Here is a 57013-nt window from a genome sequence, read left to right as displayed (position 1 = left end):
CCCTTCGGCATTCCTCGCGGATCGGGCGCCGGCGCGCCGCGATAAAACTCGTCGCCTCGACCATGAGGCAGAGGGAAGTCGGCATCACGATCGCCAACACTGGCGAGCTCGCCGGACAGGTCGGTCAGCCGGTGGGCAATCAGGTGGACCACATCGCCTTCCTTTTGGATCCGGCCATAGATGCCGAGCATGCCGGCGCCCAGCACGACGCGGCGGTATTTCTCGAAGGTCTTTGCCCAGACGACGAGATTGGCAATGCCGGTCTCGTCCTCGATGGTGATGAACATCACGCCCTTTGCGGAGCCTGGTCGCTGGCGGACGAGCACGAGGCCGGCGGCCTCAAGCCATTTGCCGTCGCCAGACTGCATTGCTTCCCGGCAGGAGACGACGCGGCGCTTCGTCAGATCCGCGCGCAGGAACGCAAGTGGATGCTCACGCAGCGTCAGCCCGACATGGCCGTAGTCCTCGACCACCTCGCCGCCCGATGTCATGGGTCTCAGCGCTATAGCCGGTTCGTCGAGCTCGGCCACGGTCCGGTTCTCGCGCTCCGACGCCGCCTCAAAGAGCGGCAGAGGTTCGTCGCGCAGCGCCTTGATCGCCCAGAGCGCCTCGCGCCGGGCAAGGTTCAGCGAAGGCCTGAATGCATCGGCTTCGGCGAGCTCGACAAGCGCGGCGGCAGGTACGCCGGCCCGGCGCCAGAGGTCGTCGACGGTTTCGAAGGACCGCTCCGCGCGCACAGCGACGAGTGTGGCCGCGTCAGCATTCGCAAGCCCCTTGACCATGCGCAGCCCAAGGCGGACGGCAAACCGGGCCTCGTCACTGGTTGGCTCAAGCGTGCAATCCCAGTGGCTCGCGTTCACACAGATCGGCCTGACTTCTACCCCGTGCTCGCGCGCGTCGCGGACGATCTGGGCCGGCGCGTAAAAGCCCATTGGCTGGGCATTGAGCAGGGCCGCGCAAAAGACATCCGGATGCCAGCATTTCAGCCAGGACGAGGCATAGGCGATCAGTGCGAAGGAAGCGGCATGGCTTTCGGGAAAACCGTAGCTGCCAAAGCCTTCCAGCTGCCGGAAGGTCTTTTCGGCAAATTCCGGCTCGTAGCCGTTTGCAACCATGCCGGCAATCAGCTTCTTGCCGAACTTCGAAACGCCGCCGGTATGCTTGAAGGTCGCCATCGCGCGCCGCAGCTGATCCGCTTCGCCCGGCGTAAAGCCGGCACATTCGATCGCGACGCGCATCGCCTGCTCTTGAAACAGCGGCACGCCAAGCGTCTTGCCGAGCACCTCTTCCAGTTCCGGCTTCGGATAGACGACCGCCTCCTTGCCCTCACGGCGGCGCAGATACGGATGGACCATGTCGCCCTGGATCGGGCCGGGACGCACGATCGCCACTTCGATCACGAGGTCATAGAAGGTGCGCGGTTTGATCCTGGGCAGCATCGACATTTGCGCGCGGCTTTCAATCTGGAAGGTACCAAGCGTGTCGGCCCGCCGGATCATCGCATAGGTGCGGGGATCTTCCGCTGGAATGCTGGCAAGGTCGATATTGATTCCCTTGTGCTCGGAAAGCAGATTGAAGCCGCGCTTCATGCAGGAGAGCATCCCGAGCGCCAGGCAGTCGACCTTCATGAACTTCAGGATGTCGATATCGTCCTTGTCCCATTCGATAACCTGCCGGTCGGCCATGGCTGCAGGCTCGATCGGCACGAGCTCATCGAGGCGATCATGCGTCAGGACGAAACCACCCGGATGCTGCGACAGGTGACGCGGCGCGCCCATCAATTGGCGGGCAAGCTCAAGCGTCAAGCGCAGCCGTCGGTCGCCAAGATTGAGCTTCAGTTCCTCGGCATGTTTCTCGCCGACATCCTCGCCCCATCCCCAGACCTGGGACGAAAGCATCTTCGTCATGTCCTCCGGCAGGCCAAGCGCCTTGCCGACATCGCGAATGGCGCCCTTCGAGCGGTAGCGGATGACGGTCGAACAAAGTGCTGCGTGATCGCGGCCATAGGTGTCGAATACCCATTGCATGACGATCTCGCGGCGCTCGTGCTCGAAGTCGACATCGATATCAGGCGGTTCGCGCCGTTCCTCGGAGACGAAACGTTCGAACAGGAGATCGTTCGTATCCGGGTCGATCGAAGTGATGCCAAGCACATAACAGACCGACGAATTGGCCGCCGACCCCCTGCCCTGGCAGAGAATGTCCTTCGAGCGGGCGAAGCGGACGATCGCGTTCACGGTCAGGAAGTAGGGCGCATATTGGAGCTTCTCGATCAGTCGTAGTTCGTGCTCGAGGTTCCGCCTGACCTTGTCCGGCAACCCCTCGGGATAGCGCCAGACGGCGCCTTCCCAGGTCAGTTGCTCCAGTGTCTGCTGTGCCGTCAGTTCCGGATTGGAGCGTTCCTCCGGGTACTGATAGGCAAGCTCGTCGAGCGAAAAGCGGCATCGCTCCATGATCTCGATCGTGCGGCCGAGTGCTTCCGGGTAGCGCGGAAAAAGCCGCGCCATTTCTTCGGGTGGCTTCAGATAGCGATCGGCGTGCCGCTCGCGTCGGAACCCCGCTTCGTCGATGGTGATGTTGTGACGAATGCAGGTGACAACATCCTGGAGAATACGTCGCTCCGGCACATGAAACAGAACGTCGTTGGTGACGACCGTCGAAACACCAATCCAAACCGCCAAATTGGATAGCTGGTGAAGCCGCAGCTGGTCGTTCGGCCGGCGGCGTAGCGTCAGCGCAAGATAGCTGCGGTCGCCAAAGGCTTCCCGCAGGCGACGAAGCTGAAGTGCCAACCTGTCATCGGCCTCACCCGGAATGAGAGCGGCGATCAGGCCCTCGCCATAGGCAACGAGATCGGTCCAGCCGAGCCGGCATTTCGCCTTGCCGGCGCGCTTCTTGCCGAGTGACAGCAACCGGCACAGGCGAGCATAGGCCGGCCGATCCGTCGGATAGACGAGCACGGAGAGATCGTCATCAAGGTCAAGCCGGCAGCCAACGATCAGCCGCACGCCGGTGTCCCTGGCTGCCTGATGCGCCCTGACGATACCGGCGAGGCTATTGCGGTCGACGATCGCCAGTGCCTCGAGCCTGAGCTCTGCCGCGCGCTGAAACAGTTCCTCGCAGGAAGAGGCCCCGCGCAGGAACGAGAAGTGCGAGGTCACCTGCAGCTCGACATAGCGCGGCGTCGTCATCCGAATATCCCGTGCAGAAACCAGCGATGGCTGCCAGTTTCGCCATGTTCGCCGTCGCCGGACCGGAAGATCCAGTAGCGCTCGCCGGCGTCATCCTCGACCTGGAAATAATCGCGGACGGCCACGAGCTCGGCATCGCGCTTCCACCACTCGCCAAAGACGCGCTCTGGCCCGTCGGCGCGGCGCACGCGGCGCCTGACGCCCCGCCAGGTGAAGCTGACCGGAGGATGATCGGGAAGGAGCGCCATGGTTTCGATCGGCTCCGGATGAAGCAGAAGGCGCGTCGGCCGCGGCCAGTGACCAGGCCAGGTCTCGCCCCTATCCGGGGTCATCGGGGCAACGCGGGCAATCGAACGCTCGGGCACGTCGCTTGCGACCGGCGCGAAGCGGAAGAGCCGGCGCTGGCCGATCCGGTTGCCGAGAATGTCGATCAGACCGGAGACATCGGCTTCCGGTTCGTCGACCAGTGTCGAAATCACCTGGGTGGCGGCGAGCGGCTCGGCGTGGCTTGCCGTCAGCGACATGATCTCGATCCCGAACCCCGGATCGATGGTTTCGATGCGGTCGGTCAGAAGCCGCGTCAAGCGCTTCAAATCCCGGATCGGGGTCGCGGTTCCAGCGCGGATCGCTTGATAGGAATTGTCGACGCGGTGGAACAGAAGGTCGACGCGCCGCGCGCCAAGCCCTCTCTCCTCGAGCAGCCGACAGAGCGTGGCCACGAGCTTGGCCGTATAGCGCGCGATCGTCTCGGCGGCAGCAATAGGCTCGCCAAACGAGCGGCGAACTTCAATGAGTTCGGGCGTGCGTATCGGGTCGATCGGCGCGGCGATGCGGCCGATCGCCTGATCGAGGCGCCGACCAAGTTCCGGTCCGAACCGCAAGGCAAGCGGTGCGCGCGGCTGACGATCGATATCGCCGATCGTGTTGAAGCCGAGAACACGAAGACCATGGACGATCGAAGGATCGAGCCTGAGCGTCGCGATCGGCAGGTTGGCGATGAGCTCTCCTTGCGCACCTGGCGCAATCACAATTGTCGGCTGGGCCAGGAAGCGGGCAGCAGCATGAGCAGCACCCCATGTGTCGGCGACCGCGGCGCGCGCAGCGATGCCCGATCCATGGAAGCGATTGACCATGCCCGATAGCATCAGTTCCTCGCCACCGTGCAGATGATCGGCGCCGGTCGTATCGATCACCAGACCGTCGGGTGGATCGGCGGCAACGATCGGCGCGTAGCGCTGCAGCGCCCAGAGCGCCAGGCGCTCGAGCGCCTCGGCGTCGGCAGCGGGGTCCGCATCCATGACCACGAGATCGGTCACGAGCGACTGTGCCTTCGTCGCAGGCATGCCGATCCTTAGTCCCACGGCAAACGCCGCAGTGTTTGCCGCCATGACTACCCGTCGGCGCTCGCGGCGGCCAATAAGGACAAGCGCAGCGTCAGCCGGCGGCGCGGTGTCGCCGAGCTTCCTCCTCAGGCGATCCGTGGGCCAGGTCGGAAGGAAGAGCGATACGACCCTTGGCATCGGGGGCCTCCACTTCGAAATCTGCACTTTCGCCGGCGCGACAACGGATGAGCTCGACCAGCCAGCGTGCGCGGCCGACACCGGGAACGGGTAATGGCGCCGACGGCAGAACGGACACCCGCCAGCGTGTCGTCGACGCGGTCGGCTGTCCGAAATCCGACGCCTCGGCCTGCCTTCGCCAACGGCGGATCGCGATCCCGATTGTCCCTGAGCTTTCGGCTGCAAGCTGCAACCGGCGCGAGGCCGTCATCGAAAGGCGGGCCAGTTCGCCAACGACGACGCCAACCCCGCCGTGACGCAAACCTTCCTCCATGCAGGAAAGAAGCGCCTTCTCGTCTCCGGCCTCCACATAGATGACGCGGCCCGGTGACAGACCAGCTTGAGCCAGTGCCGGCGCGAAGAGGTCCGGGCGTGTCACGCACCAGAGCACCTTGCCCTTCGAGCGGGCAGCGATGCCGGCGCAAAAGAGTGCCGCAGCCGCGCCGTCGATGGCGCCGTTGCCGCCGCCGGCGACCTCGTGAAGCGCGCCGAGTGCGAGCCCTCCCCCGGGCAAGCACCTGTCGATTTCGGCGACGCCGAAAGGTAGGACCTGCCGCGCGCGGCCGCTTGTGCCTTCGAGACGCTGGATGCGCTCGCGAAGTTCGGAGACGACGGTATTGTCGACTGGACGGGGCATTTTGGAAGGAACAACTCCCTGGGACTATGCATGAGTGCTTCCTGTTGATATGTTCTCTATTTGTTCCCTTTCGTATTGCGAGTCAACCGACCTTCAGGGCAAGAGGTTCTGGCAAATGCAACTCAAGGGAAAGGCGGCCCTGACATCGAACGAGGGCGATTAGCCGGTCTTCGTTGGCATGAAGTGCGGCGGATTGGAAGCGGGAGGACTGAAATGTGCAACCTCTACAACATCACGACCACGCGCGACGCGGTGATGCAGTTTACCAAGGCCCTGCGCGACAGGGCCGGCTGGAACGAGCCTTCGCTTGACGTCTATCCGGGCTACCAGGCGCCGATCGTGCGTGTCGGCCAAGACGGTCAGCGCGAGATCACTCGGACCGCCTGGGGCATGCCCTCCCCACCTGAAGTCGTGAAGAACTATGATCCCGGCGTTACCAATATCCGCAATCTCAATTCACCGCACTGGCGGCGTTGGCTCGGTCAAACCAGCCGCTGCGTCGTGCCGTTCACCTCGTTTGCCGAGCCTGATCCGGCAGTGCAGGTCCCAGGAGGCAAGATCCCGAATGCCCGGTTTGCAGGCAACAACGACCGGCCGTTGATGTTCTTTGCGGGGTTCTGGACGCCCTGGAAGGGTGTCAGGCGTGTGCGCGACGGCGAACGCGAATACGAACTCTTCGGCTTCCTCACCACGTCGCCGAACGAAATCGTCGCTCCCATCCACTTCAAGGCGATGCCGGTGATCCTGACGACGCCTGAGGAAGTGGACCTGTGGCTCACCGGATCCTGGGACGAGGTCAAGCATCTGCAACGGCCGCTCCCCGGCAACATGCTGGTGATCGTCGAGCCGCCGGCAGCACCGACCGAAGAAGGTTTGCCGCTGTGACTGGGAACCAGGTCAAGGCGGCATTGCCACGGTGACGACTATGGAAACGCCAAGCCGACCACGCAAGATCATCCACGTGGACATGGACGCCTTCTATGCGTCCGTCGAGCAACGGGACAATCCCGAGCTGCGCGGGCTCCCGATCGCCGTTGGCCATGGCGAAGCCCGCGGCGTGGTGGCGGCGGCAAGCTATGAAGCGAGGAAGTTCGGTGTCCATTCGGCCATGCCGTCGGTCACCGCCAAGCGGAAATGCCCGGCTCTGATTTTCGTGAGGCCGCGTTTCGATGCATATCGCACCGTGTCTCAGCAGATCCACGCGATCTTTGCGGAGTACACGCCGCTGATCGAGCCACTGTCGCTCGACGAAGCCTATCTCGACGTAACCGAGAATCTGAAGGGGATGGAGGTTGCAACCGAGATTGCCGAGGAAATTCGTGGGCAGATCAAAGCGCGAACCGGACTGACCGCCTCTGCTGGCGTTTCCTACAATAAGTTCCTCGCCAAGATGGCGTCGGATCAGAGGAAGCCGGATGGCCTCTTCGTCATCACGCCGAAGAACGGCCCGGCCTTCGTCGAGGCGCTGCCCGTCAAGAAGTTCCATGGCGTCGGGCCGGCGACGGCCGAGCGGATGCACAAACTCGGGATACAAACCGGCGGCGATCTGAAGGCGCGCGACCTTGCCTTCCTGCAGCAGCACTTCGGCAAATCTGGCCCCTATTTCTACTGGATCGCCCGCGGCATCGACGAAAGGCAGGTCAAACCCGACCGGGTGCGCAAGTCGATCGGTGCGGAAGATACGTTCTCCACTGACATTCACGATTTCGAAACGGCACGCTCAGAACTTCAGCCGCTAATCGAGAAGGTCTGGCGCTATTGCGATGCGAGCGGCATTCGAGCCAAAACCGTTACGCTGAAGGTGAAATGGGGTGATTTCACGCAGATTACACGCAGCAGGACGGTGGCGGCACCTATTGGCAGTACTGCCGAGCTTGCCGAGATCGTGACGCTGTTACTGTCGCCGATTTTCCCTGCCCCGAACGGCATCCGGCTATTGGGTGTGACGCTGTCGTCGCTCGATCCGGCGGACGCCGGACACGAACCGCAACTCGCCCTTGCGCTTTGAAGCAGCGGGAGCGCAAACGAAAAAGCCTGCCGCGGGAGGAGGTGCGGCAGCCTTTTCCAAAAGAACCGATCAGCAACCCGGGAGGAGGAGTGGTGCTGATCCCATGAACGACCTTGGGAGGAGGAGAGCTCGTTCACAAATCGAAGTTCTGCGGGAGGAGGTGCATCGCTTCGATGAGCCCACTATACAAAACTGGCAGCCAAATCGTAGCCAAGACTTCGCAATCCAGCCATGCGCGATGCGCGCAGCAAGAGCTCGTCAGGCCTTGAAGCGGTCGAATGCGGTGAGGAGCTTGACCGGGGGATCGGCTTCATCCCAGCGGTAGATCTCGGAGCGCAAATAGCGAAGTTCGTCATCGAGCGCGTTTTCGCCAAGTTCGATCCACCAGGATTTCGGACGGCCGTCGCTACCGTCCGACCAGCGATAGCCGCGCGCCTTCAGGTGATCCTTCATGTCGAATGGGCTGTTTTCCGCGAAGATGCGAACGCGCGATCGCTGGCTTGCTTCATAGAGTTCGGCAAACGGCGTTCGCCCCATCTCTCTGCCACCCTGTGCGAGGACCTCGAGCAGTGCAAAGCAGTCGTCGACTGCCCGATGACCCTCATGAAAATAACCCGCCTGTCCGATCAAATAGCCGAGCTTGGTCCCTTCGAAGCCACGGGCTGACCAGTCGATTTCGGAAATCGAACAGGCCCAGGCTTTTCCGGCGAATATCCGTGAGAACGCTTCGCAGAACGGCCGATCGAAGCCGGCATTGTGTGCGACAACGAGATCGGCCGGCTCGACGATGGCACTCAACTGATGGACATCGATCATCTGGCCGGCCACCATTTCATCGGTGATGCCGGTCAGTCGTGTGACTTCCATTGGAATTGGGATGCTCGGTTGCTGCAGGCCGCCATAGACATCTGTGACATCGCCAATAGCACCGGCGTCGTCAAAGGTGAAAGCGATCGCGCCGATCTCGATGATCTCGTCCTTTCGATGGCTGAGACCAGTAGTCTCGGTATCGAGGATCACGCCTTTCAAGGGAAATCCGGGTCGCGCCGCCTCGGTCACAGACCGAGGCTCGAGCTTTTTCAGGATACGGTAGCGGCCCGTCTCACGGAGCTGCCGCACCATGTCCTCTTCGCTCAACGCAGTTGTGGGATGTCGTTTCGCCACCGACGAGCCCGGCACATTCTGAGGTGCCGTCTCGGTCGCAGCGAACAGGTCGAACTGCTGCGTCATTCGCTCAATATCTCGGGCTCATTCCAAAATCGACTCGCCGGACCCATCTCTCATCGGCTTCGCTATAAGGCATCCACCCGAACAAATCAGGAAAAATCATGGAAACCGTGGAAATCACCAGCCGAAGCGACTTGCCCTGTGGGCAATCCAACGCACCCAGGAAATCGTGACGGCGGAAGGCGCCGCCTTGCAATGGTCGCTCGTGACATGAACCTAGGAAGCGTTGGTGGAGACTGCGGCGGCGCTGGGCAAGACCATCAGTGACGCCATGCTCGAAGTTTTCGACGGCTTGATCGCAGACTGACCCAAGCACAAGTCGGCGCACATGAGATCTTCGCGGATCGCGACGCCATCGCGGCATCAGTCACACCGACTCGTGCGACCGGCGCCATCCGTATGAAATCATGCGCAAAGCGGAATCGGTTTAACCGACACGTCGTGCAGAGCGCGCCGGTCATCTTTTGGCTTTTCTCCATCCAGCTTCACGGGCCTCTTCCTCAGTACAGAACCAACGCTCGCCTTTCATCGGGTTGACGACCGTCAGTTGATAATACTCCTGTCCGGGTACGTGATAGATGAGCTCGCCCGAGCTGCTGACGTTGCCTTTGATGTCGCAACCGATACTTGACGCCATTGGCGACGTGAGCATCGCAACAGCGAGTATTCCGATGCCGAAGGCAAGGCCAAGACCAGGCATCCAGTCAGGCGAACCCTCTGTTGCAACCTTGCGCAGACGTGACTTCACCGTCGCGGTCGGCGCCTTGCGCCGAACCGTCCATTTCTGGCGTTTTCGCGGATCGAAGTCGACCACGTTGCCCATCTTCAGCCCCCTCGCAAGCCAGGATGGAGCAAATCAGCAGTTGCGTCTATTAGAGTTATAAAATTAACTAGCGGACAATAACGAATGTCATCAAACCGGGTTCTCACTCGGCCTTGGAGGGCAATCTGGATGGATCTCGCGTATCCTGGCCAATCAGCAAGCGTTCGAGACATTCTAGATCTGGCGACACAGTACAGAGACGCGGCCGTCAAGCTTGGTGAAGGCTCGTCTAGAGGAAAGACCAATCACATTCCGCGACGTCTTCTGGCTCTCCATTCGATCGAGCTCTATCTGAATGCCCTTCTGCTTGCCAAAGGCCTCGATCACAAGACGATCCGCGGCTTTCAGCACGATCTTGGCGAGCGGACCCGAAGAGCAATGGATGCCGGCCTCGTTCTGCGCAAGCGTACCGCGGAGCACTTGGCAACTCTCTCCTCAAACAGAGAGTATCTCGTCACCAGGTACGGTCCAGAGATGACTACCACGTTGTCACATGTGAACCGACTTATGGCGACTCTCGATGAACTTTCGCAGAAGGTGCGAAAGATGTTGGGGGCTGCGTCATAACTCAAGATAGGTTGACCAAGCTGCGGCTACCCATTGCCTCGCTCGCAAGATCGGGAACCTCCACTTGCCTGCAACGGCAGAACGAACACCATGTGTTCGCTCTCCCGGTGTTCCAGTCGATGAAGCAGATGAGAATATCGGAAACGATGCTTGCAGCTCTTACCAACATTCGGACCGCCGAAGATATGATCGTGCCTTTCGCGATGAGGAGCAGTGTCGACGACTGCTGGACAGCATGGTGTGGCCGGCCGCTGCCCCGCACGCCTTGAAATCGTGACAGCACTCGATCTTGACCCGGCGAATCTGCACAGCCGCACCACGTTCGCGCTTTACGACAGTCTGGCGCACCTGCATTACACCACATGGTGGCCACTCTGCCCGCTCAATCGCGACGTCTGAGGCCCTCGGCGAAGGCCATCATCAGTGGTCCCACGCCCTTGGCGTCATCCGCCACTACCTTTTCGGTGAGGTAGTAGCCGGGTGAACCGTCCCGATAGTTGCCTTCGAACCCGCCGAGGCCGGCAACGCCAACGATCGTCGTCAAACGCGTGACGCCCTGGTCGTCTGTTTCGAGACGTCTCGACAGGAGTGCGTCGAGGGCCCTATCGCCGGCAGAAACAGCCTGGTCGGGCTCGGCAAGGCCGAGCCTCGCGGCGCGCAGCAACGCGTAGGCAAACATCGCGGAAGCCGATGTTTCCTCGTAATTGTCCGCAAGATCGGGCTCGTCGAGTATCTGCATCCAGAGACCGGACGACGCCTGGCGTGCCGTCAGTTCGTCCAGCAGACGGCGTGTCCGCTGGCGCAGCGCTGTGGTAGCCCCGTCCTTGGGAAGAAGCGCCAGCGCGTCGACCAGAGCCATTGCCAGCCAGCCGACGGCGCGCGCCCAAACCGCCGGTGACTTGCCCGTGGTCGTGTCGGACCACCGTTGCTTCCGGCTGTCATCATAGCCGTGGACGTAGAGACCGCCCTTAGTGGCAGTGAACATCAGCGCCGTCGAAAACTGCTGAAGCGCGTCGGCAATCAGCGCCGGCTTGTCATTAACGAGTGCATACTCGATCTGGAATGGCAGCCCCATGTAAAGCCCATCGAGCCAGACCTGGTGCGGGTAGCGGTTCTTGTGCCAATAATTGCCCGCAAGAATTCGCGGATGGTTTTGCAACTGGCCTGCGAGATGATCGGCTGCCTTGCTGTAACGAGGATCCCCTGTTTCTGCTGCGAGCGGGAACAGGACGCGTCCTGCAAGGATGTTATCGATATTGTACTCGGCAGGATCGTAGCCGAGGAGCGTGCCGTCAGAAGCGACCTGCCGATCGATAAGCCGGTGCAGGTGCTTGTTCCAGCGCACCTCGCCGGTCGCCTCGAAAAGAAGGCGAAGACCGCGATAGACGCAGCCATCCTCGTAGCACCAGCTTCCGCCCTTGTAGGGGGTGTAGCGTTGCGCGAACTGATCGAAATAGTCGGTCGGGTCCATGGAGTATCTCATTTAAAGCTAACGGAGATTGCAGTTCGGCTCAGGAGCGCAGGTTCATCGCAGTCGATGTCAGCGCACTGGGCGACAATCGTCTCGTGCCGCATCGGTCGCACCCGGTCGGCCATGATCGGTGGCGAGGCGGTCGCGTCGGCACGATAGGAAGCAATCTTCAGCCGGCGGATTCTGACGTTTCTGATCGGCGCTTCCGGCAGGCCGAGAAAGGCGCCCGCGGCGTGGGCGAGCTTGCGCATTTCGACGTCCTCGATGGTGACTCCATCGATCACCGGTGTACCGAGACCGATGGAAGCCGGCTGGCGCGATTGCACCCATTCGTCGTGGCCGTCCGCGTCGCAATGATAATGGGCGTTTGCCGATAGCGCCGTCTCGACTCCATCCATGAGAACCCGCCGCATGGCAATGTTCGTGATGGAGCCACCGCGACCACGCCTTGTCTTCAGACGCAGGCCGCGATCGGTACCGACCATTTCGCAGTCCTCGACACAGACGTCGTGCACGCCGCCCGACATTTCCGAGCCGATGACAAGACCGCCGTGGCCGCGCTCCATCAGGCAGTGGGTGACACGGATGCCGCGCGTCTCTGCAAGATGATCGTCTTCGCCATTCGGCCCGCGCTTACCCGCCTTGATCGCGATACAATCGTCCCCCACGGAAAATCGCACGCCGGTGATCGTAGCGTCGCGGCAGCCTTCGGGATTGAAGCCATCGGTATTCGGGCTATCGGGCGGGGCGGTTACAGTGAGGCCCACAGCGATCAGCCGGCGGCAGCCCTGCGGATGAATCGTCCAGGATGGCGCGTTGCGGATGGTAAAGCCTAAGAGCTTCACGTCGACACAGGAAACGAGGTGCAGGCCGCGCGGACGGCGGGCCCCCTCACGGGTTTCCTTCGGCCAATTCCACCAATCCCCCAGGTCTCCTGACCCGTCGAGCGTACCCTCGCCCTCGATCACCAGGCTTTCAGCGCCGATCGCATGTATTGGAGCGGCGAAACAGGCGGCTGGCAACCCTTCCCAGCTCCCGAGCATCCTGTCCTCCTTGTCGCGGGCCTCAAGAATGGGCCAGCCTTCGCGAACCGAAGGCGCCCGAAGGATCGCTCCCTTGGAAAGATTGAGGGTCATGCTGCTCTTCAGCCGAACCGGAAAAGCCGTCCAGTCTCCCTCGGGCAGACGCAGTGTGCCGCCGTCGGGCACGGCGCTTACAGCAAGCGCCAAGGCGGCAGCGTTGGCTCGCGCACCCTTGAGGTCGTCGGGGCGAATGTCTGGGACAAAGCCAAAGGTGGTTGGATCGATGAGACCGGCGCAGGCTGCCGTTTCGAACTCGAGTGACTGGAACCCGTCGATCTCGATTCGGTAGCGACAACTGGGCTGTAGATCATGCAGAAGGCTAACGACCGTCGACGTCTCGCCTTCCCGCATTTCGTTGTCGCCCGTCAGCGACGACAGCTGCCAGCTAATCCGCTCAGGCAGGCGATAAAGCGCTCCGGCTTTAGGCAGGCAAAGCGCTGCCGTTCGCGCCGACAGCGCGATGATGGACGGTCGGATCATGATCTCTTTCTCTTGGTTGTTATTCCGCCGGGGGCGGACCCGCCGCGGAAACCGCGGCGGGAAATCTGACGATCAATCGAACTCTGCGAGCACGTCGTTCACCGTATCGATGATCTGTGCGGCTGCTTCATCGGCCGTGAGTTGGCCATAGGCGTACTCTTCCAACGTATCGATGAAGGCTGCGCGCACTTCCGGATGCTCGTTAAACGGCGAGACGGCCGGGCCGCTTGCGGCGACTACGATCGCGTTTGCGGCCCGCACTTCAGGCTCGCCCTTATCACCCAGACGGGCACCGGCTGCCTTCGACGCCGGCAGGCCGCGCGATGTGCCGAGTGCATCGATGCCCTCCGGTTCGTTCAGCAGGCAATTGACGATCTGAGCTGCCGCCTCCGGATCCTTCGAGTTCTTGGAGATGGAGAACACCATCGAGGGCTTGCGATAGACGCCTTCCGTCACGGCGTCCGGAAGCTTCAGCATTGCCACCGGCTTCAAAACCTGACCGTCCTTCAACGGGTCTGCATATTTCGAATAGGTCGAATCCCATTCGTAAGAGCCGGCAACCTTGCCGTCTGCCCAGGCCGGCTTTTCAAACAGATTGACGTTGCCATCGGCCGCTTCTTCCTTCTGCGACCGGATCGCGCCGATCTCGACCAGCTTGCCCAGGAACGATATCCCCTCGGCGAGCTCCTCCGGCGTCCAGGCAACGCGATTGGTCGCGGGATCGACCAGATCCTTCCCGGTCTTCTGCACCACGGCCAGCGTGGTCAAAAGCTGTGCCGTCTCCTTGACGGCGTTGAAGGTATAGTAGTCCTTGCCGAGCTTTTCCTTGATGGTCGCCGTGGCCGTGAAGAATTCGTCCCAGCTTTTCGGGATGGCGACGCCAGCCTTTTCGAAGGTCGTGGCGTTGAAAAAGAAGACGCGACCCGTCGTCGAAACCGAAAGCCCCTGCAGCACGCCGTTCATCGAGCCGGCCGACAGATCCGCCTCGCTCCAGTTGGAAAGATCGATCGCCTTGAGCTTGCGCAGGTCGGCAAAACCATCGCCATTCTTAGAAAACAACGGCAGCCAGGGCCAGTTGACCTGGATGATATCCGCTTCGGTCTTGCCGGCCATCTGGGTGGTCAGCTTTTCAAGGTATCCGTCAAAGCCGGTGAATTCGCCTTTGACCGTGTGGCCGTATTTTCCGCCGCAGGCGGCGATTGCCTTCTGGGTGGCAACGTGGCGGCTCTCGCCGCCCCACCAGGCCATTCGCAGTTCGGCGGCGTGCGCCGTCGTACCAAGGGCCAAAGCGCCATAGGCGACGGTGGCCAATGCGGCGATCATTCTTTTCGTTTTCATCGAACTTCTCCTCCTTGGAATGGGGCCGAACGCTGCCTCCTCACAGCGAGACGTTGCGGCCGTCGGTCTTGTCGAAAACATGCAGGTGATCAGGATCCGGGCGCAGGCGGATCACATCCGATTGGCCAAGTGCCTCGAATTCGGCGGCGCCCACGACGCTCACCAGCTTGCGGCCTTCGAGGTCGGCATGCAGGTAGACTTCGTGCCCCATGAACTCGGCGTTGGTGAGCCTTGCGGAAAGGCCCGGCCCATCGGCGACGAGCGAAAGATGCTGCGGGCGCATGCCGAGCACGGCCTCTGCAGGTCTGGCCGAAAGCCTACTCTCGAGATGAGCGCCAAGCGCCAGCCGCTGGCTGCCGATCTGGAGTTCGCCACCCTCAAGCGTCGCATCGACAAGGTTCATCTCGGGGCTCCCGATGAAGCCGGCGACGAACAGGTTCGCCGGTCGATTGTAGAGCTCCTTGGGTGTTGCCACCTGCATGATGTGGCCGGCCTGCATGACGCAGATCCGGTCTCCCATGGTCATGGCTTCCGTCTGGTCGTGGGTCACGTAGATGACTGTCGAAGACAGGCCTTCGGCCTTCAACTGTCTGTGCAGATCGGTAATGCGCACCCGCATCGAGGCGCGCAGCTTGGCGTCGAGATTGGAGAGAGGCTCATCGAAGAGGAAGACGCCCGGCTTCTTGATGAGGGCGCGCCCGAGCGCCACACGCTGAGCCTGCCCACCGGAGAGTTGCTTCGGTAGCCGGTCGAGCAGCGGTTCGATCTCGAGGATCTTGGCGACGTGTTTGATGGCCGCATCGATCTCTGCCTTCGGCTTGCCGGCGATCTTCAGCCCGAAGGCGAGGTTGCCGCGCACCTTCATGTGCGGATAGAGCGCGTAATTCTGGAATACCATCGCGATCGAGCGCTTGCCCGGCGGCAGGTCATTGACGCGCTGGTCGCCGATCACGATCTCCCCGCCCGAGATCTCCTCAAGCCCCGCAACCATGCGCAGCGTCGTGGACTTGGCGCAGCCTGAACCTTTGCCATGGTCAGCCTTTGACTCCCCCGGAGGAGATCCCTTCAATGAAATACCGTTGTGCAGCGAAGAACACGACCAGAGCCGGTGTGATGGTCAGCACCGACATTGCGAGAATGCGGTTCCACTCGAAGGCTTCCGTGGTGTCGATGGAGAGTTTGAGCGCGAGGCTTACGGGATATTTGTCGACCGACGACAGGTAGATCAGCGGCCCAAGGAAATCGTTCATCGTCCACATGAACTGGAACAGGCAGACCGAGATCAGCGCCGGCGCCAACATCGGGACGACGATGTAGACGAGCGTCTGGAGACTGTTTGCGCCGTCGACGCGCGCCGCTTCTTCCATGTCTGCAGGCAGTGAGCGCAGGAACTGCACCAGCATGAAGACGAAGAAGGCATCGCCGGCGAAGGCAGAAGGGACCCAGAGCGGTAGGAAACTGTCGAGCCAGCCGAGATCGCGGAACAAGATATATTGCGGGATGCGCGTCACTACGTTTGGCAAGAGCAGGATCGCGATCACGGAAGCGAAGAGGATCTTCTTGAACGGGAAATCGAACCGCGCGAATGCGTAGGCCGCCATGGTGCAGGAGATCGCCGTGCCGATCACCTTCGGCAGGATGATCAGGAACGAATTCCAGAAGAACCGGCCGAACGTATAGGGCGTCGATGTCTGCCAACCCTTGATGTAGCCGTCTGCAGTCGGATTGTCGGGCAGGAAGCCGGCGCCTGCGAAGATCTCCGAGTTCGTCTTGAAACTCGCGCCGACCAGCCAGATCAGCGGATAAAGCATGACGAAACCGACTGAAAACAAGAGCACGTAGCGAACCGTCGTCGACAGCAGACGAAGCCTTGCCCTGCGCGCGGCCTGCTGGCCGTTGAGTGTTTGAAGATCGGCCATGGCTCAGTTCCTCTTGTCGCCGGCGTAGTAGACCCACTTCTTCGAAGACCAGAAGGCGACGAGGGTCAGCACGGTAATGATGGCAAAGAGCACCCAGGCAATGGACGACGCATAGCCCATGTTGAACTTCTTGAAGGCCTCGTCATAAATGTAGAGGGGCAGCAGGTATGTGGCCTTCAGCGGACCGCCCTGGGTGATGATGTAGGGGCCGTTGAACTCCTGGAACGCCTGAACCATCTGCATGATAAGGTTGAAGAAGATGACCGGGGTCAGCAGCGGCAGCGTGATCCAGAAGAAGGTCCGCACCTTGCCCGCACCGTCGATTGCCGCTGCCTCGTAGAGCGATTTATCGATCGATTGCAGCGCCGCCAGGAAGATCACCATGGCCGAACCGAACTGCCAGCAGCGCAGAAGCGTGATGGTGAAAAGCGCGTTGGTCGGATCGCCGAACCAATCGACCGGGGCAAGCCCCAGCGTGGCCAGCATCATGTTCGCCAGTCCCTCAGAGGCAAAGACATAGCGCCACAGGACGGCAATCGCGATCGACCCTCCAAGGATCGACGGCACGTAGAAGGCGGTTCGGAAAAGACCGATAAACTTCAACCGGTAATTCAGGATCGCGGCGATGAAGAGTGCAAAGGCGAGCTTCAACGGCACGGTCAGGAACACGTAGAGCAGCGTGACGTTCAACGACTTGATGAACGTGCGGTCACGGGTAAACAGCCGCTCGTAGTTGGCGAACCCCGTCCAGCGCGGCTCGCTCATCAGGTCATAGCTGGTGAAGCTCAGGTAGAACGAGCCGATGAACGGAATGGCCGTGAAAATCAGAAGGCCGATGACGTAGGGCGCGAGATAGCCGAGCCCGAGAAGACGCTGCCCTTTCATGCCCGTCCTTCCGGATGGCACCGAAATGCTGTCTTTATGGATACATTTTCGTACAAATTACGCTCCCGGATCGGTGCGGACGAAACGGGATTTCTTCCCTTTTTTGCCATCTCCCAATCCCTCCTCCCAGACGATATGGTGCGCATAAGCGGTTTATGCGGTGACAATCGCCCATCTCTCCCGCAGAATGAATTCACAAAGGCGAGGAAAAAGATGGACGAAATTGAAGGTGGCATTCTCTCTGCAATTCCGCCGACGGCGCTGACCCTCAATCTGACGCGGGCGGCGATCCGCATGGAACACTCCCACACCTGGCGGATCGACAAGTCCAATGAGGTCGATGACCTCGTGATCTGCCTCGAAGGGCGCGGCCATTACCTGATAGACGGCGAACCGGTGATCATGGAACCGGGCGACGCCATGCTGATTTCGCGTGGCCAGCGTTTCATCGGATGGAACGAGGAGCGGGAGACCTATCTCGGCGTAGCGCAGCACTTCACGCTCGATATCTACGGGCGCCATAACCTTGTTGCGCAGATGGATCTGCAACCGAAATTGCGCCTCACGCGCTGGCCGCTTCTCGAACCGCTGGTCCGGCACTATCGCCAGAGTGCTCCCCCTTCCTCCGTTACCCTCGGCCAGCATCATCTCTTCATGGTGCTGCTCATTGCCTTTATCGAGGATGCGTTCATCGGATGGCGGGACCACGCCACCTACCAGCCCGAGGGCGCGGACGCGATCGACCTTGCGGTCATGAAAGCCGCGACGATGATCTCTGCCAATCCGCTCGATCCGGAAATCGCGACACGAGCGGTCGACGCATCGCCCTACAATCGCGATTACTTCCTGCGCGAATTCCAGAAGCGGGTAACGCGCACGCCGCGCAAGTACCAGGAGCTGAAGCGAATGGAACGCGCCATGCACTTCCTGGAGGCCGGCCTTTCGGTGGCGGCCGCCGCCGCGGAGGTCGGCTATTCCGATCCCTACTATTTCTCGCGCATGTTCAAGCGGACCCTGGGCCTTAGTCCGCGTGACCACCTGAACAAGGTTCGCCAGAGCCGCGATGGTGGCCTGATGCAGCTTGACGAACCCGAGCAAGCGCTGGCGCTGGCGGAGCAATACCCGATGCCAAATCCTGCGACGGCGCAGTCGAATTGACCAGGGTCTCGAGGGCCTCCCAAACCGCAACTGGCCTGGGAAGCCCTCGGATAGCGCTGGAATCGAGCGCCGTGAAACGCCGCTCCATCTAAAGGTGGAGACGTCGCATACCACGGCCGACGCCCCCTGCAGATTGGTACCTCACGCTTTGCGCTTGTTTGCGCCGATGAGCGCGTCGAGCATCTCGACTTCGGCGCCCGTCAGGTCCTTGAGCGGCGGGCGCACGGCGCCGGCCTTGAAGCCCTGCAGCCGCACGCCGGCCTTGACCGCCGAGACGGCATAGCCCTTGGCCCGGTTGCGGATGGCCATGAACGGATAGAAGAAGTCGTTGAGGATGCGTTCGCAGGTGGCGCGGTCACCGCCGCGAAGCGCTGCATAAAATTCGTTGGCAAGACCCGGCACGAAGTTGAAGACGGCAGACGAATAGGTGGTGAAGCCGGCGCCGAGATAGGCCTCGGCAAAAAGCTCGGCCGTCGGCATGCCGCCGAGATACATCAGCCGGCCGCCCATCTTGGCGGTGACCTGGCGCACCAGGCCGATGTCGCCGGTGCCGTCCTTGAAGCCGATCAGGTTCGGGCATTCGTCGCAGAGCCTTGCGAGCGTGTCTGCCTGCAGCACGGAATTGTCGCGGTTATAGACCATGACGCCGATGCCGACCGACTGGCAGATCTTCTTCACATGCGCGTAGAGCCCTTCCTGCGGCGCATCGATCAGATAGTGCGGCAGAAGCAATATGCCATCTGCCCCGACCTTTTCGACCGAGCGGGCGATGTCGATGGCGGTCTCGGTACCGTAACCGCAGCCCGACACGATTGCGGTCTCGCCCGACACTTCCTTGGCGGCAGCGACAATGCCGGGAATTTCATCCGGTTTCAGCGAGAAGAACTCGCCGGTCCCGCCGGCGGCAAACAGCACCGGCGCCTTGTAACCGGCCAGCCACTCCACATGGGCCCTGTAGCTGTCGGCCGCAAAGCGGCCCTCTTCGTCGAAATGGGTGACCGGAAACGAAAGGAGGCCTGAGCCAAGGGCGGCCTTGATCTGTTCAGGAGTCATCTTCTTTTAGTCCTCTGCGTGTTTTCAGAATGGAAAATCTTTGGGTACCGGCCGGATCCGCATCAACTCATCATATAACTCATATGATGAGCTTGCCGCCGGCCACGGCATCAGCGGGCCAGCCAGCCACCGTCTACATTGAGTATGGCGCCGTGAACGTAGTCGGCAGCACGCGACGACAGGAACACGGCGGCACCGGCGATGTCGTCAGGTCTGCCCCAGCGGTTGGCGGGGATGCGATCGAGAATGGCCTTGTTGCGATCAGCGTCGCCGCGGAGCGCCTCGGTGTTGTTGGTCTCGATGTAACCGGGCGCGATCGCGTTCACGTTGATGCCCTTGGACGCCCACTCGTTGGCAAGCAGTTTGGTGAGCCCCGAGACCCCGTGTTTGGACGCCGTATAGGATGGCACGCGGATACCGCCCTGGAAGGACAGCAGCGATGCGATGTTGACGATCTTTCCGGGCCGGCCCTTCGCCAGCAGCTCCTTGACGAAAGCCTGGCAGGTGAAGAAAAGCGCCTTCAGATTGACGTCGATGACGTCGTCCCAGTCGGCCTCGCTGAACTCCACCGCATCGGCGCGGCGAATGATGCCGGCATTGTTGACAAGAATGTCGTAGCCCCTTCCGGCAAAGACGTCGCGCGCAGCCATCGGATCGGCAAAGTCCAAGGCAAGCGGTGCGGCGATCCCGCCCGCGTTTGCGATGATTTCAAGTGTTTCATCGGGCGCCCGTCGCGCCGCGCAAGTTACCTCGGCGCCAGCCGCAGCAAGGCCAACGGCAATCGCCTGCCCAAGCCCGGTGTTTGCGCCGGTGACGAGCGCCTTATGTCCCTGAAGGGAAAAGGGATTTGTCACTTCAGATCCCCCGGTTGGACGAACTCCATGTCGGTATAGTCAACATTGTCGCCGGCCATTGCCCATATGAACGTGTAGGATCCGATGCCAGCGCCCGAGTGAATGGACCAGGGGGGAGAAATCGCGCCTTCCTCGTTGGAAATGAAGAGATGGCGCGTTTCCTGCGGTTCACCCATCAGGTGCAACACGCGGGATTTTTCGTCCATTCCGAAATAGAGATAGGCCTCCATACGGCGATCATGGACGTGCGCAGGCATGGTGTTCCACACCGAGCCATCTTCAAGCGTGGTGTAGCCGAGGACGAGCTGGCAGCTCTCCATGACCAGCGGGTGGATGAACTGGTTGATCGTGCGCTTGTTGGAGGTTTCGGTCGTGCCGAGTTTGACTTCCTTGCTGCCGGCAATGGTGACAAGCCGGGTGGGTAGGCTGCGGTGGGCCGGGCAGGAAGTGATGTAAAAGCGCCCCTCCCCGGAGAAGGTTACGGCCCCCGTACCCATTCCGAGATAGAGAACGTCGCCGCGCTTGAGCGTGTAGCTTTCCTTCTCGGTGGTGACGATGCCTGTTTCGCCGACATTGACGATACCCATCTCGCGCCGGTCAAGGAACGACGGCGTCTTGGTTTCTTCCACCTTGTCGAGCGTCAGTGGCTTGCCCGCGGGAACGGCGCCGCCCATCACGAAGCGATCGTAGTGGGTATAGATCAACCGGATCTCACCCGTCCGGAACATGTCCTGAGCCAGGAAATGCCTGCGGAGACCCGCCGTATCGAGTGTCTTTGCATAGTCCGGATTGACGGCTTGCCGCGTTTCAACGGTCAGCATGAAACTCCTCCTTCGGTGATTGCGACCAACATATAATATGTGTTATGCGTATTTGTATGATATGTCTGACAAGGTCAATAGGCAAGCGCCAACCTTGTCTTTGTCTGCGGTGTCTGAAGGGGGCTTGGAATGGACCGTCTGCTCATTACCGGCGCGGCGGGTCAGCTTGGGCGCGTGATGCGCACAAAGCTCGCCGGGCTTGCTGACACGGTCCGGCTTGCAGATCGTGCAGGTCTAGGCACCCCGGCTGACCATGAGGAGCTCGTCCAATGCGATCTTGCCGACGCTCAAGCGGTGAGCGCCATGGTCGCCGGCTGCGACGGTATCCTCCATCTTGGCGGGGCGTCGACCGAAGGGCCGTTTGAGGGGATCGTGCGCGGAAACATCTCCGGTCTTTACAATCTCTTCGAGGCCGCCCGCGCCAATGGCCGCCCGCGCATCGTCTTTGCCAGTTCCAACCATACGATCGGCTGTTATCCGCAAGCCGAACGGCTCGGTCCGGATGTTCCGTTCCGCCCGGATGGACTCTATGGGGTCTCAAAATGCTTCGGCGAGGCGCTTGCCCGCATGTATTTCGAGAAGTTCGGGCAGGAAACGGCGCTGGTTCGCATCGGCTCCTGTACGCCAGAGCCAACGAACCACCGGATGTTATCGACCTGGCTTTCTCATGAAGACTTCGCGTCGCTTATCGAGGCGGTCTTCCGCGTACCGGTTTTGGGCTGCCCCGTCATCTGGGGCGCATCTGCGAACGATGCCGGGTGGTGGGACAACACCCATCTTGGCTGGCTCGGCTGGAAACCCAGGGATAATGCCGAACATTTCCGGGCGGGTGTCGCGGAGGCCGTGCCGCAGCCTGGCTCCGACAAATCCATGGCCCGCTTTCAGGGCGGTGCCTATGTCGACAATCCGATCTTTAAGGAGTGATGGATGACTTTCGAACCGCATGGCAAACATCTGGTCGCAGGCGAATGGATCGCAACTGCGCAGAAATTTACGAGCGAACCGGCAAGTGGCCCTGCCTTTGAATTCTCCGTCGGAACGGTGGAACTGGTTGATCAGGCGGCAAGAGCCGCAGAGGACGCCGTCTGGACCTATGGCCACTCCACTCGGGAGGAGCGCGCAGCCTTCCTCGAAACCGTCGCCGACGAGATAGAGGCGCGCGGGGCGGCGATCACCGAGATCGGGAGTTCGGAAACCGGGCTGCCAGCCGCCCGGCTCGAGGGCGAGCGTGCCCGAACCACCAGCCAACTTCGGCTGTTTGCCGCCCACATTCGCAAGGGCGAGTACCTCGACAGGCGACGCGACGAGGCCTTGCCGGAGCGCAAACCCCTGCCCCGCCCCGACATTCGCCTGATCCAGCGCCCGATCGGTCCTGTTGCCGTCTTCGGCGCCTCCAACTTTCCGTTGGCGTTTTCGACCATGGGCGGTGATACCGCCTCGGCTCTTGCCGCAGGCTGCCCCGTCATCGTCAAGGGCCACTCGGCACATCCGGGGACCGGCGAGATCGTCGCTGAGGCAGCGCTGGCCGCGGTCAAGGCGCACGGATTGCACCCGGGCGTCTTTTCGTTGATCCAGGGCGGGCGCCGCGATGTTGGAACCGGGCTCGTAACCCATCCGTTGATCAAGGCGGTCGGCTTCATCGGCTCTCTGGCAGGTGGACGGGCACTGTTTGATCTGTGCGCAGGACGACCGGAACCCATCCCCTTCTTCGGCGAACTCGGCTCGGTGAACCCGATGTTCCTCCTGCCCGACGCGATCACGGCGCGCGGCGAGGAGATCGCCAAGGGGTGGGCAGGTTCGCTTACCATGGGCGCCGGGCAGTTTTGCACCAATCCGGGTATCGCGGTGATCCTTGCCGAGCAGACCCCCGCCTTCGCGCAAGCCGCTCGCGCCGCGCTTTTAGACGTTGCACCGCAGGTGATGCTCACCAACGGCATTGCCAGAGCCTACCGCGACGGGCGTGACCGCATCACGGCGGGAGTTGGCGTCCGCCATATCCTCGGCTCAGATTGCGAGAACCGCGATGCAACGCCCAATCTCTTTCTCGTTGCGGCTCGGGATTGGCTCGGCAATCACGCCCTTTCAGAGGAGGTTTTCGGGCCACTCGGCCTGATCGTCACGGTCGAGAATCCCGAAGAGATGATTGAGGTCGCGAATTGCTTCGCAGGACAGTTGACAGCAACCCTCCATCTTGACGCGGGCGACACCGATCTCGCTCGCAAGCTCATGGTGATCCTTGAACGCAAGGCGGGCCGTATCCTGGTCAACGGCTATCCGACAGGCGTCGAGGTCTGCGATGCGATGGTTCACGGTGGCCCGTACCCGGCCTCGACCAACTTCGGCGCAAGCTCGGTCGGAACCATGGCCATTCGGCGGTTTCTAAGACCCGTTTCCTATCAGAACATTCCTGAACGGCTGATGCCTCGGGATCTGAGGTCGGCATAGCGACGGATTGCGCCATCACCCCTTGATAGCGTATCCACAAACGAACCGACAGTGATCTTGGAAACGGCCTATTGCATGATGACAGCGACGACTTCCGATCCCTCCGCCTCCCAGGGCAAGACGCTCGTGGCGCAGGTTGCGGATGCTCTTCGTTCCCAGATATCCAAGGGGCGTTACAATCCTGGAGACCGCCTGCCGTCTGAATCAAAGCTCACCCAGGAATTCGGCGTGAGCCGCACAGTGGTGCGCGAGGCGATTGCGGCCCTGCGCTCCGACGGCCTGGTTGAGCCCCGGCAAGGAGCGGGCGTTTTCCTTTTGGAGCAGGCTGCGTCCGTGCGGCGGCCGTTTCAACAGGTCGACCTCACGCGGGTGTCGTCGCTGATCGAAATGCTGGAGCTTAGAACCGCAGTCGAGGGCGACGCAGCGGCACTTGCGGCCCTTCGCCGCTCGCCCGGTCAGGAAGGCAAGCTCATCGAAGCCTTTGACGCCTTCAGGGCCTGCGCGGCTGCAGGGAAACCGACCGCGGAGGCCGATTTCGCCTTCCACGTCGCGATCGCCGAGGCAACCAACAATCCGCGCTTTGGCGAGTTCCTTAGGGCGCTTGGACCGGCTCTCATCCCCCGTCGCGCCATCGCGGATAACGGCGAGGAGGCTGTTCTTGCCTCCAACGAACTCAGCCGTCTCGTAGACGAACACGAGGCAATTCTCCTGGCCATACAGAACGGCGACGAGGATGCAGCACGCGCGGCCATGCGCAACCACCTCAAGAATAGCCAGATACGCTATCGCGCCATGTTGCGCACTACGCGCTAAGGACGCGAACCCGCGGCCGCCCTTGCAAACGAACAGATAACGGCTAACATGCCAGACAGGTTCGAAACAGGCGGAGTGGAAATGGAAGCCGAAAACAATCACGTTCGCGGCACGTCGCTGGCGGCAAAGATCAGCACAGCACTACGCCGCGAGCTGATGGAGGGTGTTTTCCGTCCCGGCGACAGGCTTCCAAGCGAAAGCGCGCTGACCAAAGAGTATTCGGTCAGTCGCACGGTCGTGCGTGAAGCTATCGCAATCCTGCGGGCTGACGGTCTGGTCGAGGCGCGCAAGGGCGCCGGCATCTTTGCGCTGGAAATCCAACAGGACAAGAACCAGCCCTTCAAGGATCTAACGACCCAACGGATTTCATCGGTGATCGAACTGCTCGAACTCAGAACGGTTTTCGAGGTGGAATCTGCAGGACTTGCGGCATCTCGCCGTTCAGCGGCACAGATCGAGGCGATCCTTGAGGCCCATCACCACGTGGGTGAATGCTTGGCGACCGGGTCGCCCACGCGAGACGCAGATTTCGAGCTTCACCTTGCAATTGCCGAGGCCACACAGAACAGACGGTTCCCGGAGTTTCTTCAGCTGATCCGTTCGGGTATCATTCCCCGCGGCGAACTACAGGGATCGGCGCCCGGATCGCGTCCGAAAGACTATAATCTGCACCTTCAGGAGGAGCACGGCCAGATCGTCGACGCGATCATCGAGGGGAACGCCGAGGCCGCACGCGAACGCATGCGCGCCCACCTTCGGGGGAGCCTGGAACGCTACAAGGTGCTTTTGCGGTCGCGCACCACGGCAACCGAAGAAAATTGAGCGACACCGTAGTTGTCATACAAGTACAAGAACATGTATGGTGATGATGTTATACAACATCATCGAGGTTTACATGGCTCTCCCCACCTTCCCCGCAGTATCGTCGGACGCGGGTGTCACCCGTCAGGTCCTGTCCGATTCCCCGGATCTCATGGTCGTGTCTTTTCGTTTCGAATCCGGCGCCAAAGGCAGGTTGCACCGCCATCCGCATGTGCAATCCACCTATGTGGCACGCGGCCGCTTCCGCTTCTTCCGCAATGGTGAAACCTATGATTTGCAGGCTGGCGATAGTCTCGTCATTCCAGGCGGCGCCGAGCACGGGTGCCAGTGCCTTGAGGCGGGCGAGCTCATCGACTGCTTTTCCCCCCGTCGCGATGACTTCCTATGAGCGGTTTGGCTTGACAGCATGATAAGCCTGTGACAGGTTCGCTGAAGTTGTCATACAGGATATAGGAGCCTGTACCGCCTTTATTGGCGAATGACACACGGAGGAACCATGTCATTACGCCGCATCCGCATCTATGGCGCGGCCGGACAGATCGGGACCATCGCGGTCACGCTGCTCGGCCTGCTTCTCCTGACCTTTTTCATCGGCCGGCTGATGCCAGCCGATCCCGTCCGCGCCATTGTCGGAGAAGATGCGACCCGGGAGACCTATGAGCAAGTCTACCGCTCGCTGGGTCTCGACCGGCCGCTCTGGGAACAGTTCTTCTATTATCTGGGAGACGTCTTCACCGGCAATTTCGGTACCTCCATTCGCACCGGCCAGCCTGTTATTCAGGATATCCTGCATGTGATGCCTGCGACGATCGAGCTTGCCACCTTCGCGATCCTCATCGGCGCGGGGCTTGGCGTTCCGCTCGGCGTCCTTGCCGCCGTCAACAAGGATCGCTGGCCGGACCATGTCGTGCGCGTTTTCAGCCTCTTTGGCCATTCCATGCCGATCTTCTGGACGGGCATGATCGCGCTGATCGTCTTCTACGCCCATTTCGGCCTCGTCGGCGGCAGCGGGCGGATGGATCAGTACTATATCGGGCTCGTCGAGGAGCGCACCGGCTTCCTCTTGATCGACAGCCTGATGGCGGGCGAGATGGATGTCTTCTGGTCGGCGGTCAATCACATCATCCTGCCGGCTGCCCTGCTCGGCTATTCCTCATCCGCCTACATCACGCGCATGACGCGCAGTTTCATGCTTGATCAGCTAGGTCAGGAATACGTAACGACGGCGCGCGTGAAGGGTCTTTCGCGCAGCCAAACGATCTGGCAGCACGCCTTCATCAACATCCGTGTCCAGCTGGTGACCATCATCGCGCTTGCCTACGGATCCTTGCTCGAAGGAGCAGTGCTGATCGAGACGGTCTTTGCTTGGCCAGGCTTTGGCCAATATCTCACCAGTAATCTCATTACCGGCGACATGAACGCCGTCATGACCTGCGTGCTGATTGTCGGCATCATCTTCATCGGACTGAACCTCCTGTCCGACGTTCTCTACCGCATCTTCGACCCGAGGACACGCTGATGGACACACGCGTTCAACCCACTTTCCGTCTGCCGGCACCGCTTCAGTCCGTGAAGAACATCGTACTTTTCCTTCTGAAGAGCCCGACGTCGACCTTCGGGCTCGCTGTTCTGGCACTGCTTGTCCTCATTGCTGCCCTCGCACCGCTGATCGCGACCCACGACCCCTATGCGCAGGACCTTGCCAACACCTTGCAGGCCCCAGGCAACGGCCACGTTTTCGGAACCGATGAGCTTGGCCGCGACATCTTCAGCCGGTTGGTCTTCGGCGCGCGCATCACGCTCACGATCATCTTCCTCGTCTCGATCGTCGTCGGCCCGATCGGTCTCGTCATCGGCACGACTGCCGGCTACCTCGGCGGCAAGGTCGATACTGTGATGATGCGCATCACCGACATTTTCCTGTCGTTCCCGAGCCTCATTCTCTCGCTCGCCTTCGTCGCGGCACTCGGGCCGAGCCTCAACAACGCGATCATCGCGATCGCGCTGACCTCCTGGCCGCCCATCGCACGGCTGGCGCGCGCGGAGGCGATGACATTCCGCAAGGCGGACTACATCTCGGCAGCGCGACTGCAGGGAGCCTCCGCGACCCGCATCATCTTCAAGTCGATCATGCCGATGTGCCTGCCTTCGGTCCTCATCCGGCTGACGTTGAACATGGCCACCGTCATCCTGACCGCCGCCGGCCTCGGTTTCCTCGGGCTGGGCGCACAACCTCCGCTTCCGGAATGGGGCGCGATGATCGCGACTGGCCGCAAGTACATGCTGGACAGCTGGTGGCTCGTTACCTTCCCGGGCATCTCCATCCTTTCCGTCAGCCTCGCATTCAATCTGCTCGGAGATGGCCTGCGCGACGCGCTCGACCCCAAGCAGATGAACCGGAGATAGCCCCCATGGAAAAGACCATTCTCGAGGTCGAGAACTTGCGCATCCGCTATGGCGGTGCTCCGGCAGATGCGGTGCGCGGCGTCTCCTTCACCCTTGGGCGCGAGCGTCTCGGGATCGTCGGTGAAAGCGGTTCCGGCAAGTCTACGGTCGGACGCGCGCTGCTGCGCCTGCTGCCCGGCGCAACGATCACCGCCGACCGGCTTCGCTTTGCCGAACTCGATCTGCCGTCGCTCTCCGAAAAGGAGATGCTGAAGGTCCGCGGAAGGCGCATGTCGATGATCCTGCAGGATCCGAAGTTCTCGCTGAACCCTATCCGCCGCGTCGGCGACCAGGTGGCGGAAACCTATCTGCGGCACTTCAGGTGCTCGAAGACCGAGGCGCGCGACAAGGCCCTTGCCATGCTTGAAGCGGTGAAGATCCGCGACCCGCAGCGCGTCTACGATCAATACCCGCACGAGATATCCGGTGGCATGGGCCAGCGTGTCATGATCGCGATGATGCTGCTTGCCGACCCGGACCTCGTGATCGCCGACGAACCGACTTCCGCGCTTGATGTTACGGTGCGGCTGCAGGTGCTGAATATTCTTGACGGTCTGGTTCGGGATCGCGGCATCGGCCTCATCATGATAAGCCACGACTTGAATCTCGTACGTAACTTCTGCGACCGCGTCCTGATCATGTACGCCGGTCTCATCGTTGAAACCCTGGCGGCTGCGGACCTCGACAAGGCGAAGCATCCCTACACGCGCGGCTTGCTCGCAGCACAGCCGAGGATCGGCGGCGGGCGCGCCCCGCTTGCCGTGCTCGATCGCCGTCCTGAATGGCTGGAGGAAATTGCCTGATGTCCGTTTCAGTCGAATGCCGCGATCTCGCTATAACCTTCGGCGCGGGCCCAACGGCCGTCAAGGTTCTTCCCGGCGTCACCTTCTCGGTGCAACCGGGCGAGTGTTTCGGGCTCGTTGGCGAAAGCGGCTCGGGCAAATCCACGGTCCTGCGTTGCGTTTCGATGCTTACAGACATTTGGACCGGCGACATTCTCATTGGCGGAAAGCCGGTGCGCGACATGCCGCTCATCGACCGCTGCCGCATGCTGCAGATGGTGTTCCAGGACCCCTATGGCTCGCTACATCCGCGTCAGTCGGTACGCACCGTCCTCAACGAGCCGCTCGTGATCCACAAGCTTGGCGACCGTGAGGAACGCATGCGCAAGGTGATCACCGATGTCGGCCTGCCGGTCTCGTTTCTCGACCGTTTCCCTCACCAGCTCTCCGGCGGTCAGAGACAGCGCGTTGCCATCGCCCGCGCCCTGATCCTCGAGCCGTCGCTGTTGCTGCTCGACGAGCCGACCTCGGCGCTCGATGTCTCAGTGCAGGCGGAAATCCTCAACCTGCTTCAGCGCCTGAGGGACGAACGTGGCTTCACCTACATCATGGTGACGCACGACCTCGCCGTGGTCGACCATATGTGCGACCGCTTTGCCGTCATGCTCCATGGCGAAATCACCGAAGTTCTGCCGCGCGAGGCGATCCCCGGAAACTGCGCGACCCATCCCTATGCGCGAGAACTGATCGGCGCCTCGCTGGAATACGAGGGCGCGCACTGAGGTCCCGCCTCTCAAGACCGCTCTTCCCAGCTTACGGTCCAGGACAAGGTTTCTCCCCCGACTTGCCCGGCCCAGTGCCGGGCATTTCTTTGCGGCAAGGAGACTGAGTTTTGAAGCGAATTGGCAGGGCATCAGGACGTCCCTCGCCGAACGGACGCCACGTACCCGGCAAAGCGCGCACCACATCCGCAAAGCTTAGCCTTGTCGCTCTCCTCGCAATGCGTTCGATCGTCGATGGGATCGATACCGGGTCAATGGCGATGGCTGCGCTTGCCCGCAGGTCACGGACCAACTTCCACCCCGACTACTTCACACCGTTGCTGGCGAGGCGGTCACGCTTGTACGTTCCGGGCCTTGCGGTGTCTGACAGGCACCGCCGCAACGGCGTTGTCCGGCATGTGAAACCTGCACCGCTCCCAACAGCAAAAGGCGCGCCGGGCGACGCGCCTTTTCAAATTCGCTGAAAGCAAAGCCTGGGGTTACCGTTCCTTCTTCACCCCTTCGAAACGCGACAGCCAGGGGCTAACGATCATCCCCTTCACGTCGCTTCGGAAGGCTGCTGTGTCGACGACTTCCGAGAACGGCTGGATCGACATGACAATCTCGTCCATGTAGGTCTGTACGCCTTCATAGAGCTTGATCTGCTTGGCGGTGTCGCGCTCGACCAGCGCCTCCTCGATCATCTTGTTCAGCTTCTCGTCAAAGAAGCTGGTGCGCCAACTCTGATAGTTGGTGAGCTTCGCGTCATCGGAATTGTTCGGGTTATAGGCAACGGACCTGAGATTGTTGTCCGGGTGCGGCTGCTGGCCGCCGCCGCCGCGACCGAGCAACAGTTCGAACTTCCGTTCGCGCATGGCACCGTAGATCTGATCGCCCGAACCGCTGATGAGCTCGGCCTGAATTCCGGCCTGGCCGAGCGTGTTCTGGATGGCGGTCGCCGCCTTCATGAAGGGGTCTTCGGAAAGGACGCGCAAGGTGGTCTTGAAGCCGTGCGGATAGCCCGCCTCTGCAAGCAGGGCCTTGGCCTTCGCAACATCCAGCTTGTAGCCTTCGTCCGGCAAGGTGCCAAGCACACCCGTCGACAGCGGCCGCTGGTGCAGCTTGCCGTAATAGGGCATCACTGCCTTGTCGAGGCCTTCGTAGTCGATGAGATAGCGCAGCGCCTCGCGAACCTTCTTGTTGGCGAACCGTTCGTCCTTCATCGAGACGCTGAGATAGTAGAAACCCGATCCAGGCGTCGATCTGATCGTGATCGCCTTGTCGGCTTCCAGCGATTTCAGATCCGGCGCCTGAAGTGAATAGGCAACGTCGATGTCGCCCTTTTCCAGAAGCAGGCGCTGCGACTGCGATTCCGGCAAGTGGCGAAGCAGCACGCGTTTCATGCCAGGGGCTTCGCCCCAGTATTCGCCGTTGCGGGTTAGGATGATGAATTCGTTCGATTTCCACTGCGTCAGCGTGAACGGACCGGAGCCGGCGGAGTTGAGCGTCAACCATGCCGCCCCGAGGTCGCCGTCCTTTTCGTTCTCAAGCGCCGCCTTGCTGTCGATGATCGAACCCGGACCGTTTTGCGCGAGGATCATCAGGATCAGGTTCGGGTCGTCGGCTTTCGGCAGATGCAGCACGAAGGTGCGATCGTCTTCGACGGCGAACAGCTTATCGGCCGCCTCGAGCGTAAAGCCGCGGGTCTTCAGGAACGACGATTGCGCCAGATTGCGCGCGAGCAGACGCTTCAGGCTCCAGGCGACATCTTCGGCTGTGACCGGATTGCCGGAGGCAAATTTGGCGTCGCTGCGTAGATGGAAGCGGATAGACATGCGGTCGTCTGCCACTTCCCAGCGTTCTGCCAATCGCGGCTGAACGCTGCGGTCCTCAGGCGAGAGGACGACCAGCGTGTCATAGATGTTGTTCAGCACCTGGACCGTCTCGCGGCCGGTGATGGCAGCCGGGTCGAGGGTGAGGATGTTACTCATCGTCGTCGCGACGACGAGTTGATCCTCCGGCGTTTCGGCCAGGACGATATGAGGCATCGTGGCGACGAGAAGCGCACCAAATGCGACCGTTGCTAAAAAGTGTTTCATGCTTCCTCCTTTGCGGCCGTCCACGCGGGATCCGACCTTCCTATCACAAGATGCGCCGGCCTGTTCCTCCACAGGCGAAGGCCAGATCAGCCAAGAATTTCGCCGACGGGAGCCGCGAGCGCCCGGCCGATCGCCGCCGTATCCACCGCCTCGAGATGAACGCCATCGGTCGTGGACGCCCGCGTCACCGAGCCGGCATCAAAGAACCGGTGGCCGAGCTCATCCGCGAGCTTGCGGTAAAGCGGAGACAGCCGTTCGGATTCGGCCACGCTGCGACCCGCCGACGTGTTTCCATCGGGACCGGACGAACAGGGGGGCGGCGCTACTATCAGAAGCTTGGGTATTGCCGCCTTCGGCTTGTAGGGAAAGGTCTCGATGATCTGCGCCAGCCGGCGCATGCCGGAAACGGCTCCCTCTGCCCGCCCGCCATGGACAGGCTTGATGTCGTTGGTACCAAGCATGATGATAACGAGGTCGAGCGGCATGTGACTGGCGAGCGCCACCTCCAACGCCTTGGCGCCGTTGCGGCATGCCGGGCCCGCATGGTCGTCGTAGCAGGTGGTGCGGCCCCCGAGTCCTTCCGAAATGACCCTTGCCCGGCCGCCGAGTGTTTCGCCGAGAACTTCTGGCCAGCGCCCTTCCGGCGGATGGCGCAGGCCCGTCGCCGGGTCGGCGCCCCAGGTCAGGCTGTCTCCGAAGGCAAGAACGGTCTTCATCACCACTTCCCTGCCCGTCAGCGCACGCGATTGTTTTCGATGAAATTGAAGTCGATATCCTCGCCGAGACCGGCTCGATCCGGCACGTGTACATAACCCTCGTGGTCCATGGGGTCGGACAGCGACTTCAGGTAGTCGTGCCCATCGTCATATTCGAGGAACGGGTGCAGCAGGCCACGCTCGTACCAGCGGCAGTTCTTGGTGGCGGCCACAACGTGCAGGTTCATGGCGGTGTTGCCATGCACTTCGCACTCCATGCCGAAGGCCTCGGCAAGGTTCATCGTCTTCAGTGCCGGGGTGATACCGCCGACATCATTGACGCCGGTGCGCAGGATGTCGCAGGCGCCGGCTTTGATCCACTCGGCGCGATGCCAATGCTTACCGGCTGCACTTTCCGGGCCGACCACGGGAATATCGAGATTATCTGCGAGCCACTTATAGGACGAAAGCGACTGCTCATCCATCGGTTCTTCGATCCAGTCGAAGCCAAGTTTTTCGAGCCCGCGCCCAAGTTCAAGCGCGTCTGTTCTAGAGTACCAATGGAAGGCATCGATCATCAGGTGGATATCCGGTCCGACCGCCTCGCGCACGGCCGCACATGCCTTGATGTCCATCTTTACATCGGGAGCCCAGCTCACCGGGGGCATCCAGGTGTGCAGCTTGATACCCTTGTAGCCGCGCTTGACCAGCGCTTCGGCGAAACGTCCATAGTCCTCGGGTGTTGCAAGACCACCCTCAAGTTCGTCCCCGCACATGATCGAGCCGTAGGCGAGCACCTTGTCGCGGTATCCTCCGATCAACTTGTATACAGGTTGTTTCAGGGTTCGCCCTGCAAGGTCCCACAGCGCGCAATCGACCACGGCAAGGGTGCGATCGGTGAGCTGCGCTGCTGAGCCGCGTTGCCAGTGCGCGAGGTCCTGCCAAAGCCGTTCGCGATCGCGATGGTCCTCTCCGATCAGGACCTTTTTCACAAATTTGTCGATAACATGCGGCCGGACGATTTCTGGCGCTGTGAAGGAATGACCCTCGTGTCCGTCTTCTGTGCGGATGGTCAGCAACGCCTGCTCGACCTGATGCGGCGGACCTGGATGCGCGTGACCAGCACTATCCGAGTGGCGGCGTGTGGTCGTGCGGAAAACCCGCACTTCGGCGTCGGTGATGATCATTGGTCCTCCGATATGCGAAATACGCGATTTAGTCGCGCCAACTTGTCTTATGTGAATTTACACAGATATCAGCCATGTTGTCAAATATGTATGACAGATTGCGCAAAATGCCTGATAGCCCACAGAATGCCTCCTGCTCTAAGGCAGGATGCCGTCTTTGCCGGGTCCCGAACAGATCCGACGTGTTGCAGCCTCTGCTTGTTGGCCATCATCTTTTGAAAAGAGGCCAGCGTTCTCGTCTGGACAGCACGCCAATCGAGGCCGCAAACAGGGCTTCGAACCCACTTCCCCTCCCGCGCCAGTGTTCGCCACGACCAAGGTGATTGGCCTCCAGGCCGTAGCGCGGCGCTATTGCAGTCACCGCCACACCCGGGCTCACCTCTCAGTTACGATTCTCGCCTTGACGTCGTCGGCCATTCACGATGAGCCTCACGACGGCGCCGCCGGGTCGTGAGAACCTCCAATGTAGTCTCCATGGAGAAGCTCTTTCCCGCTTGTCGATGGAACGTCGATCACAGACCAGCCGGCTGCGGGAATGTGGGAGCGCAACACTGATTACGGTGTCCTTGAATTGACCAACTCTAAAACTCGAAGCGAAATCATCCCGGGAGTGGAATGGCGGCCTCAAACGTGCGGGGCCGGGTCCGTCCATCTTTTTGACCCAGAACGTGAACGTCTCGGGAACAAGGTGACTACGTAATTGGAGAAGAGCATCTGCGCTCCAAAAGGCGCCAACTTCCTCGGCCGTCAACCGATGTTTCAAGCATCCCGGTTACAGGGCATGGACGAATTTCGCGCTGACGTCTCGCGTCGCGGAGGGGAGAATCCTATTCGTGCCAAGCCATCGCAGCGTTCATTGCTATCAGAGCCCCACTCAAAACCGCTGCGACCCACATCGCGACGGCAATGTATCGCCATGCCCCAAGCGAATGGGCCGCAGGTAGACGACGGAGGGCACGGTAGATATGGCCGCCGTCCGACACATTGCGCAGGTTCAACGACAGCAAGGCCAGGGCGACCTGACCAATGCAATTGACGACAATCGAAACCCAAATCAGCCCGCGCGCGTCGGTCGAAACGAACAATAGTGCACCCAAAGCCGTCAGGAACAACGCGGCATGGAAGAGCGGGCCTCCCGCGGCCACGACCAGTCGCTCGTTGTGCGTTGCCTCGTCCCAGGAAACGGCCGTGGCCGGAACCTGGGGTTCGCCCTTTTCACCCGCATAAGCGACCATGCCGCCTAAGGGCAACCAGCCGACCACGAAGCGGATGGCTCCTTCCCGCACAAAAACGGGGGGTCCACCGCCTAATTGCAAGCGCGTCGGAAGGATTCTTGTAAACCATTTCGCAGCACAGAAATGTCCCAGCTCGTGCACTACTGTTCCCACAAACAAGCACATCGCCAAGCATACTATAAACACCAGCAATATTTCGGAAAAGCTCATGGCCCCAACGTCCGACGTCAATTGCGACCTGACTAGTGGTGATATGTTAACGAAATGGCACTGGAAGAAAGGCAGCGTGATTTGTGGCTGACCAGCGAGCCGATTGGCACCAAGAATACGGCAGCGTGAGTTCAGCGGCGTCAAGCCCGGTGCGGAAATTGTCTCGATAACTTCGCCTTGAACTCAGCCGCCGGCCTCGACTCGGCCCCCGGCTCGTCTTGAAGCGTGAAGGAAATCCAGAAGGGTTTACCGCTGCCCGACACCGCGTGCTGCACGGCCTCGGCTTCCGCCACGAGGCTCAGCGTTTCTCCAAGCCAGACATCGACATGCGGGGCGAGCTCCTCCACCAAGACTCCGAGATAATCCTGTACCAGATCCGGTCTGAACAGTTGCGGCTCATAGGAGCCAAAGCTCGGCGGCAGCGATCCAGCGACGAGTACCTTTCGATCCTTCGCACTGTCGGCGGCCTCGCGTGCCAGGCGGCCGGCAAGAGCAACCAGCCGGCGGCCATCGGTGCGAAATCGTTCCTCGCCGATGTGAAACGGCACCAGCGCATAACTGTTCGTGGTAACGACGTCCGCCCCTGCGGTGATGAATTCCTCATGCACGCGCCTGACGATCTCAGGCCTTTCCATCAGCGCGAGCGCCGACCATTCCGGCTCGTCACGGTTGCGGAATAGGCCGGTAAGGATCGCCGTGAGTAAACTTGTGCGAGAGCCCGAGATTACACAAGAGAGATCAATAAACGCCGGATCTCACCAGTAGCTAGACAACTGCTCGTCCTCGTATGCAACCGATGGGATGAAAAGGACTCGCCGCCCACTACTGAAATCATTAGTGCCGCGCGTCTTCTCCACGGCACAGGTGTGCTGTGGCTTGCGGCATTTCACTTTCCGGCACATACGCTATAGACGCTTTGGAATTCAGGGCGATGTCGTTGGTTCGTGCCTTCGAATAACGTACCCTTAAAGGAACACGCTGGATCGACGGGGCTGCGATGGGTCAGAAAGCGGACGCGACGAAACCTGCCCGAACGCGCTCTGGACCTGTTCTGGCGCGCGAACGAGAGGTCGCGAAAACCGAAGCGATCAACGCTCTTCTCACCCGGCCAATTGCGGTCCTTCCGGCGAATATTGGCGACCCGGTCAGACCCTTTGCGCTCGGGCTCTGGAATGACATTCGCCCGCTGTTGAAACCGGACATCAGCGTCTCGGCTCTTCGCAGGGCGATGGCAACCTATGTGCACTCACGGAGCTATCAGATCGCTGTGGCGCGGGCCGGGTCGGTCCGCCATAACATCAATGGCGAGCCGGTCGAGCGTGTCTCGGAGGCCGACCGGTTGAATGCGCTCCGGAAGTATGAAGGCTTCCAGGCCCGCTATAGATCCAGCAAACCAACGTCGACATCGCCCGCCCAACCGACAAAGACAGAGGCGATCCAGACCGCCCTTCTGAGAAGGAAGGAAAACCCGCGCTAGGCAGATAGCCACGTCTGTTTACTTCGCAGCTTCGCCCCCGACAGCGACCGCCGCTTTCTGAGACCGATCCATCATGAAAATGAATGGGCTCCTTAAGGTCTGAACCCCCGCTTTATTGCGAACGTGCCAGGCGTCACCGCACACGCACACCGTCTGTGTTGAATAAGAAGCTCCGCACGGGGGGAAACTCGAGCCTGATCCGGTCCCCGCTTGCAGGCTGCAGATCTCCCCGGCTCTCGATAGTAACGACCTGTCCTTCGGCAAGTCGGCAATAGATGTAACAGGTCCCGCCGAGATATTCGCTGAACTCGACGACGGCGGGCAGACCGTCCACACCCTCGGTCGAAATCTGAATGTGCTCCGGCCGTATTCCGAAGGTCAGCGGCGTTCTATCGGCGAGCGTCGCCTGAAGCGCCGGTGCAGGCAACGGCGCGTCCCCGACGCGGACAACTCCCTCGCTCCATGTCCCTTCCAGCAGGTTCATGCGCGGCGAGCCGATGAACCCGGCGACAAATGTGTTCGCGGGGTCTTCGTAGACTTGCCGCGGCGTGCCGACCTGCTCGATGCGGCCATCGCGCAGGATGACGATGCGATCGGCAAGGGTCATGGCCTCAGTCTGGTCGTGCGTCACGTAGACCATCGTGTTGCCGAGGTCCCTATGCAGCCGGGCAATCTCTATACGCATCGAAACGCGCAGTTCAGCGTCGAGATTGGACAGGGGCTCGTCGAATAGGAAGACATCCGGCTTGCGAACGATGGCTCGACCGATCGCGACACGCTGCCGTTGGCCGCCGGAAAGCTGGCCTGGCCGCCGGTCCAGTAGATGCTCGATCTTCAGGATCGCGGAGGCTTGGCCAACACGGCGATTGATTTCCGCCGCGTCGGTGCGCGACATCTTCAGGCCGAAGGCCAGATTGTCGCGCACCGTCATGTGTGGATAAAGCGCATATGACTGGAAGACCATGGCGATGCCGCGGTCCGAGGGGTCGAGATCGGTGACGTCGCGGCCCTTAATGGCAACTTCGCCGTCAGTCACCTCCTCCAGCCCCGCGATCATGCGCAAGAGCGTGGATTTCCCGCAACCGGAAGGCCCAACAAAGACGACGAACTCGCCCTCGCCGATCGTCAGGTCGACACCGTGGATGACCGCGAGGCTGCCATAGCTCTTGCGCACATCCGTGAGGGTCAGGCTTGTGGGTCGTGCTTCCTTCGTCATGAGTCCGTCCTAGTTTCCGGCCTGCAGCCAGACGAGCATGCTGCCCGGCGCGCGGTTGTCCCAGAGATGATAGGGCACCAACCGCAGGGAGGCCGGCTTGCGCTCGGCAGGCGCCGCGCGGTAGAGCGCCTCGCCCCATGAGCAGGCATCTTCCCGCTCGACAGCGAGATCAACTGCGATCGCTCCGTTGAGGTCGTGCAGCACGTCGATGCGAGTCTGCGGCAGCGTCTGAGGGACAATGATCGCATTCAGATCGCTGCCGTTGTCGACTTCCTCTGCGCAATAGACCAGTGGTCCGCGCATCAGCGCAACGCGTCCGACATCCTGCCGGACCTTCGGATTGGCATATTGCGGCCGCAGGGAGAGCGGCAAGAACAGGGCCACCCTGTCGCCATCGGTCCATTCGCGCTCGATGCGGGCATAGCCGTCGGCCGCGATCGTCCGGAGATCCATCATTTGCCCGTTAACGCTGAGCGTCGCGCCCTCGGCCCATTGAGGAATGCGCAGCGAAAGCGCAAAGCGCGCCGGGGCTGCAACATCAAGGTTGAAGGCGATACTTCCCTCCCACGGATAATTCGTGGTTTGCTTCAAAGACAGATCGGCGCCGTTGGCGAGTGTGCAGCGCAAGGTGCTTTCGCCATAGAGATGCACGGCGATCTCGTCATCGGCCACTGCATACATGTAGGAACCAATCGACGTGACGAGCCGAGCGATGTTTGGCGGGCAGCAGGGGCAATGGTGCCACTTCCAACGGTGATGCTTGCCTGCCGATTCCAGCGGATTGTCGTAGAAGAAGGTTTTTCCGTCGATGGAAAGGCCTGGCAGGGCGCCGTTGTAGAGCGCCTGCTCCATGATGTCTGAATAGCGCCGGTCCGGCCCGCGACCGAGCATCCGGTTCGCCCAGAAAACCAGCCCCACCGACGCGCAGGTCTCGGCATAGGCCGTTTCATTCGGCAGGTCGTAATAATCAGTGAAACCCTCGTTGGAAGCGGCCGGGCCGATCCCGCCGGTGATGTACATTTGCTTGGTGACGACGTCATCCCAAAGCACGTCCAACGCATCCGTCAGGCTGTCGTCGTTGTACTCGGTCGCGATATCCGCCATGCCCGAATAGAGATACATCGCCCGCACGGCGTGACCGACCACCTTCGTCTGCGCGCGAACCGGAAGGTGCGCCTGACCGTATTCGTAGGTCTTCTGGATATAGTCCTCCGGATCGCGACCGTCGCGCAGTGCCTCGTCCGTGAAGAAGTGAGGCTCCGTTCCCCGTTCGTCGACGAAGAACTTCGACAGGTCGAGATACTTCTTTTCGCCTGTCACGCGGGCAAGCTTGACCAGCGCCAGTTCGATTTCCTCGTGGCCGTCGTAACCGGCAATCTGCTGCGGGCCGTGGCCGAAGACCTCGATCAAATAGTCGGCGTAGCGGCACATGATGTCGAGCAGCTTGCGCTTGCCCGTCGCCTGGAAGTAAGCGACCGCTCCCTCGATCAAATGGCCGGCACAATAGAGTTCGTGGTGGTCGCGCAAGTTCGTCCAGCGCCGGCCCGGCTGAACACGCTGGAACCAGGCGTTCAAATAACCGTCCTTGTCCTGCAGTTTTTCGTAGAGGTCAATGATGGCATCCGCACGCGCTTCGAGTTTTGGATTCGGCTTGCGGTAGAGCGAATAGGCAATGGTCTCAATCGACTTGCCGAGATCGGAATCCCAGAACATCTGCGTCGAGCCGCCCCAGTCCAGGATCGGAATGACGATACCGGGGCTTGGTTGCTCCACGTCAATGGCCTGGACCATGCCTGCTTCGACGCAGCGGTCGAGCAGTGTTTCGGCCGTCGACTGGCAGACGGCATCCTGCCATGTGCCCCAGAATCCCCCGACCTCGACATCCGGAACGGCGACGGGGCGGAACTGGCGATCTTTGCGGGTCTTCATGATGGGCTCTCTTTCTTTCATTTCACCGCGCCGGCCATCAGACCGCGCATGTAGTAGCGTTGCAGAAGAAGGAAGACGAAAAGGCAGGGCACGACCATCACGGTGACACCGGCCTGCACGGCACCCCAGTTGATGGCCCCGAGCCGCCCCGCCCGCACCGCCGTCATCAGAACGGGGAGCGTGTAGTTTTCGTTGCTGGACAGAAGCACGAGGGCTGCCAAGAACTCATTCCACGCGTTGAGGAAGGCGAAGATCGACACTGTCGCCACGCCGGGCATGACCAGCGGCATCAGCACGCGGACAAGCAGCTTCAGGTCACGCGCGCCGTCGATCCGGGCGGCTTCCTCTATCTCCTTGGGCACCGCGTCGAAAGCGTTGCGCATCATGAAGACCGAGAAGGGCAATTGCAGCGTCACATAGATCAGCATCAGCCCGAACAGCGAATTATTGAGGCCGAGCTTAGCCAGGATGATGAAAAGCGGTGTCAGGATCGACTGAAACGGGATCATCAAGGTGGCGATGATCAGCACGAAGAGCGCGTTCTTCAGCGGGAAGCGGTAGCGCGAGAAACCGTAGCCGGCGAGCACGCTGACCACCACGGTCAGGACGACGGTGCCCAGCGATACGACGAGCGAATTGACGGTGTGCTGCCACACACCGGAGCCGAAGCCGTGAAGCGCCCGGTAGGCGTCGATGCTGACGCCGGAGGTTGGCCATGGCGGCAAAGGCGGCTGCCCGTTTTCGCTGTTTGACCGGAACGAGGCGAGGAAGCTGACCAGGAATGGAGCAAGGAAGAAGAAGGCCGTTCCGATACCCACGCCGTGATAGGCAATGCGGTTCCAAATTGCCTTGCGGGCGCGGATCTCCTGACGGGTTGTCATGGGCGGTCTTCTCCGACCTTGAGCAGCCAGAGCTGCGCGATGCTGATGGCAACGAGAATGGCGAGCAGCGCAATCGACAGCGCCGCGCCATAGCCGAGGTTGAAGGACACGAAGGACTGGTTGAAGATGTAGTAGACCACGGAGATCATGCGGTTTTGCGGCCCGCCTGAGGTCATGATGTAGAATTGGTCGAAGGCCAGGATGGATCCCGTGATGGACAGGATTAGCGCCAGCGCCAACGTGCGGCGCATCAGGGGTAGCGTCAGGTACCGGAAGCGCTGCCAGCGGCGCGCACCATCGATACGCGCAGCCTCCGTCAGTTCGGCCGGGATGGCCTGCAGGCCAGTCAAGAGAATGATCATTGTGAAGCCTGCGATCTTCCAGACCACCATCACGATGATGGTGAGAAAGGCCATGTCGAAGGTGGCAAGCAGATTCACCCGGCCGGCCGTCAGGCCAAGCGCCTGGAACAGGGGCGCAAACAGTCCGCTATCGACATTGGCGAGCCACACCCAAAGAAGCGAAGCTGAGGCAAGGCCGACCACGACGGGCAGGAAGATAATGGTTCGATAGACCGAAACGAAAGGCCTCTGCTTCTCCACAAAAAAGGCCAGGGGAAAGGCGACCGCGAAAATGGCGATCGTGACCACCACAGTATAATGCGCCGTAAAGCCGAGAGCGGTGAAGAAGCGCGCATCCGTCAGCATGCGGGTATAGTTCCCGAGACCTATCCAACGCGGCGTGCCGAGCAGCGGCCAGCGGTGCAGGCTCATCCAAAGCGTGAATAGAACGGGGATCACGAAAAACACCGTGACCAGCACCATCGCCGGCGCAATGTAGAGAAGACCCGACAGACCTGATCTGTTTCGCCTTCGCCGCGCACGTGGCAGCCTTGATGCAGCAAGGGTCATCCTCATGGTACGTTCGCCTTCGATTGGGTGGTTCGAGGAGGAGCCTTGCGGCTCCTCCTGCGGTTCGGGTGGGAGAGAGAGGCCCGTCCCGCTCGGCACTTTTTTAAGGTGCCGCGTCGATGATCGACTGCATCTCCGACTGCGCGTCGGCGAAGGCGCCGTCAACATTATTGCCGTAGATCGCGGCGTTGATGAAGGTTGCCCACGGCCCATTCGCCGAGTTGATGAGGTCGTTGAACTGGAGCGTATAGGGCGTTTTGGCGACTGACACCGCCTTCATGGCGACACCGAGGCGCGGGTCGAGGCCAGCCAGCACCTCGTCTGCGATATCCGAACGGGTCGGCAGGCTACCGAACTTGGCCATGATCTTCTGGCCCTCGACAGAATAGATGTATTCCAGGAAGGCCTTCACGTTATCGAGCCGCGCGGTCCCCTTGGTCACAACGAAATTGTCGCCACCGGCGAAGGAGGAAGGCTTGCCGTCGACGCCGGGGATGAGCGTCACTCCGAAGTCAATCTCGGGATGCTGGGTGACCAGCGTGCCGATGGCAAACGCGCCCAGGCTCTGTTGACCGATCTTGCCATTGGTGATCGACAGGAAGTTGACGCCATTGTCACTGGCCGAGCCCGCCGGAACCGTGTCCTTGGCAACGAGGTCGCGATAGATGTCGACCGCCTTGCGCATCTGCGGTGTATCGAGCGTTGCCGTCTTGCCATCCTCCGACAGGATATCGGCACCAGCACCCCAGACGAGTGGCGTGAAGGTGAAGATCATGCAGCCGCCGCAGCCGCCGCCTGAGAAATAGAAGCCGTAGGTGTCGCCGCCGAGCGCGCGGATCTTTTCGGCATTGGAAGTGATTTCCTCCCAGGTCGCCGGTGCTTTCTCCGGATCGAGCCCGGCCTTTTTGTAGAGCTCCTTGTTCCAGGCAAAGATGGAGGTCTCGACCGACAGCGGCAGACCGTAGATCCTATCCTCGAAGGTGCCGAGCTTCACATGGGCCGGCGCAAGCGAATTGAAGTAAGACAGCGACTTCGCCCAGTCGGTCATGTCCTCGAGCTGACCCGCCGCGGCAAAGGCCGGCGTATAGATCAGGTCGAGCGACAGGGCGTCGGGTGCCTGGCCGCCGGCGATTGCGGTCGCATATTTCTGCACCAGTTCGGCGAAGGGCACTTCGGTCAGTTCAACCGTATCGCCCCCCTTGGCATTGTAGGCCTTGACCACTTCCTTGAAGGAATCGCCGATCCCCGAGCGCACCCACATGGAAATCGTTTCCGCCTGAGCGGTGGATATCATCGCGACAGAAAACAGGCATGTCGCGGACAATAGTTTCTTGAGCATGACTTCCTCCTCATTTCGGGACGTCTGCAACGCTCCCGTCTCCTCACTTGAAATCAGGCGCTCCCGCCTCCACAGGATTGCCGCACGACAAGCCGACACGGCAGCTTGCGCAGCCCCGGCTCGATGAGCTTGCCCTCGGCCAGCGCCAGCACAGTGCGCCCCGCCTCCTTGCCGAGTTCCTTCAGATTCATGTCGACCGAGGTCAGCGGCGGGCGCGCCTGATCGGCCATGATCTCCCAGTTGTCGAAGCCTACGACGGAGACGTCCTGCGGCACCCGCACGCCGCGCTCGCGCAAGGCATCGATCACACCGCGCGCAATCTGGTCATTGCCGCAGACGACACCGTCCGGTTTCTCATCGCCGTTGTCCCAGAGTCGGGCGACGGCCTCGTGCCCCCACTGCTCCGCCCATACACCGCAAAGGACCTCGGCATCAGCGCCGGCATGGACGCGGAACGCCGCGGAGCGCTCGCGCACCGAGGCGAAATCCTGCGGTCCGGTGACATGCACCAGCCGACGGCGGCCGAGGCCGAGCAGCCAGTCCGTCGCAAGCCCCGCCCCTTGCGCATCGTCCGAGGTCAGGGTGACGCTGCCAGGCGCTCCCTCGGTGAAGGCATAGACGACCGGAACCGGAAGTCCGGACAGATCGACGGGGAGTGAGCGGTCGATGCGCTTGCCCGTGGCGATGATGCCGTCCACCTGCTTGTCCAGCATGGCATCGACATGGATCTTGCCAAGCGCCGGATCGTCCTCGATTGCGCAGAGAAACACCGAGACACCCTTGTCCACCAGCGCTTCGGACACCCCGGCCATGACAGGCAGCGTGAAGCGACCATAGGTATCGTTCGTCAGAAGGCCGATCGTGAACGAGCGATTGAAGAGCAGACCGCGCGCGAGCGCGTTGGGACGGAATCCGATGTCCTCGGCCACCTGCTTTATGCGGGCGCGCGTCTCGGCTGCCATCCGGCCACTGCCATTCAGCGCTTTAGAGACGGTGGAGACACTGACGTCGGCGGCGCGAGCGACGTCATGGATCGTCGTCCGTGCCATTCTTGTGCGTTGGTTGCTCAGTTCGGCCTCCCGTCCAATTCGACATGAGAAAACCTTTGCGCAGCTCGAATGTCAATGTGAGAAAACCTTTTCTCAAAATTTTCGTTCAAATCACTAGCACTATCACGTGTCGCTTTAACTGAAGTTTTGTTGCGGTTCGCCCGCCGTTCTGGCAGGGCGCTGCGTCTCGCCGCTGCGCAGACGTCGCCGGACTATGGTGCGAAGTCCGCCGACACTAATTCTTGCCATCACACCTTCTGAGCGGAGATCAATACCGGCCAGCAGCCTGTCAAAAGGGCAACGGACGGCCCCGCAGACGGGCCGGGACGGCAAGAGGACTGGCCAGATGCGGATCGCGCGGTAAGCGTTCTTTTCGGTGACTAATTTGGCGTCCGGCTTGAACAATAGAGACAATGGCGAAGTCGGCGCCTACCCACCCTTTTGATAGAGCGGCATAGCAGGAGCCTGCCCTGTACCGCACATTCCCGTCGATACATTATGCGATCATCGCGTGCTGCTGATCGCATAGCGGCCTAACCCATCCATCGTCCCGACGAAGGGACCTTGCTGCGGAGGGCGGATGGCTGTGCCCGTCCGAACGCCTGTCTTGTCGTCTCCTTCGATCATGCCGTCAGGGCTGGATCTACCTTACGAGCAATGAAGGTGGTTCCGTCCCTGAGCATGCAATGCAACACCACCGCCAGCTTGCGGGCCAGCGCCACGCGCGCCTTTTTGGGACCGGCTCGTCTGGCGACCGCCAACGCCCAGCGCTTCAGATCGGACCCTTTGACCGGTCGCGTCAGGATGACGTGGGCCGCCTCGTAGAGTGCGGTGCGCACGCTGCCATCGCCGATCTTCGAGATGCGCCCGCTATGGTCGGTCTCGCCCGACTGATATTTCTTCGGCGTCAATCCGAAGTGCGGCCCCACCGCGCGCGAGGAGCGGAAGCGCTCCGGCGCATCGATGGCCGCGACAAACGTCAGTGCCACTAGGACGCCAACGCCGGGCGTCGTCATCAACCGAAGGGCGTTGTCGTCCTGGCGGGCGATGGCGCGCAGCGTGCGCTCAAAACCTGCAAATTCCTGCACCAGCGCGTCGCGCACCTTCAAGAGTGCCGTCGCGATCGCTTCCAAGGTCGAATGGCCGGCAATCAGCGCGCGGATGCGCCCCGCGAAAGTGCGCCGTGTCGTCGGCCCGACCTTGAGGCCGAAGCCGCGCAGGATGCCCCGGATGCTCATCTCGATGTCGTGAAGCTTACCCTGAATGAGCTTGCGGGCAGTCAGCAGCGCACGCACCTCCTGGGCGGCAAGAGATTTGCAATGGACCGGTCGGAACCAGCCAAGCCGCATCAACTGCGCAATGCCGCGGGCGTCCTTCTTGTCGGTCTTGACCGGCATCGTCTTAAAGGCTGCACGCACGTGACGCGTCTCGATCAGCTCGACCGAAAGACCGGCTTTCACCATCGCGGCATGCAGCCACTGCGACAACGGACCGGCCTCCAGACCAATGCGCTCCATCGCCACGCCGTGCGTGCCAAACCAGGCGATCAGCGCATCCGGTTCGCTGAGGATCTGCTTCCCGCACAATGCGGCCATCCGCATCCACCACGCACACGCTCGAGTATTCCAATGATACGTCGATGCCCGCATACTCTTTCATGGTCGTCTCTCCGTGATGCTCTGGAGCAGGCCACTCCTGACTCCGCCACACCATCATTGTGAGGGACGACCACCCGCCCTTCAAACCTGGCGGGCCGGGTCAGCCCGTTACATGGGGTAATCGCGGGAGCGAGCCACCCCGGGGCGAATAGCAAGGTGGTTGCTCCCCGATAAGATGGGAATACGGGCTCACGACTGGATGCCGGGCCCAAACATCAATTGGAGAACAACCATGAGCGAATATATAGGCCTCGACGTGTCACTGAAAGAGACAGCGATTTCTATTCGGCGCAACGGCGAGAGGATTTGGCGCGGCAAATGCCCATCCGATCCGAAGCTGCTCGCAGAGGTGATCCGCCATCGCGCACCGGCAGCAGAGCGGGTGGTGTTCGAGACCGGTCCTTTGTCTGTGTGGTTCTATCATGCTCTGAGTGCAGAAGGGCTTCCGGCAATCTGTATCGACGCTCGCCATGCTAAGGCCGCGCTCGACATGGCACCGAACAAGACAGACGCCAAGGACGCCGACGGCTTGGCACAGCTGGCTGAGGTCGGCTTCTACCGTGAGGTACGCGTGAAGGGCTATGACAGCATGCTTATCCGCACATTGGTGACCGCGCGCACCAAGTTAATCAGGATCATGACGGAGCTATCCAATCAGATTCGTGGACTTATGAAGACGTTTGGCCTGGTCGTGTCCAAAGGTAGTGGCTTGGTATTTGCCACGAATGTACGCAATCTGTTGGGTAGCAATGCTGCCTTGGAACAGATCATCCTGCCCCTTCTCGAAGCTTGGCGTAGTGTCCGAGGCCGCGCTGCGGAACTTGATCGTCAGCTCGTCGCAATGGCACGGCGGAGCGACGCATGTCAGGTACTGAAGACCATTCCCGGGGTCGGTGCGGTGACTTCCGCCTCCTTTGTCGCGGCGATAGAGGATCCGAAAAACTTCCGAATCTCCCGGTCTGTGGGAGCGTGGCTGGGACTGACAACAAGGCGGTATCAGTCCGGGGAAGTTGACTATGACGGCCACATCTCTCGGCGGGGAGATAGTCATATGCGTGGCCTCCTTTATGAGGCCGCTACCGTGATTCTGACCCGAGCCCATGCTGACAGTTCACTTCGTGCATGGGGGATGAAGCTCAGAGAAAAGGTCGGCTTCAAACGAGCAGCAGTTGCTGTGGCGCGCAAGCTATCGGTGATAATGCACAGAATGCTGACAACCGGAGAATTTTTTGACCGGTCCGCCGGCATAACTGCTTGAGTTCACCAGGCATTCTGAATTGCGTCCGCCTTATCGGATGCGTGGAAACGTCCCTGCCGGGACGTAGGTCGGGTCATTCCGCAGATGGTGTTGGCAGGTGAACGTGGACCACGTCCATACTGCGTCCGTTACATTGGAAGATCCCACCGGCGAAAACCCTTCATGCGGCGATCAGGTATCGACCGCGCAGACAACCGTGCTCCCGGCAAACGTCGTCAACAACGCAACACGAAACAGCGGTCCGCGATCCACAGTTTGACACTCGTCAGGTCGAACGACGCTCGGCCGGCCGGTGTTGTGCATGTCAAAAAAAGCTTGATCTATGCACAGCGATTAGATGGGATATTCGGCTTTGCGTCTCAGCGTTGACCGTTGTGGATTGCGGTGTGGATTGCGGTGCTGCGCTACTGGCTGATGGTAAAACGAGGTCATGTCTTTCAACAGCCTCAACATCAGGGAGAAGCGCAGGATGAAACACTATTGTGCACTGGATGTGTCGGTGAAAGAGACCGCGGTCTGCATTGTTGATGAGACAGGCAAGATTTGTCGGGAGACGAAGGTTGCCACGCACCCTGAGGATTTGATCTCGGTGATCAAGCACCCGAAGTGGCAGATTGAGCGGATCGGTCTTGAAGCCGGACCACTGTCGCAATGGCTCTATGAAGGACTTGCCAAGGCAGGATTGCCGGTGATCTGCATCGAGACCAGGCATGCCAAGGCCTTTTTGAAAGCCCAACCGAATAAGACGGACCGCAACGATGCGCGTGGAATAGCCCAGATGATGCGCGTCAATCTCTACCGGCCTGTGCATGTGAAGACACTGACGAGCCAGAAGCACCGGGCATTGCTGACCGCGCGCAAACTCTTGCAGGAAAAAGCCATCGCCATCGCGAATGACATTCGCGGATTGTTGCGCAACTTCGGTCTGAAAGTCGGATTGGTCGGCACGGTCAAATTCGAGGAGCGGATCAATGAGCTGGTCGAAGACAGGCCTGATCTACACGAAATCATGCAGCCATTGTTGGCTGCACGCAAACTGCTGCGCGACGAGTTCACCAAGCTGCACAAGAAGGTTTTGGATTTGGTCCGCGAGGATGACGTTTGTCGCCGGTTGACGACGATCCCTGGTGTCGGCCCCGTTGTCGCTCTCACCTATACGGCAACCATTGATATTCCTGGCCGGTTTGCACATTCAAAGGCGGTCGGTTCTGTGCTCGGGCTGACGCCGAAACTGAACGAGTCTGGTGAAAGCAAACGGGTCGGGCGCGTATCCTGTTGCGGTGACGCGATGATGCGATCCCTGCTGTACGAAGCAGCGCAGGTCCTGCTTGTAAACGTTAAGAAATGGTCGTGGCTAAAAGCCTGGGCGATGAATATCGCCAGACGCCGCGGAAGGCAAAAGGCGGTTGTCGCGTTGGCCCGACGGCTTGCTGTGATCATGCATCGCATGTGGAGTGACGGAACCGAATTCTGCTGGACACGGGAGAGCTTGCCTGTCGCTGCGTAATCAGCAACCAAGGTGACGAGAACCAAAGGAGACAGGAAGACTCCGCCGCCGGTGGAAGGATGTCCTTCGCAGGACGATGGATGGGGTGAGTTCGCGTGGTTGTCTTGATACGGTCGTTTATTGCGATCAGGTCGCCGATTAGATTGTTCCGCCTCATTCTTCTGGTCCCATAATGGGAGGGCCACATAGGCCGAGCCCGGAGAGAAGCGCGATACTGCGAAGACATCAATCCCCATAGCAACGGACAGTCAGAAGGTGCTTGACCTCACCACGCCGAATAGAGAAGACAACACCATCTTTTGAACGCAAACGGGAACGAACGCCGCCGCCATCCGATAATGACGAGCGCAAGCCCTACGCCACGTTGGGCAGGGCCGGCGAATCGCCGGAAGGAACAGCGCTGATCTGGCAATGCGCGGGTACATACCGAAAAGCAGTTCTTCTAACCTCGTCAGTACCTATGCACCACAGGAGAGACGAAATGCGCGGCGCTGATATTCTGGTAGAGATGTTGATCGGCTACGGCGTCGAGACGATCTTCGGCGTCCCCGGCGATACCAATGTTCCACTCTACGAAGCTTTGCAGGGACGCGAGGACAAGATCCGCCATGTGATGGCCCGAGACGAACGGTCCGCGGGCTTCATGGCAGACGCCTATGCCCGGTTCACCAACAGGCCCGGAGTGTTTGAATGCCCATCGGGAGCAGGTGCAATGTACTCGCTGCCGCCAGTCGCCGAATCGAACGGTTCCTCCGTGCCCGTCATCCTGCTGACGATCGACATCCCCCTGCCCGGCGAGGGGCGCGGGGTTCTGACCGAGCTTGACTGCGCCAAGCTTTTTGAGCCCGTGACCAAAATGTCCGTGCAGGTCAAATCGCCCGAGAAGCTGCCGGAAATCGTTCGCCGCGCCTTCCGCGTCGCCTGCTCGGGCAAGCCAGGCGCGGTCCATCTGCAGATACCGGAAGACATGCTGCTGGCCGAGGTCGACGCGACGCGGATATCGCTGCACATCGAAGAGGAATGCCGCACATTTCCGGCCTATCCCACATTACCTCCCCGGCGCAAACTGCTGCAGCTTCTGGAACTCATTGCCAAGGCCGAGCGCCCCCTCATCGTCGCCGGTGGCGGTGTCAACCGGGCTAGAGCAGGTCAGCTGATCACCGAACTTGCCGAAAAATACAATATGCCGATGTGCACAACGATGACGGGACAAGGCGCCATCGACGATGATCATCGTCTCGCCATCGGGGTTATTGGCGATAACGGCTATCACCCGCATGCGAACTGGGCACTAGAACATTCCGATTTTACTCTGTTCGTGGGATCGCGCATCGGCTCGGTCGTGACGATTGGATGGACCTTCCCCAAGATCACGCTGAACCGCCGGCTGGCGCAGATCGACATCGCACCTGAGGTAATGGCGAACAACTACGAGAACCTGCTTTCGATCCAGGGAGATGCGCTTCTGGTGCTCGATGAACTGCTGCAACTGGAGCACGACGTTGACCCCTCGCGTCACGAGCCTTGGGTCGAAGAACTGAACGTGTCCCGCCGTATCTTCTGGAAACATGCAGAGGAGGCACTGACGGATGAGCGGCTCCCAATGCGTCCGGAGCGGGCAGTAAGAGCGTTCAACGATGCGCTGAAAGCCTCGGGAAGGCCCGCCCTGATCTATTCGGATGCCGGAACCCCGACCCCCTACATGACGCGCTTTTTGAAGATCAACGATCGCGAAACGCGCTTTGCAATTCCTCGCGCTTTCGGCGGTCTCGGTTCCGCCCTGCCTGCAACGGTAGGTGCATGGCGGGCTGATCCAAGCAAGCGTCCAATCGGCCTTTTCGGTGATGGATCCTTCGGAATGACCGTCGGCGAACTCGAGACGTTGGTCCGGCTGCAGGTGCCCGCCATCCTCATTCTGTTTAACAACGGCACCTTCGGATGGATCAAAGGCCTGCATCGGCTCAAAGGGCACAACCAGTGCTTCGGCGTTGACTTCCTCGCACCGCGAGGGCAAGCGATCGCCGAGGCGTATGGCCTGAAAGCCTGGACAGCCAAAACAGGAGCGGAGCTGGACAAGGCACTCGTTGAGGCCTTTGACTACGATCTCGGCCCCTGCCTCATTGATGTCCATATCGAGTCGATCGCGGATCGGGTGCCGCCGGTATATTCGTGGCTCACGAAGCGTGGCGATGACCCGCTAGAGCTTCGGCCCCGTGAACGGCTCTACCTCTGAAGGAAATCCGGCGCCGGCGGCAGAAATTGCCTCTGGCGCTGGAACTCAGCCAGGAACCAGTCGCGGAAGGCCCTGACACCATCCGAGCCGATGCGAGACTCGGGATAGCATAGGTAAAAGCTCTCGCCCGAGGGCTGATGCCGGCGGAACGCTGGCTGGAGCCGGCCATCGGCAAGCTCTTCGCGCACATGTATTTCGGGGACGACTGCCAGCCCCATGCCCTGAAGTGCACACTCAATGATCATGTCCGTCGTCGGCAGGCGTGGGCCATATATGCGGCTATTATAACTTACGCCGGCGCCGCGCAGCCAATGCAGCCATAGGCTCGGCCGGGCGGAGTTCTGTATCAGCGAGCAATCAAGCAGCGCTTCGTCGCTCGGCAATCCTCCGGCTGGAAGGAGTTTCGGCGAACCCACGACGACCAGCTCCTCCGGAAACAGCAGGTGACTGCGCGCACCGGACCAGTTTCCCGTCCCCCTGAGAATGGCGAAGTCCAGGTCGGATGTCGCGAACTCCAGATCATGGCGACACGGATAGACTTCAAACCATGCTTGCGGGTGGCTCGAAGAGAAAGCCGTAAGCACTGTCGCTCCCCATCGGCGCATCAGCGTCGAGGGCAGCCCAATCTTTAGAATGCCCTGGGTCTTTCTACCGCGCACAGCGTCGATCGAGGCTTCTTCGAGCTTACCGAGCAGCCGCGAAACCTCCTCATAATAACTCGCGCCGGACTCCGTCAGGATGAGCCGCGGACCCGAGCGCTCGAAGAGGCTAAGGCCAAGAAAACTCTCAAGATTCCTGATCTGTCGGCTAATGCCGCTCTGGGTGATGCCGATGTCTTCGGCCGCCCGGGTAAAATTCAGATGCCGGACTGAAGCATCAAAGGCATGCAGGGCTGAAAGGGACGGCAGGAAACGGCGCAAGCATCAGGCCTCCATGGATGCATGATGACTTTAAGTCATGAAGAACGGAGTTTTCAATGTTTTTCCTCGGGGAGATTCAACTGCATTCTAATACAGGAATGGATATGAGGTTGACATGGATTACGGCGACAGCATCGATCGCAATCTGATCAGTATGTTAGAAGAGAACGCGCGGCTACCTGCAAGCGAGCTTGCGCGCAGGGTCGGTTTGGCGCGCTCGAGCGTCCAGGAGCGGATCGAGCGACTGGAGCGTCGCGGAGTCATTCTGGGCTATCGAGCGATCGTCGGGCGCCATCTCCTCGCACAGAGCATCTTCGCCTACCTCTTCCTCGCAACCACGCCCCGCGCGGCGCAGCGGCTCTTTGTGATCCTGCGAGGATATCCGGAAATCCTCGCCGCCGATGCGACCAGCGGTCCGGCCAACATCATGTGCCGGGTCTGTGTCAATTTCCTCGAGGACCTCGACGCACTCATCGAGGAGCTCGCGAAGATCGAAGGAATTGAAAGCGTCACCTATTCGGTCGTGCTTTCCAACAAGATCAGCCGTGAAAACGGCTTGATCAATGTCAGGGCCCAATGAAGGCCAACCAACCAAAAGGGGAACCACAATGAACAGACGTGATTTTAACAAGCGTTTATTGCTCGCTGGCAGTGTAGCCCTATTATCGCGGGATATCGTGCGAGCGGCGACCGAAGGCCCGACGCTCGAAGCCATCCGGGCGCGCGGCGCACTGCGGATCGGCGTGTTCTCAGGGACCGAACCTTACTATCACAAGGATCTGGCAACCGGCGAATGGGGCGGCTTCTGCGTGTCGCTGGCGAAGGACTTCGCTGAGCATCTGGGTGTCAAGCTCGAGATGGTCGAGACTACCTGGGGCAATGCGGTCCTGGACCTGCAAGGCAACAAGATCGACATGATGTTCGGATTAAGCAAAAATCCCGAGCGGGCCAAGGTCGTCGATTTCACCGGCGCGATGCTCGACAACACCTTTACCATCCTCACCCGCAAGGATCTTGCAGTCACCAAATGGGACGAGTTGAACAAGCCCGACGTGCGAGTGGCGGTCGATCTCGGATCCACCCATGACATGTTCGCGCGCAAGAACCTGCCTGACTGCACGTTAGTCGCTCTCAAGAGTGCGGATGAAGTGATCCTCGCGCTTCAGTCGGGTCGCGCCGATGCCTTGATCCAGGTGGCGCTGCTTTCTGTCGTCACATCGAAGAACCTCGGCGATAAGTTCAACCTCGTCGTGCCTCAACCGCAATCCAGCCAACCGACGACGATCGGCGTTCGCCGCGATCCGAATGGCGAGTTTCGCGATTTCGTCGATAATTGGCTCCAGACCCGTCGTCACGAGGGCAAGGTGAACGAGTGGATACTCGATAGCCTTGCGCTCGTCGGAGTCGACCGGGCGAAGCTGCCGCCGACGCTGAAGTTCTAGTCGCCGGTCGCCCCGATGTCCGCCCCTGCCCGTTCCCTGGGTGTTATCATGCTGGATACGGACTTTCCTCGTCCACCTGGCGATGTCGGTCATCCCGGCTCGTGGGACTTCCCGGTAAAGTTCAGACGCGTCAGCGGAGCCTCGCCGGACCTGGTGATCCGTCGAGGGGGCGCCGGCCTCCTCGACGACTTCATCGCGGCCGGTGAAAGCCTTGTCGCGGAAGGTTGCTGCGCCATCATCACGTCCTGCGGGTTCATGGCGTTGCATCAGCAGCGCTTAGCCGATGCCCTTGCTGTTCCGGTGGCCGCTTCGAGCCTGGTTCAGCTTCCATTGGTGGAAGCGACCCTCGGCGCCGGACGGCGGGCGGGTGTCATCACCTATGATTGCGCCAATCTGACGCCGGAAATGCTCTCGGCCTGCGGCGCGGATCCCTCCACGCCAGTCGCCGGGGTCCCTTCCAACGGCGCTTTCCATGCCCTGATCGAAGGCGGGGCACCCTATGACCGGGCCGGGCTTGAGGCTGAGGTCATATCTGTCGCCTGCGATCTCGTGGCGCGTAATCCTTCGGTCGGGGCGATCATTCTCGAATGTACCAACATGCCCCCCTTTGCAGCCGCCATCGCGCAAGCCTGCGCCATGTCGGTCTTCGACGTCCTGACGCTTGGCCGGCTGCTCTACAGTTCAACCTGCCCACGGCACTTTGCCGGGATGGAATAAGGTCGCACCCAATGGATTACCAATGGGATTTTGCCACTCTCTGGCAATATCGTTATCTCCTGCTGGAGGGCCTCGCCTATACGGCCGGCTTCACGGTGCTTACCGTGGTTTCCGGCGTTCTCGTCGGCACAATCTTCGCGCTGGCCAGGCTGTCCGGGCTTCGCGTCGTCACCGTCCCAGTGATGGCTGTCGTCGAGTTGTTCCGCTGCACCCCTGTGCTGGTCCAGCTCGTCTGGTGCTACTATGCGCTACCCATGCTGACCGGCGTGGAGATTTCGCCGCCCATGGCCGCCTTCCTTACCCTGACGCTTTATGGCGCCGCGTTCTATTCCGAGATCATCCGCGGCGGGATCGTGTCGATCGACATAGGCCAGTGGGACGCGGGCCGCGCAATCGGGATGCGGCGCGGGCAATTGATGGGCAAGATCATCCTGCCGCAGGCGCTGCGCCGCATGGTACCGCCGCTCGTCAATCAGTCGGTCCTGCAATTGAAGAACACGTCACTGCTTTCGGTGCTGGCAGTGCCAGACCTGTTGTACCAGGGCCAGCTCGTGACGTCGGCGACTTATCGCCCGCTGGAGACCTATACCTTGATCGCCGCGATCTACCTCGCCGTCCTCTTTCCGCTGACTCGGACGGCACACTGGCTCGAGGACAGGAGCAAGACATGACCTATCAGCCCCTTTCCGATTTGCCAAACCACCGGAGCTCCCTTATGGACAAGGATCTGATGATTGAAGTCGTCGGGCTGAAGAAGTCCTTCGGCCCGCTCGAAGTTCTCCGCGACATCAATCTGATCGTGCCGCGTGGCCATGTCGTGGCGCTGATCGGGCCGAGCGGCTCAGGTAAGTCGACTCTGCTGCGCAGCCTGAACCTTCTTTGCCTTCCGGATGCGGGCTATGTCGCCATTGGCGATCAGAAGATGGATTTCTCCGCCGGAAACGTCTCCCTGCGTGACAGGGATCTCGCCGCATTCCGAGCGAACACGGGCATGGTGTTTCAGAACTTCAACCTGTTTCCGCATATGAACGTAGTCGAGAATGTCATGGTCGGTCCGGTGACAGTATTGAAGCAGGACAAGAAAAGCGCACGCGAACGCGCCATCGAACTTCTTGCCAAAGTGGGTCTTGCCGACCGAGCCGAAGCACACCCCGATCAGCTCTCGGGGGGCCAGAAGCAGCGGGTCGCCATTGCCCGCGCTCTTGCCATGAACCCGGACGTGATGCTTTTCGACGAGGCGACCTCGGCCCTCGATCCAGCGCTCGTGGGCGAGGTGCTGGCCGTGATACGGCAGCTCGCCGAACAGGGCATGACCATGATTCTTGTCACTCACGAAATGGCCTTCGCCCGCGACGTGGCAGACACCGTGATCTTCATGAAGGACGGTTACGTCGTCGAAGCGGGAGATGCACGCCAGGTCATTAACCAACCGCGCGAAGCGGCAACGCGCGACTTCCTCAGCCATTTCCATGGCGGACTTGCCTGATCGGGCGACCAGAATCGGATAGAAAAGCATGACGGGCAATGTGATCGTTCTCGGCGCCGGAATCGTCGGTGCCTGCACGGCATTGAGGCTGGCGGACGCGGGCTGGAATGTAACGCTTTGCGATGGCGGACGCCCGGGGGGCGAAGAGGCCGCCAGCTACGGCAACGGAGGCTGGATCAGTCCAGCCTCGATCATTCCCATGAGCTTCCCAGGGATCTGGCGTAAGGTGCCGGGCTATCTTCTGGATCGCAGCGGACCGCTGACCATCGACTGGACATCAATCCCGCGCCTGGCGCCGTGGCTCTTGCGCTTTCTTCTGGCGGGGGCGACCGAAGGCCGCGTCGCGAAAATCGCGAGCCACCTGAACAGCCTTCTGCACGACGCGCCGGAGCGTCATCTGGCTCTTGCCGAGCGCATCGGACGACGACAGCTGATTGTCCAGAGGGGCCTCCTGTATGCCTATCCGGACCGGGCAGAATACGAGGCGGAGTCCCTGAGCTGGCGGCTACGGCGAGAGAACGGTGTCGCTTTCGAGGAATGGGACGAATCCGAGCTTCGGCGCCACTTGCCCGCTCTTGGTCCGAATTTCCGTTTTGGTGCCTATGTGACAAAGGGGGCCCACTGCATCAATACGGGCGCCTATGTTGCCGGTATCGTTGATGCGGCGATCACAGCGGGGGTTCGCTTCATTCAGAAGAGCGCTAATTCCATCCTAACCACGCCAACCCCAAGAGTCGTTCTGACGGGCGGCGAGAGTCTTGCCGCGGATTACGTCGTCGTGGCTGCGGGAATCCATTCCAAAAGGCTGATGCGCGAGTTCGGGACCAAAATCCCCATGGAAAGCGAAAGAGGATATCACGTCACCGTCACCTCGGGCGATGTTCCGTTCGATATCCCGGTCATGCCGAGTACCGGAAAGATGGCAAACACACCTACGGAAATGGGTCTGCGGCTCTCCGGTCAGGTGGAACTTGCGACCATAGAGAAAGCTCCGAACTGGCGGCGTGCCGAGGTTCTTCAATCTCATGCACTGGCAAGCTATCCCTATCTCGCCAAAGAAAAGCAACCGGATCTCAAGCTCTGGATGGGTCATCGCCCCTCGACACCCGACGGATTGCCGGTGATCGGCTCCCTTAAACGGCACTCTGGAATCATAGCCGCTTTCGGTCATGGCCATGTTGGGCTTGCTTCCGGACCGAAGACGGCAGACCTCGTGCTGCATGCTCTCGAACAGCGGCCACCCGAGCAGGAAGGCGCGTTCTTACCCGCCCGGTTCGGCTACTGAGACCGCCTGTTTTTGATTTTGTCTATATTTAATCCGAAGGGGACGTGGCCATCAAACCTACATGACTTCCTGTCGGCTATACCAACTGCAGCGGGTTGGCATTCCGTCGCCTTGAAGGGATTCGAACCGCAAAAAGTGGATGCCAGCTAACGGCCACTGCCCCACGGGCCGTGGTGGCTGTCGGCGCCGTCGACGCGGTCGAAGCCGTGGGCGCCGAAGAAATCGCGCTGCGCCTGGATGACGTTGGCCGTGCCGCGGCCGCGGCGGTAGCTGTCGAAGTAGCCGAGCGCCGAGGCAAGCGCCGGCACCGGCAGGCCGCCGAGCACGGCCGCCGAGACGACGCGCCGCAGAGCCCCATCGGTTTCCTTGACCATGGCGGCAAAGGCCGGGGTGACGATCAGGTTGGCGGCATCCGGCGCCTTGGTGAAGGCGGTGGTGATCTCGTCCAGGAACTGCGAGCGGATGATGCAGCCGGCGCGCCAGATCTTGGCGATCGTCGGCATCGGCAGGTTCCAGCCGAACTCCTTTGACGCCGCCGACATCACCGCAAACCCTTGAGCATAGGCGCCGATCTTGGCGGCGAGCAGTGCGCTTTCGAGATCCTTGAGGAAGGCCGCCCGGTCGGCCACCTGGAGGTCACCGACCTGGGGAAGCCCGAGGATCTTCTCGGCCGCTTCGCGCTCGTCCTTCATCGAGGAGATGCTGCGCGTGGCAACCGCGGCCTCGATGCCGGTTGCCGGCACGCCCATGTTCTGCGCTTCGATCACCGACCACTTGCCGGTGCCCTTCTGGCCGGCCTTGTCGAGGATCATGTCGACGATCGGCTTGCCGGTCAGCGGGTCGGCCGCCTTCAGCACCTTCTCGGTGATCTCGATCAGGTAGGAATTGAGGCGCCCCTTGTTCCAGGCGCCGAAGACCTCGCCGATTTCGCTCGCCGACATCTTCAGGCCGTCGCGCAGGATACCGTAGATCTCGGCGATCATCTGCATGTCGGCATATTCGATGCCGTTATGGATCGTCTTGACGAAGTGGCCGGCGCCGTTTTCGCCGAGCCAGGCAACGCAGGGGTCGTTGTCGTATTTCGCGGCGATCGAGGTCAGCACGCTTTCGACCCGCTTCCAGGACTCTTCCGTGCCGC

General features: G+C 60.8%; 48 protein-coding genes and 5 pseudogenes (1 of these 53 cut by a window edge). 24 read left to right on the top strand and 29 right to left on the bottom strand.

What is annotated here, in order from left to right; translation table 11 throughout:
* The 3 genes in view from ACQ5BM_RS32080 to ACQ5BM_RS32070 are tightly spaced (each overlapping or abutting the next) and all read right to left on the bottom strand, a layout consistent with a single transcriptional unit that may run on beyond the window.
* Window positions 1-3191 carry the 5' portion of an error-prone DNA polymerase gene (locus tag ACQ5BM_RS32080; RefSeq protein ID WP_429819920.1) on the bottom strand. It extends 76 nt beyond the left edge of the window, so the window shows 3191 of its 3267 coding nt (coding positions 1-3191); its start codon is at window positions 3189-3191; its stop codon lies off the left edge, out of view.
* Entirely contained in the window at window positions 3188-4711 is a 1524-nt protein-coding gene (locus tag ACQ5BM_RS32075) for a Y-family DNA polymerase (protein WP_429819919.1), read from the bottom strand. Before ACQ5BM_RS32075 ends, ACQ5BM_RS32080 begins: the two co-directional genes overlap by 4 nt.
* On the bottom strand, window positions 4626-5387 hold the full coding sequence (locus ACQ5BM_RS32070; protein WP_429819916.1) for an ImuA family protein: 762 nt from the start codon (window positions 5385-5387) through the stop codon (window positions 4626-4628). Before ACQ5BM_RS32070 ends, ACQ5BM_RS32075 begins: the two co-directional genes overlap by 86 nt.
* Before the next feature lie 213 nt (window positions 5388-5600).
* Here ACQ5BM_RS32070 and ACQ5BM_RS32065 point away from each other — a divergent pair, with 213 nt between their 5' ends.
* Both ACQ5BM_RS32065 and dinB read left to right on the top strand, forming a co-directional pair.
* Entirely contained in the window at window positions 5601-6272 is a 672-nt protein-coding gene (locus tag ACQ5BM_RS32065; RefSeq protein ID WP_429819914.1) for an SOS response-associated peptidase, read from the top strand.
* Between the two features lie 40 nt (window positions 6273-6312).
* Window positions 6313-7395, top strand: a complete 1083-nt coding sequence (gene dinB / locus ACQ5BM_RS32060) for a DNA polymerase IV (protein WP_429819913.1) — start codon at window positions 6313-6315, stop codon at window positions 7393-7395.
* Between the two features lie 258 nt (window positions 7396-7653).
* On the opposite strand, the gene ACQ5BM_RS32055 is transcribed toward dinB, so the two are convergent.
* Window positions 7654-8625: a 3'-5' exonuclease gene (locus ACQ5BM_RS32055; protein WP_429819911.1), complete on the bottom strand. Its 972-nt coding sequence runs from the start codon at window positions 8623-8625 to the stop codon at window positions 7654-7656.
* A gap of 98 nt (window positions 8626-8723) precedes the next feature.
* Here ACQ5BM_RS32055 and ACQ5BM_RS32050 point away from each other — a divergent pair.
* Window positions 8724-8929, top strand: a pseudogene (locus ACQ5BM_RS32050) (hypothetical protein).
* 150 nt (window positions 8930-9079) lie between these two features.
* Here ACQ5BM_RS32050 and ACQ5BM_RS32045 read toward each other — a convergent pair.
* Together ACQ5BM_RS32045 and ACQ5BM_RS32040 are read right to left on the bottom strand one after the other, a co-directional pair.
* Window positions 9080-9445, bottom strand: a complete 366-nt coding sequence (locus ACQ5BM_RS32045; RefSeq protein WP_429819910.1) for a hypothetical protein — start codon at window positions 9443-9445, stop codon at window positions 9080-9082.
* A 174-nt stretch (window positions 9446-9619) separates the two neighbouring features.
* The gene (locus ACQ5BM_RS32040; protein WP_429819907.1) at window positions 9620-9865 is read right to left on the bottom strand and encodes a hypothetical protein; all 246 of its coding nucleotides are present in this window, start codon (window positions 9863-9865) and stop codon (window positions 9620-9622) included.
* Window positions 9866-10146: 281 nt separating this feature from the next.
* On the opposite strand from ACQ5BM_RS32040, the pseudogene ACQ5BM_RS32035 reads away from it, so the two are divergent.
* A pseudogene (locus ACQ5BM_RS32035) lies at window positions 10147-10262 on the top strand (IS1595 family transposase); the annotation flags it as partial.
* Window positions 10263-10394: 132 nt separating this feature from the next.
* Here the strand turns inward: ACQ5BM_RS32035 and ACQ5BM_RS32030 are convergent.
* From ACQ5BM_RS32030 to ACQ5BM_RS32005, 6 genes and pseudogenes are all read right to left on the bottom strand, one after another.
* Window positions 10395-11483 carry a glycoside hydrolase family 88/105 protein gene (locus ACQ5BM_RS32030; RefSeq protein ID WP_429819905.1) on the bottom strand — a complete coding sequence of 363 codons (1089 nt, stop codon included), beginning with the start codon at window positions 11481-11483 and terminating at the stop codon, window positions 10395-10397.
* Window positions 11484-11491: 8 nt separating this feature from the next.
* Window positions 11492-13045, bottom strand: a complete 1554-nt coding sequence (locus ACQ5BM_RS32025; RefSeq protein WP_429819903.1) for a glycoside hydrolase family 28 protein — start codon at window positions 13043-13045, stop codon at window positions 11492-11494.
* 72 nt (window positions 13046-13117) lie between these two features.
* Window positions 13118-14383: an ABC transporter substrate-binding protein gene (locus ACQ5BM_RS32020; RefSeq protein WP_429819902.1), complete on the bottom strand. Its 1266-nt coding sequence runs from the start codon at window positions 14381-14383 to the stop codon at window positions 13118-13120.
* Window positions 14384-14423: 40 nt separating this feature from the next.
* Window positions 14424-15404: pseudogene (locus ACQ5BM_RS32015) on the bottom strand (ABC transporter ATP-binding protein); the annotation flags it as partial.
* A 13-nt stretch (window positions 15405-15417) separates the two neighbouring features.
* Complete coding sequence (locus ACQ5BM_RS32010) at window positions 15418-16302, bottom strand: carbohydrate ABC transporter permease (protein WP_429819901.1); 885 nt, start codon at window positions 16300-16302, stop codon at window positions 15418-15420.
* A gap of 3 nt (window positions 16303-16305) precedes the next feature.
* Window positions 16306-17187: a carbohydrate ABC transporter permease gene (locus ACQ5BM_RS32005; RefSeq protein WP_429819899.1), complete on the bottom strand. Its 882-nt coding sequence runs from the start codon at window positions 17185-17187 to the stop codon at window positions 16306-16308.
* 213 nt (window positions 17188-17400) lie between these two features.
* Here ACQ5BM_RS32005 and ACQ5BM_RS32000 point away from each other — a divergent pair, with 213 nt between their 5' ends.
* The gene (locus ACQ5BM_RS32000) at window positions 17401-18345 is read left to right on the top strand and encodes a helix-turn-helix domain-containing protein (protein WP_429819898.1); all 945 of its coding nucleotides are present in this window, start codon (window positions 17401-17403) and stop codon (window positions 18343-18345) included.
* Window positions 18346-18486: 141 nt separating this feature from the next.
* On the opposite strand, the gene kdgD is transcribed toward ACQ5BM_RS32000, so the two are convergent.
* The 3 genes from kdgD to kduI all read right to left on the bottom strand — a co-directional run bounded on the left by kdgD (window position 18487) and on the right by kduI (window position 21073).
* The gene (gene kdgD / locus ACQ5BM_RS31995) at window positions 18487-19398 is read right to left on the bottom strand and encodes a 5-dehydro-4-deoxyglucarate dehydratase (RefSeq protein WP_429819896.1); all 912 of its coding nucleotides are present in this window, start codon (window positions 19396-19398) and stop codon (window positions 18487-18489) included.
* 110 nt (window positions 19399-19508) lie between these two features.
* Window positions 19509-20252 (bottom strand): 2-dehydro-3-deoxy-D-gluconate 5-dehydrogenase KduD, encoded by a 744-nt coding sequence (gene kduD, locus ACQ5BM_RS31990; RefSeq protein ID WP_429819894.1) that lies wholly within the window; start codon window positions 20250-20252, stop codon window positions 19509-19511.
* The gene (gene kduI / locus ACQ5BM_RS31985) at window positions 20249-21073 is read right to left on the bottom strand and encodes a 5-dehydro-4-deoxy-D-glucuronate isomerase (RefSeq protein WP_429819892.1); all 825 of its coding nucleotides are present in this window, start codon (window positions 21071-21073) and stop codon (window positions 20249-20251) included. Before kduI ends, kduD begins: the two co-directional genes overlap by 4 nt.
* Before the next feature lie 129 nt (window positions 21074-21202).
* On the opposite strand from kduI, the gene ACQ5BM_RS31980 reads away from it, so the two are divergent.
* The 9 genes from ACQ5BM_RS31980 to ACQ5BM_RS31940 all read left to right on the top strand — a co-directional run bounded on the left by ACQ5BM_RS31980 (window position 21203) and on the right by ACQ5BM_RS31940 (window position 29162).
* A complete protein-coding gene (locus ACQ5BM_RS31980; protein WP_429819891.1) occupies window positions 21203-21997 on the top strand; it encodes an NAD-dependent epimerase/dehydratase family protein in 795 nt (264 codons plus the stop codon).
* Window positions 21998-22000: 3 nt separating this feature from the next.
* Complete coding sequence (locus ACQ5BM_RS31975; RefSeq protein WP_429819889.1) at window positions 22001-23518, top strand: aldehyde dehydrogenase (NADP(+)); 1518 nt, start codon at window positions 22001-22003, stop codon at window positions 23516-23518.
* 75 nt (window positions 23519-23593) lie between these two features.
* Window positions 23594-24331, top strand: coding sequence for a FadR/GntR family transcriptional regulator (locus ACQ5BM_RS31970; RefSeq protein ID WP_429819888.1), 738 nt, complete (start codon window positions 23594-23596; stop codon window positions 24329-24331).
* Between the two features lie 81 nt (window positions 24332-24412).
* Window positions 24413-25153: a FadR/GntR family transcriptional regulator gene (locus ACQ5BM_RS31965; protein WP_429819886.1), complete on the top strand. Its 741-nt coding sequence runs from the start codon at window positions 24413-24415 to the stop codon at window positions 25151-25153.
* A 37-nt stretch (window positions 25154-25190) separates the two neighbouring features.
* Window positions 25191-25541 (top strand): cupin domain-containing protein, encoded by a 351-nt coding sequence (locus tag ACQ5BM_RS31960; protein WP_429819884.1) that lies wholly within the window; start codon window positions 25191-25193, stop codon window positions 25539-25541.
* Window positions 25542-25649: 108 nt separating this feature from the next.
* Window positions 25650-26672, top strand: coding sequence for an ABC transporter permease (locus ACQ5BM_RS31955; RefSeq protein ID WP_429819883.1), 1023 nt, complete (start codon window positions 25650-25652; stop codon window positions 26670-26672).
* Window positions 26672-27559: an ABC transporter permease gene (locus ACQ5BM_RS31950; protein WP_429819881.1), complete on the top strand. Its 888-nt coding sequence runs from the start codon at window positions 26672-26674 to the stop codon at window positions 27557-27559. Before ACQ5BM_RS31955 ends, ACQ5BM_RS31950 begins: the two co-directional genes overlap by 1 nt.
* A 5-nt stretch (window positions 27560-27564) precedes the next feature.
* On the top strand, window positions 27565-28401 hold the full coding sequence (locus ACQ5BM_RS31945; RefSeq protein WP_429819879.1) for an ABC transporter ATP-binding protein: 837 nt from the start codon (window positions 27565-27567) through the stop codon (window positions 28399-28401).
* Window positions 28401-29162 carry an ABC transporter ATP-binding protein gene (locus ACQ5BM_RS31940; protein WP_429819877.1) on the top strand — a complete coding sequence of 254 codons (762 nt, stop codon included), beginning with the start codon at window positions 28401-28403 and terminating at the stop codon, window positions 29160-29162. The genes ACQ5BM_RS31945 and ACQ5BM_RS31940 overlap by 1 nt, the downstream gene beginning before the upstream one ends.
* A 479-nt stretch (window positions 29163-29641) precedes the next feature.
* Here the strand turns inward: ACQ5BM_RS31940 and ACQ5BM_RS31935 are convergent, their stop codons facing one another.
* The 5 genes and pseudogenes from ACQ5BM_RS31935 to ACQ5BM_RS31915 form a co-directional block, all read right to left on the bottom strand.
* The gene (locus tag ACQ5BM_RS31935) at window positions 29642-31240 is read right to left on the bottom strand and encodes an ABC transporter substrate-binding protein (protein WP_429819876.1); all 1599 of its coding nucleotides are present in this window, start codon (window positions 31238-31240) and stop codon (window positions 29642-29644) included.
* An 86-nt stretch (window positions 31241-31326) separates the two neighbouring features.
* The gene (locus tag ACQ5BM_RS31930) at window positions 31327-31956 is read right to left on the bottom strand and encodes an SGNH/GDSL hydrolase family protein (RefSeq protein WP_429819874.1); all 630 of its coding nucleotides are present in this window, start codon (window positions 31954-31956) and stop codon (window positions 31327-31329) included.
* A gap of 17 nt (window positions 31957-31973) precedes the next feature.
* A complete protein-coding gene (locus ACQ5BM_RS31925; RefSeq protein ID WP_429819871.1) occupies window positions 31974-33122 on the bottom strand; it encodes a mandelate racemase family protein in 1149 nt (382 codons plus the stop codon).
* Window positions 33123-33949: 827 nt separating this feature from the next.
* On the bottom strand, window positions 33950-34567 hold the full coding sequence (locus tag ACQ5BM_RS31920; protein ID WP_429819869.1) for a site-2 protease family protein: 618 nt from the start codon (window positions 34565-34567) through the stop codon (window positions 33950-33952).
* Window positions 34568-34770: 203 nt separating this feature from the next.
* Window positions 34771-35259, bottom strand: a pseudogene (locus ACQ5BM_RS31915) (homocysteine S-methyltransferase family protein); the annotation flags it as partial.
* A gap of 305 nt (window positions 35260-35564) precedes the next feature.
* Here ACQ5BM_RS31915 and ACQ5BM_RS31910 point away from each other — a divergent pair.
* The gene (locus ACQ5BM_RS31910; RefSeq protein WP_429819866.1) at window positions 35565-36044 is read left to right on the top strand and encodes a ProQ/FINO family protein; all 480 of its coding nucleotides are present in this window, start codon (window positions 35565-35567) and stop codon (window positions 36042-36044) included.
* Window positions 36045-36177: 133 nt separating this feature from the next.
* On the opposite strand, the gene ACQ5BM_RS31905 is transcribed toward ACQ5BM_RS31910, so the two are convergent.
* From ACQ5BM_RS31905 to ACQ5BM_RS31875, 7 genes and pseudogenes are all read right to left on the bottom strand, one after another.
* The gene (locus ACQ5BM_RS31905) at window positions 36178-37260 is read right to left on the bottom strand and encodes an ABC transporter ATP-binding protein (protein ID WP_429819864.1); all 1083 of its coding nucleotides are present in this window, start codon (window positions 37258-37260) and stop codon (window positions 36178-36180) included.
* A 9-nt stretch (window positions 37261-37269) separates the two neighbouring features.
* On the bottom strand, window positions 37270-39189 hold the full coding sequence (locus ACQ5BM_RS31900) for a glycoside hydrolase family 127 protein (RefSeq protein WP_429819861.1): 1920 nt from the start codon (window positions 39187-39189) through the stop codon (window positions 37270-37272).
* Window positions 39190-39206: 17 nt separating this feature from the next.
* Window positions 39207-40070, bottom strand: coding sequence for a carbohydrate ABC transporter permease (locus ACQ5BM_RS31895; RefSeq protein ID WP_429819859.1), 864 nt, complete (start codon window positions 40068-40070; stop codon window positions 39207-39209).
* A complete protein-coding gene (locus ACQ5BM_RS31890) occupies window positions 40067-40981 on the bottom strand; it encodes a carbohydrate ABC transporter permease (RefSeq protein ID WP_429819945.1) in 915 nt (304 codons plus the stop codon). Before ACQ5BM_RS31890 ends, ACQ5BM_RS31895 begins: the two co-directional genes overlap by 4 nt.
* A 103-nt stretch (window positions 40982-41084) precedes the next feature.
* Window positions 41085-42320 (bottom strand): ABC transporter substrate-binding protein, encoded by a 1236-nt coding sequence (locus ACQ5BM_RS31885; protein WP_429819857.1) that lies wholly within the window; start codon window positions 42318-42320, stop codon window positions 41085-41087.
* 53 nt (window positions 42321-42373) lie between these two features.
* The gene (locus ACQ5BM_RS31880; RefSeq protein ID WP_429819855.1) at window positions 42374-43369 is read right to left on the bottom strand and encodes a LacI family DNA-binding transcriptional regulator; all 996 of its coding nucleotides are present in this window, start codon (window positions 43367-43369) and stop codon (window positions 42374-42376) included.
* Between the two features lie 623 nt (window positions 43370-43992).
* Window positions 43993-45028 (bottom strand): annotated as a pseudogene (locus ACQ5BM_RS31875) (IS110 family transposase).
* 231 nt (window positions 45029-45259) lie between these two features.
* Here ACQ5BM_RS31875 and ACQ5BM_RS31870 point away from each other — a divergent pair.
* From ACQ5BM_RS31870 to ACQ5BM_RS31860, 3 genes are all read left to right on the top strand, one after another.
* Complete coding sequence (locus ACQ5BM_RS31870; protein WP_429819853.1) at window positions 45260-46285, top strand: IS110 family transposase; 1026 nt, start codon at window positions 45260-45262, stop codon at window positions 46283-46285.
* Between the two features lie 469 nt (window positions 46286-46754).
* Window positions 46755-47792, top strand: a complete 1038-nt coding sequence (locus ACQ5BM_RS31865) for an IS110 family transposase (RefSeq protein WP_429819942.1) — start codon at window positions 46755-46757, stop codon at window positions 47790-47792.
* 481 nt (window positions 47793-48273) lie between these two features.
* Complete coding sequence (locus tag ACQ5BM_RS31860) at window positions 48274-50025, top strand: thiamine pyrophosphate-binding protein (RefSeq protein WP_429819851.1); 1752 nt, start codon at window positions 48274-48276, stop codon at window positions 50023-50025.
* On the opposite strand, the gene ACQ5BM_RS31855 is transcribed toward ACQ5BM_RS31860, so the two are convergent.
* On the bottom strand, window positions 50016-50945 hold the full coding sequence (locus ACQ5BM_RS31855) for a LysR substrate-binding domain-containing protein (RefSeq protein WP_429819849.1): 930 nt from the start codon (window positions 50943-50945) through the stop codon (window positions 50016-50018). The two genes, ACQ5BM_RS31860 and ACQ5BM_RS31855, sit on opposite strands and share 10 nt — an antisense overlap.
* 115 nt (window positions 50946-51060) lie before the next feature.
* On the opposite strand from ACQ5BM_RS31855, the gene ACQ5BM_RS31850 reads away from it, so the two are divergent.
* The 6 genes from ACQ5BM_RS31850 to ACQ5BM_RS31825 are packed head-to-tail and all read left to right on the top strand — an operon-like array spanning window position 51061 to window position 55875.
* Window positions 51061-51525: an Lrp/AsnC family transcriptional regulator gene (locus ACQ5BM_RS31850; RefSeq protein ID WP_429819847.1), complete on the top strand. Its 465-nt coding sequence runs from the start codon at window positions 51061-51063 to the stop codon at window positions 51523-51525.
* Between the two features lie 28 nt (window positions 51526-51553).
* Window positions 51554-52387 carry a transporter substrate-binding domain-containing protein gene (locus ACQ5BM_RS31845; RefSeq protein ID WP_429819845.1) on the top strand — a complete coding sequence of 278 codons (834 nt, stop codon included), beginning with the start codon at window positions 51554-51556 and terminating at the stop codon, window positions 52385-52387.
* Window positions 52388-52402: 15 nt separating this feature from the next.
* On the top strand, window positions 52403-53104 hold the full coding sequence (locus ACQ5BM_RS31840; protein WP_429819843.1) for an aspartate/glutamate racemase family protein: 702 nt from the start codon (window positions 52403-52405) through the stop codon (window positions 53102-53104).
* A gap of 11 nt (window positions 53105-53115) precedes the next feature.
* Entirely contained in the window at window positions 53116-53775 is a 660-nt protein-coding gene (locus ACQ5BM_RS31835) for an amino acid ABC transporter permease (RefSeq protein WP_429819841.1), read from the top strand.
* Window positions 53776-53819: 44 nt separating this feature from the next.
* Entirely contained in the window at window positions 53820-54590 is a 771-nt protein-coding gene (locus ACQ5BM_RS31830) for an amino acid ABC transporter ATP-binding protein (protein ID WP_429819839.1), read from the top strand.
* A 28-nt stretch (window positions 54591-54618) separates the two neighbouring features.
* Window positions 54619-55875 (top strand): NAD(P)/FAD-dependent oxidoreductase, encoded by a 1257-nt coding sequence (locus ACQ5BM_RS31825; protein WP_429819837.1) that lies wholly within the window; start codon window positions 54619-54621, stop codon window positions 55873-55875.
* Between the two features lie 146 nt (window positions 55876-56021).
* Here ACQ5BM_RS31825 and gndA read toward each other — a convergent pair.
* Window positions 56022-57013 (bottom strand): NADP-dependent phosphogluconate dehydrogenase (gndA, locus tag ACQ5BM_RS31820; protein WP_429819835.1); only part of this gene is annotated, 992 nt, incomplete at its 5' end.

This window comes from Ensifer sp. B1-9 (assembly GCF_050474445.1).
Lineage (GTDB): Bacteria > Pseudomonadota > Alphaproteobacteria > Rhizobiales > Rhizobiaceae > Ensifer.
The sequence above is the reverse complement of the archived record's forward strand: the minus strand, read 5'-3'. Positions and strand labels throughout refer to the sequence as shown.

What these genes read in the sequence shown, in the direction of transcription:
- ACQ5BM_RS31835 (WP_429819841.1), top strand. Translation starts at nt 53,116, where the DNA reads ATGGATTACCAATGGGATTTTGCCACTCTCTGGCAATATCGTTATCTC.
- ACQ5BM_RS31860 (WP_429819851.1), top strand. Translation starts at nt 48,274, where the DNA reads ATGCGCGGCGCTGATATTCTGGTAGAGATGTTGATCGGCTACGGCGTC.
- ACQ5BM_RS31930 (WP_429819874.1), bottom strand. Translation starts at nt 31,956, where the DNA reads ATGAAGACCGTTCTTGCCTTCGGAGACAGCCTGACCTGGGGCGCCGAC.
- ACQ5BM_RS32045 (WP_429819910.1), bottom strand. Translation starts at nt 9,445, where the DNA reads ATGGGCAACGTGGTCGACTTCGATCCGCGAAAACGCCAGAAATGGACG.
- ACQ5BM_RS31905 (WP_429819864.1), bottom strand. Translation starts at nt 37,260, where the DNA reads ATGACGAAGGAAGCACGACCCACAAGCCTGACCCTCACGGATGTGCGC.
- ACQ5BM_RS31935 (WP_429819876.1), bottom strand. Translation starts at nt 31,240, where the DNA reads ATGAAACACTTTTTAGCAACGGTCGCATTTGGTGCGCTTCTCGTCGCC.
- ACQ5BM_RS31950 (WP_429819881.1), top strand. Translation starts at nt 26,672, where the DNA reads ATGGACACACGCGTTCAACCCACTTTCCGTCTGCCGGCACCGCTTCAG.
- ACQ5BM_RS32070 (WP_429819916.1), bottom strand. Translation starts at nt 5,387, where the DNA reads ATGCCCCGTCCAGTCGACAATACCGTCGTCTCCGAACTTCGCGAGCGC.
- kduI (WP_429819892.1), bottom strand. Translation starts at nt 21,073, where the DNA reads ATGCTGACCGTTGAAACGCGGCAAGCCGTCAATCCGGACTATGCAAAG.
- ACQ5BM_RS31880 (WP_429819855.1), bottom strand. Translation starts at nt 43,369, where the DNA reads ATGGCACGGACGACGATCCATGACGTCGCTCGCGCCGCCGACGTCAGT.
- ACQ5BM_RS31955 (WP_429819883.1), top strand. Translation starts at nt 25,650, where the DNA reads ATGTCATTACGCCGCATCCGCATCTATGGCGCGGCCGGACAGATCGGG.
- ACQ5BM_RS31870 (WP_429819853.1), top strand. Translation starts at nt 45,260, where the DNA reads ATGAGCGAATATATAGGCCTCGACGTGTCACTGAAAGAGACAGCGATT.
- ACQ5BM_RS32075 (WP_429819919.1), bottom strand. Translation starts at nt 4,711, where the DNA reads ATGCCAAGGGTCGTATCGCTCTTCCTTCCGACCTGGCCCACGGATCGC.
- ACQ5BM_RS31940 (WP_429819877.1), top strand. Translation starts at nt 28,401, where the DNA reads ATGTCCGTTTCAGTCGAATGCCGCGATCTCGCTATAACCTTCGGCGCG.
- ACQ5BM_RS32010 (WP_429819901.1), bottom strand. Translation starts at nt 16,302, where the DNA reads ATGGCCGATCTTCAAACACTCAACGGCCAGCAGGCCGCGCGCAGGGCA.
- ACQ5BM_RS31925 (WP_429819871.1), bottom strand. Translation starts at nt 33,122, where the DNA reads ATGATCATCACCGACGCCGAAGTGCGGGTTTTCCGCACGACCACACGC.
- ACQ5BM_RS32055 (WP_429819911.1), bottom strand. Translation starts at nt 8,625, where the DNA reads ATGACGCAGCAGTTCGACCTGTTCGCTGCGACCGAGACGGCACCTCAG.
- ACQ5BM_RS31920 (WP_429819869.1), bottom strand. Translation starts at nt 34,567, where the DNA reads ATGAGCTTTTCCGAAATATTGCTGGTGTTTATAGTATGCTTGGCGATG.
- ACQ5BM_RS31845 (WP_429819845.1), top strand. Translation starts at nt 51,554, where the DNA reads ATGAACAGACGTGATTTTAACAAGCGTTTATTGCTCGCTGGCAGTGTA.
- ACQ5BM_RS31900 (WP_429819861.1), bottom strand. Translation starts at nt 39,189, where the DNA reads ATGAAGACCCGCAAAGATCGCCAGTTCCGCCCCGTCGCCGTTCCGGAT.
- ACQ5BM_RS32005 (WP_429819899.1), bottom strand. Translation starts at nt 17,187, where the DNA reads ATGAAAGGGCAGCGTCTTCTCGGGCTCGGCTATCTCGCGCCCTACGTC.
- ACQ5BM_RS32030 (WP_429819905.1), bottom strand. Translation starts at nt 11,483, where the DNA reads ATGGACCCGACCGACTATTTCGATCAGTTCGCGCAACGCTACACCCCC.
- ACQ5BM_RS32000 (WP_429819898.1), top strand. Translation starts at nt 17,401, where the DNA reads ATGGACGAAATTGAAGGTGGCATTCTCTCTGCAATTCCGCCGACGGCG.
- dinB (WP_429819913.1), top strand. Translation starts at nt 6,313, where the DNA reads ATGGAAACGCCAAGCCGACCACGCAAGATCATCCACGTGGACATGGAC.
- ACQ5BM_RS31970 (WP_429819888.1), top strand. Translation starts at nt 23,594, where the DNA reads ATGATGACAGCGACGACTTCCGATCCCTCCGCCTCCCAGGGCAAGACG.
- ACQ5BM_RS31850 (WP_429819847.1), top strand. Translation starts at nt 51,061, where the DNA reads ATGGATTACGGCGACAGCATCGATCGCAATCTGATCAGTATGTTAGAA.
- ACQ5BM_RS31980 (WP_429819891.1), top strand. Translation starts at nt 21,203, where the DNA reads ATGGACCGTCTGCTCATTACCGGCGCGGCGGGTCAGCTTGGGCGCGTG.
- ACQ5BM_RS31890 (WP_429819945.1), bottom strand. Translation starts at nt 40,981, where the DNA reads ATGACCCTTGCTGCATCAAGGCTGCCACGTGCGCGGCGAAGGCGAAAC.
- ACQ5BM_RS31825 (WP_429819837.1), top strand. Translation starts at nt 54,619, where the DNA reads ATGACGGGCAATGTGATCGTTCTCGGCGCCGGAATCGTCGGTGCCTGC.
- ACQ5BM_RS31885 (WP_429819857.1), bottom strand. Translation starts at nt 42,320, where the DNA reads ATGCTCAAGAAACTATTGTCCGCGACATGCCTGTTTTCTGTCGCGATG.
- ACQ5BM_RS31895 (WP_429819859.1), bottom strand. Translation starts at nt 40,070, where the DNA reads ATGACAACCCGTCAGGAGATCCGCGCCCGCAAGGCAATTTGGAACCGC.
- ACQ5BM_RS31960 (WP_429819884.1), top strand. Translation starts at nt 25,191, where the DNA reads ATGGTGATGATGTTATACAACATCATCGAGGTTTACATGGCTCTCCCC.
- ACQ5BM_RS31865 (WP_429819942.1), top strand. Translation starts at nt 46,755, where the DNA reads ATGAAACACTATTGTGCACTGGATGTGTCGGTGAAAGAGACCGCGGTC.
- ACQ5BM_RS32020 (WP_429819902.1), bottom strand. Translation starts at nt 14,383, where the DNA reads ATGAAAACGAAAAGAATGATCGCCGCATTGGCCACCGTCGCCTATGGC.
- ACQ5BM_RS31975 (WP_429819889.1), top strand. Translation starts at nt 22,001, where the DNA reads ATGACTTTCGAACCGCATGGCAAACATCTGGTCGCAGGCGAATGGATC.
- ACQ5BM_RS32065 (WP_429819914.1), top strand. Translation starts at nt 5,601, where the DNA reads ATGTGCAACCTCTACAACATCACGACCACGCGCGACGCGGTGATGCAG.
- ACQ5BM_RS32025 (WP_429819903.1), bottom strand. Translation starts at nt 13,045, where the DNA reads ATGATCCGACCGTCCATCATCGCGCTGTCGGCGCGAACGGCAGCGCTT.
- ACQ5BM_RS31840 (WP_429819843.1), top strand. Translation starts at nt 52,403, where the DNA reads ATGTCCGCCCCTGCCCGTTCCCTGGGTGTTATCATGCTGGATACGGAC.
- kdgD (WP_429819896.1), bottom strand. Translation starts at nt 19,398, where the DNA reads ATGACTCCTGAACAGATCAAGGCCGCCCTTGGCTCAGGCCTCCTTTCG.
- ACQ5BM_RS31965 (WP_429819886.1), top strand. Translation starts at nt 24,413, where the DNA reads ATGGAAGCCGAAAACAATCACGTTCGCGGCACGTCGCTGGCGGCAAAG.
- ACQ5BM_RS31830 (WP_429819839.1), top strand. Translation starts at nt 53,820, where the DNA reads ATGGACAAGGATCTGATGATTGAAGTCGTCGGGCTGAAGAAGTCCTTC.
- ACQ5BM_RS31910 (WP_429819866.1), top strand. Translation starts at nt 35,565, where the DNA reads ATGGGTCAGAAAGCGGACGCGACGAAACCTGCCCGAACGCGCTCTGGA.
- ACQ5BM_RS31945 (WP_429819879.1), top strand. Translation starts at nt 27,565, where the DNA reads ATGGAAAAGACCATTCTCGAGGTCGAGAACTTGCGCATCCGCTATGGC.